The organism is Acinetobacter sp. MYb191 (assembly GCF_037572605.1).
In the GTDB taxonomy this organism is placed as follows: domain Bacteria; phylum Pseudomonadota; class Gammaproteobacteria; order Pseudomonadales; family Moraxellaceae; genus Acinetobacter; species Acinetobacter johnsonii.
The window spans coordinates 1-57,671 of the sequence record NZ_JBBGZP010000020.1 but is presented as its reverse complement, the minus strand read 5'-3'; the positions used below and the strand labels follow the sequence as shown (position 1 = coordinate 57,671).

Sequence of the window (57,671 nt, the reverse complement as noted above, 5' to 3'; positions counted from 1 at the left end):
CACAGCGGGTAAGCGATATTGATAAAGGCGTTCTTCTTGTTGAATGCCGTGATCAGGCCAACGTATATTGACACCATCTTCAGGCATTTGAATATTTTGGGGTAAAACAGGAGTAACTCGGTCTAAATCCACATGAACAGAAGCCGAAGTTTCGACGATTTCACTGACTAACTTCATCGAAGTCCATACACCCGCAAAGCGTGACATGGCAACCGCATGTGCACCTAAATCAAGAATTTGTTGTATTGAAGTTGGGTAAAAAATTGGAATGCCACAACCGATCATGACATGTTCTGACTGATGCGGAATACTTGAAGATTTACATGAATGATCATCACCAAAGAAGGCAACTACGCCACCTCGTTCTGCTGTTCCAGCGAGGTTGGCATGACGAAGAACATCTCCAGAACGATCTACCCCTGGGCCTTTTCCATACCACCATGCGGTCACACCATCATATTTACCTTGACCTGCGAGATTGGCTTGTTGGGTACCCCAAATTGCTGTAGCAGCGAGATCTTCATTTACGCCAGATTGAAAAACAACATGATGGTCTTTGAGTATGCCTTCAACTTGCCAGAGAAAATTATCATAATTTCCTACAGGAGAACCACGATAACCAGAAATAAAGCCAGCAGTATGATAACCGTTTAAAGTATCCCGCCGTGTTTGTGCGAGTGGTAAACGCACCATAGCCTGAATACCTGTCATGTAAGCAGTACCGTCATCACTGAGATATTTATCTTCAAGTGATACATCCTTGGTTGGAATCTTATTTGGAGTAAATTTTGTCGCTATATTCATTTATATCTCCTTTTGAATTTTGTAGATCGAGCTACTTTCTTTTCTCAACATCCCGTTGAATATTTGGAGTAAATGACATACTCGGAAAAAGATTGATCAGTTCAACTTAGGACAATGAAACTGTTCAATGTATGTACATTAATGTCATTGTGGGTGATCCAGACTGGTGCAACAATGCGTAATTTAGAAAAACATATTTACGTTATGCGCAAAAATCTTGAGGGTGGATTACTGCATGCAATGCATGCTTTTCTAAAAGTCATTGATAGTGGAAGCTTTACCGCCGCCGCAGAGCAGATGGAACTAACAACAGCGCAAGTATCTCGACTGATTAGCGAGTTAGAAGGGCGTTTAGGTACAAAATTACTACAACGATCTACCAGACAGCATGCATTGACCGATATTGGTGCAGCTTATGCAGAGCAATGTCGTCAAGTACTCGCAATGGTGGAAGAGGCTGAAGCTCAAGCCATGGGAATGGCAAGCAAACCGCAGGGCAAGTTACGTGTTTTGAGTATGGCCAGTTTTGGTCATCATTATGTGTCTCCGATGCTGGCCGAGTTCTGTCAAACCTATCCCGAGCTTACGGTTGAGTACCGTACTTCCCAGAATGTGCCAGACCTTTTAGCTAAAGGAATTGATGTCAGTTTATATCTCACCGAATCTTTGGCTGACTCCAGATTTGTTGCTCGCAGAATTGGAACAATATTTTCATTACTTTGCGCATCACCAGCTTATTTAGAAAAATATGGCGAACCCAAATCACTAGATGATCTACAAAAACATGCATGTTTAAGATTAGTGAACCCATCTATTACACCGCAATGGCATCTAGTCAGTGAAGATAGTTGTTCGTATCAAATCGATATTACAGGCCAATTGATTGCAGATACACCAGAGCTATTACTGGACATGGTGCAACAAGACATGGGCATTGCATTGCTTCCAACCTTTGCAGTGATTGAGGCTATACGCACTGGGCGATTGCGCCGTGTCTTAACAGACTGGAGATCACCTGATATTGGTGTTTATACTTTACTGCCATCGCGTCATTTTATTGATGCTAAGACAAGAGCATGGTTAACGTGGGTTGAACAGCATATTTCGCCTAAAATTCAGAGTGATACAGACTATTTTCTATAATTCTAAATTCGTGATTCAAATCTTTAAGCAAAACATTAAATATAAAGTAGATTTACCACAAACTACAGTCCATAGATAAGATGCCAATAAAGATTGATAAACAGAGACATTACAAAACTGTCAGCTATGACAGATCAAAGGGCACTTTAACCAAGGCTGATTATGTGTACATGCGTGATCTACTGGAGACTGTGCTAGAACAACTGCAAAATTCAGAATTAGACAACGATAAAGAAATAGATCAGCTCAAACAGTTTTTTATAAAGTTAGATCATCACATCGATAGGCTGCGCGCGTAGATTTCGGCATAACGTATATTATGTTCATTAGCGTACTCGGCATCGTGAATATAATTTTACTAGGATTCACGATGTCGAGCTGTAGCACCAACTGAGGTTGCGTAGGCTACAGTCTTGGATATGCTATTTAACATAATATACATTATACGAACCATAAGTTATTTATAAGAAACCACAATTGATTATGTAGCTTCTTATAAATAACTTAGATCACATCAAATTCAATTCGACGATTTTTCTTACGGCCATCTGCAGTTGTATTATCAGCAACAGGTTTGTTCGAGCCCAATCCTTCAACACTTAAACGTTCTGCAGAAATACTTTTATTGATCAAGTAGTTTTTAACAGCTACAGCACGCTCTTTACTTAAAGCAAGATTCTTTGCAGCGTCACCTGAACTGTCTGTGTGTCCAATAATTTTAACCTTTTTCCCACCAACCTTATTTAGAGCCACGGCCATTTCATCTAAGATCTGAGTCCCACTCGCAGCCAAAACCGCACTGCCAGATTCAAATTCTATAATTCTTTTTTTAAGTGCTTCATCTATAATTTGCTGTTCAGCCTGATTGACAGAAAGCTGTGCATTTAAGCGATATGGTGGCGTTACTAGACTTTGGAATAAGTTTGTTGTTGGCTGAATTTCATTTGAACTCGATATTTTTCCATTAAGTTCCATTTGCGTACCACGTACAGAAAGTTTACCTTGGTGAACTTTTTTTAACTCTGGAACCACCATATTCGCAACAGATTCACTCCAACCATTCGGAGCGCTAACTGCTTTAACCTTTACTTTATCAATCACTTGGTCAGCACCATAAACACTGTACATCTTATTCAAAATGATTTGCTTACTGGCCTCATTTGGAACAACACCTTCAACAATAATCGGTTCAGCCCAGACATTCACGCTCAAAACCAACGTTAAAGTCAGCAGCCATTTATTCGACTTAAATCTATGATTTATTTTCATATTTTACTAATCTATAAAAGTTTTTTTAAAAAATTTCACAGCTTGTATTAAGCTCAATTGCCGCTCACACAAAGCTTGCTCCAGCGTTGCCAAACCGGCATTTTGCTCTAAATATGCATCAATCCAATTGGCTTGAACCAATGAAACCCAGTGATCTGAATCTATCTTTTGCGTGAAAATTTCACTTAAGGTCATAATATCTGCCCCTTGAAAGCCAAAAAGAAGTACTGGTTTTTCGCTATGTAAAATCCCTATCAGAAGCTCAGCATTTTGATTTTGAATAAAAAAACTGATTAGATTGACCCAAAAAGCTGCAATTTCATAGCAGTAGCTAGAGTTATTAATAGGTAAAATCAACACTTTAGTTAAGCGACTAGTACCATGTTGAATGACGGGCTGTAACAATAATCCGAGTCCAATCATGCTTTGTGCAAGCTCATAACTGCTCATTCTTAGTAATTGAGCAAATGAATGTATCGTATGGTGTTCATAAAATGCCGAAACTTCGCTGTTATTAAAAACTTGTATCTCATTATTTAATTTAGATAATTTATCAAGCACGATATTGGGGTCACGTATCGAGCGTACCACACGATTCTTTTGGAATAAATCGATTAAAGTTTGCTTATAGCGATATGGCGCATAAATAAGATTATCAAAACTATTTTCAACCTCTAATAAGTGGCTCAAAACCATTGGAAATTGACGACCAGAACTGTCATGACTGGCTATCAAATTTGCCACAAGAAAATTATTTTCTTGTGGATTGGCAATAAAAAAGTCTAATGAAGGTAGCTTTTCATACGCTTGACTAAATCCCTCTGATTGCATGGCATGTTCTAATGCTTCAGTAATCCACTGATCAATCAGTTGAATTAAGGCATACTGGCCGCGTGTTTTTAAGAAATCACCACGTGCAGGACATTTTCCATAATATAAAGCTAAGGTACGCAGTTCATCCATCGCAATACTCCCTACAACCTAGCCACTTTCGAGAAATCATAAACGAGACTCCTGTATACCCGGTGTTGGAGCTTTAGGACTTGCAACTGTTGCTGAAGGTGTGGTTTGCGCTGCCACCACACGTACGGATTTATTGGTGGCAATTTGATCGACCAGTTGCATGCCATTGTAACTGCGCTGCCCGCCTACCCCACCATTGGCGTCCCCGCTGATTAAACGGAAGTTGACTTTTACTACAAGCTCTGGATTTTGCTGATTTCTCCAAATCATTTCATAGCTTCCGCCACGTTGCGTTCGCTCAGCACCGTCAATTAAACGATTAATGCCATATTCACCGGGCGCCTCAAAAATCGTATGCGTTTTCCCATCTAAATCAATGGCTGTAATACGTGCGCCTGGAATTGCTCCAGCATTTGGCCATACAAAATTCACCCATTGTTGAATGCCATTTTCATAAAGCATTCTTTGTCCATCAATATCAATGGTATAAGATAAAAACTTAGGATTTTCAATTGGGTAAAATTGAAAATTGGATTGCGCCGTAGCAGCAGGTGCAGACGAAGCTTGATTTAACGCTCCTGTTGCCATGCCATTACTTGGCGCAACATAGCTTTGAAAATTCATTACAAATTGTGGATTTAAACTAATCCCTAAATCTTTCCATGTCTTAGAAGTCAAGGTATAACCACGACGAATAACCAGTGGATCAAGATACTCTTTGACATAACGCGCAATACTGCCATTTTCGCCAAGAATCTGGCTAATTTCATTGCTGGTTGCTTGCAGTGTCGCTGAAGAGTTAAAAGGATATTTTTTACTCAGGTTCGTATTGAAAGGTTGGTAGACTTGCATAACCCATAGCTTATTCATCTCATCTTGTGCTGGGAGAATTAAACTTTCAAATGATTGTGTCAGTGGCGACATCAACAGTTTTTGGAGCAGTTTCTGATCAACCTCAGACAGGCCAACTGACATTTTTTCATCTACCAACTTCTGCGTTGTATTAAAGACAGAATTTTGCTCATTAATGGTCGACTTAACCAAACTCATCGCAGATGGCCCAATATCACCTGAGCTTTTCAAGTCATTGAATTTACTTCGAACTTGAGCTAAAGATTGCATGTATTCATCAAGCAAAGACTTATTTTGTTGATCATCACGTTTACGCACCAACTGATAAAACATTTGGAATTCTTTAGAAATCGGGCCTTGCGCTTGATTCATGACTTTGGCATCAAGCTGAGTTTCATCTCGTCTTAATACTTTGCGTTTAAACCAAGCCACAAAACCTGTTTGCGGTGCTGCCAGCTCTGCCATTACGACTGGATTGTCCCAACTGGTTTCTTTCGCAACGCGATCAAAAACACTTCGAATGGGTGAGTTTTCAGGCTCGCCTAAAACTTGAACGAAACCCGCCTGTTGTCCATAATCCTTAGCTTTGGCATAATGTATCGCACCTAAGAATTTCCGCCACTCCGCAATATATTCTTTTTTATAGAGTTCTGTGAGTTGTTTACGGATTTGATCTGGACTACCACTAAATGATAAGTCATCCGACTGTGTGCTGTTGAGTACCCAGTCTTTGGTATCTGTAGGACGTTTTGCAACTTCATCGATGGCTTGCTCAACATATTCTGACCATGCAGCATGTGTAAACATACCTGGTAAGGCATAACTCCCTAAGATTGCATTTTGATTGGCATCGCCAAGCATTTGTTTTATGGTTAATGCTGGATAACGGACAGCCGCACGCATTTTTAATTCATTATAAACACGGTCTCGTGCAGGCATTCCACGAACAACAGACAAGAGAACTTGACGTGTTTGATCCACCACTAAGCTGTCTGAGCTGAGTACAGGAAATTTAGGATCACTAGCTAAAGTCATGCTATACGACAAAATTTGCTCTGCCTTTTGGATCATTTCTCCGCGCGGCATTTGCCCACGATTATTATCCAACCATGAACGCCAGAAACGTGTGACTTGATCACTTAAATGGCTTGCATCCATATATTGAGTATTGCCCATCATTAAATAGGCTTTTAAAGCATTGTATGCATCTTGTGGATTTGCATCATTAGGCTCTAAATATTGCTGTGTTTTTGCAACAGGTGTCAGCTCTACATTTGCGTGGTTTGTACGCAATTTTTCTTCATTGCTTTTCACCCGCTGTAGATATTGGGCAATATTTTGTTGTGTTGGAATCAAGATGATTTGCTCAATACCTTTTAAATATTCTGTTTTTAGCTTCTCCCGCAGCTCATCTCCCTGATATAGACCAAAACCCAGCTTTAAAGGACGATCTTCTTCAAATTGGTCCAACTGCTGCATACGTTCCTGTAAAATCAAGAGTGCACTCAGTTGTGTAGACAACTCTTGACCCGATTGCTTTTCAAGTAAAACGACTTTGTCTAAATCGGCTTGTACGTCTGCAATCAATTGTTGATTATTCCGATAAGACCACACCCATAGACTTAAAATGATGGCTACACCAAATAAAGCGGCAACAAAGGCAATATAACGCTGACGCTTTCGACTAGGGTTAATATGCTGTTTAACGAGGTTCTTGTCTTTCAGAATAATGTCTGAAAATAAACCTTTTAAAAAATAGCCATGGTTTTGCGAAACTGAGCGCGTTGGAATGCCATTTTCATTGTCTAAACCTTTTTGCAATAAATAGTCTTGAGCAATTTGCTCGGTCATTGGACTTTCAATAATGCCTTCTTGAAGTGCGCTGGTGAAATAAAAGCCACGGAAAACAGGTTTAAATTGATAAGGGTTATCTTCAAACAGCGTGCCAATAAATGTCTTTAATGCAGGCTTTAAGCTTTTAAACTCTAAAGGAAATGTCATGACACTTGGAGAAATATTCTGCGAGTGTCGGCGGCTGAGATGTGTAGTACTAACGCCTTTTAAACCGTCATATAAAATGGAATAGTGTTTTTCAAACAGTTCAACAGCATTATTGGCCCCATCGGTTGTATAAGGCAGTGTCGCCCCCCAAACCTGATCAAACTCGCCGACTTCATAGCATTCAAAAAACTCTGTAAAACCTGCAATCAGATCCATTTTAGAGAAGACCAAATAAACCGGAGAGAAAACCTCTAAGCGCTCAGTGAGATCTTGAATCCGTGCACGTAAATTCTTTGCCAGTTTGATCGACTTTTCTGGACTGTTACTGACTAACTCAGCAATACTGACAATCACAATCAAGCCATTGATTGGTGCTTTTGAGCGGTTTTTTTTCAAAATATTTAAAAAACCTAACCATTCAAAATGATCTTCTGCATAAACGGAATAACGACCTGCAGTATCTAATAACACGCCTTCTGTTGAAAAAAACCAGTCGCAATGACGCGTTCCGCTTAATCCAGCAGAAACTGATTTTTGATGGGTTTCTTCAAAAGGAAATTTTAAACCTGAGTTATAAATGGCCGAACTTTTACCCGCAGCAGGATTACCAATTACCATATACCATGGCAACTCGTAGAGTGCAGCATTGCCCTTTTTATCTCCCAGTTTTGATTTTCGAATCAACTGAATAGATTCTTTCATTTGTTGCTGAATCAAATGAAGTTCATCTTTGTTTTTTTGTTTGCCATATTCCGCATGCGTGTCATTCGCAATGGCATCGGCAAGTGCTTCACCTTGTGCTGCATGTCGACGACGTACAATGAGTAAATAAATCCCCCACAGCATCAACCCGAATACATAACAAATCATTAAAGGCCAAAAGATTTTGGCTGGAATGACGTTATACATGGCCATTAGTGCGACAAAACCCGATATAGCCATAATGGCTTTAGGGTTGCTCACATACTGCCAAACATAACCTAAGACGTTATAAAATAAAGAATTCACAATGCTCTCTTATTCTTTTTTAATTTAAATGGTTGGTTCTACAGGGATATTACTGTCTTCGTACGCATGTAGAAAACAATGTGTAGACAATTGATCAGTGCTATAAATCATCGACATCAGCTCATCAGGCAAATGCATACTCAACATAAATCCAAAAACTTTGGCCAAATGCTGCGTATGTCCAAAGCTTTGTTTGGTATGAATGAAGTGATGCGATTCAATCCCACTTCGATCGAAAATTTGGTTAAGTTTTTTCATGGTTTGAATGTCTGTAATATCATCGAGCATCAGTACAAAAGGTTGAATATCCTTAAATTGTTCTAATTGCTTCATCGCTGGGGATGCAAACTGATTGGCAAGATTGGCCTCGTTTAGCGCAATCTTGAGTTGTTTTAAGGGTTTGATATCAAGTAATGGTAAAGAAGATGATGCTAAGCACCAACTAGAGGCATATTCAGCAGGCAAGTAATGGTCGGTTAACCATGTTTTTTCATCGAGCAGTTCTTGGTCAATTTCAGAGTCTACATTCAGGATGAACGTAATTTCCTCTGACTGCTGAGAAATTTGCTCCAATAACAGCATCCAATCTTTATAGGCTGTTTCTTGACTGAAATAATGGTGCTCAAGATGAATTTGCTGCGTAATCACGCCTAATGAACTTAAATAATCCTGTACGACGCCACTGCTTTGTTCTTCATTCCAAGCATGTAACATCGATTCAGGCAGCAGAATATGTATATTGATACGGTTTAATTTAGCAACCTGCTGCACATCAGGTTGTTCCTCTGGTTCATTGCTATCAGATTCACTCGTAGGATCAATCCATGCCGGATGCATACGATATTCATAGGCCAATTCACTGTCATAAAATAAAGCCGATTGCTTTAAATGCTGTGAGATTTGCCACAATGTTTCTGCATGTTGCTCTAGTTGATGCTCGATCAGGGCTTGGATTCGCATATGGCGTGGATGATCAACGACTTCATCATCGTCCTGATTTGTAATGAGATGGTCTAGTGCATGTATGCGATAAGACAGCATCGGTAAGCCATAGGCATTTTGTAATTGCGTATCGAGCTCTGGGCTTTTAAATTTTTTAATCTCATCAAGAATCTCGTCATTTTCCCCAAAGGCACTATATGCAGATGAGGAATAAATATTCAGGTTTAACCACTGAATTTCAACAGGTTCAGCCTGTTGGTTCTCATCATCTAGATCTTGTTCTACTTGCGCTTGTTTTTGCTGCTCTTTGCGCTTTTGGTGAGCTTTAATGCCATGATAAATAAATACTGGAGACCATAAAATTACGCACAGAATCAGTGGAAATAGAAGTAAATAATTAAGCAGGTCTGCCCCAGTTGGGTCATACTGAATGTCACGCCAGTAAAAAATGACGATTCCTGCCACAAGCAACAATAAGCTGCTCAAAGTACCAATAAAGAGCTTAAGCATGCCCCATCCCCATCCCCATCCCTATCAATGTATAACAGGTTTCGTGATTGTGTTCGGTCTGCATCGGCATTAAAAAAGCGCCTTGTGATAAACCAATGGTCATCGTTGAACTCAGCTGAATCGGTTGAATATCGTCTTTCCTCAGGATGATTCTTAAATCCACCCCAAGCGTTGGACTGAGCCAGCTCGCGAGTAATCGTTTGAGTTTTATACTCTCAGCTTGATCGGGTAAAAATTTTAAATATTCGTCGTATGGGACGGGGCCAACTTCTATTTCAATTTTTCCATCTATTTGACGGATATTTTCTCCACAAAAGGTATTGATGCCCAATTGATTATTGCCCCCCAGTGTGCTTCTTTGTTCAGGGGACAAATGAAAGACCTCTTCAACAAATTCTTTAATCTTAAAAGGTTGCTTAAACACGCAACTCAGCATGGTTTTTAGCGCATGTGCTGTATTATTTTGCCCCTGCATTAGTCCTGCGAATTCAGCAAAATAATCATCTAAATCCTGTTGCTCATGCTGCGAACTCACATACCCATTCAGTGCATGCAAAATATCGAGGTAATGGTTTTCTTGCTCAATCTCATAGCGAATCGGTAAATGATAAGCTAAAGATGCATCCACATATTGCGCCGTGAGCTTGTGATTAAATAAACCTAAAAAATGAAGTGTTTCATTCCGTTGTATACGCGCACTTTGTTTAATTTTATTGGTATAGCTGTACGGTAAGGTGCCCTGAATCCCAGTTAAACCAATCATTAAATTGGTTAAGTGAATTTTTTCTTCGTCAAGGGTCAAACTTTCAATTTCTGCATTCGGAAAATTGAGATTCAGTGAACTATGAAACTTAAATTGCTTTGCCCAATCCCCTTCTTTTTGAGCATGGGGAGCTTCCGCATGACGTAATAATCGCGTCGCCTGAATAAATTCAAAAGCGTTTGGTTGTTCAACCAATACATCAACTATAGAAGTGTCTTGCCACCAACGTTCTGCACGCATTGGTATAACTCCTGTTGAGATTGAGCATCTGAAATAACAACATCGACAAAACTGTTCATCTGGACTTTTAGATTAAAGACATGCGACAACAACTGACTAAAAATATACAGGCTATGTCCTCGAAACACTTTTGAATCTATCCCTAGATTCACTTTCAGCCCTCGTATAAAAAGTGGGAATGGTTTTGCATCCACCATCTTTTGCTTTAATTCAAAATTAACCGACTGAATCGCATTAATAATAAGGTGGTTTTCTTTAAGCTGAGGCAGATTGTAGAGTTCAAGTAGTTCTTGAATATGGCTTAGAGCATCTCCCTTAGTGAGAGATAAAGTATTTAATGATAAATGCGAAATGATCCGCCATTGCTCTTTTTTATTTTGTTCAAAGTAATAGGGTTTATTCGGTCTTTTTAAAACCACAGCTCGCCGTGCTAGACTACTATCATTCAAATTTAATATATTGTTGGCTTGGCTCAATGCCTCATGGGGTAAATCACGATTGGAGCATAATAATTGCGTACTGATAAAATCAGATTTGGTTGTTTCAGGTGATAAATGTTTTGAAATAATACTATAACCTGTTTCAACATATTTATTTTGTAGCTGTGCCGAATTCAAACTATAAAAAAACTGAGTCTCATCCTTTTGATAATGACTCATCGCAAAAAATGGATAAATGTCAAAAGTAGTTTGATCTTTATTCGACTTTTCACGAATCATTTGCATTTTAGTAATCGAATAAGTTTGATAAAACTCAGGATGATGAGCATCTGTAATTAAAGGATATTCGAGTTGTTGATGATTAATTTTTTGGGGTTCCGCCTGTTTTTTAAATAAATTGATAACTGGTACTACATATAATTTAAAGTTTGCGATATTCAACTCAGAATAATTTCGAATATTGACCTGATCATTTAAATTCAGTTTAAGATGAATCAAAATTTCAAACTGATTTTGCTCTTTTTCTAAATATTTTAACAAACCTAAGTTCATATTGAGAAAGTTAAATTTTTCAGAAAAACAGAAATATTCCATCAACAGCCGGTATGCATGATGTGTATGTTGATCCAAGGGCAACAGACTTTCACTTTCAGCAAAACCCATGATACTAAACGGATTTGGGATGTCGATGACGCGATGACCAAACTTTAATGAAAAGCCTGTGCTGGACTGGAACACAGCATCCAAAACTTGTAGTGGAAAATTGGATATCGCATCCAAATAAATAGGCAAATTTTCTTTTTCTAAAATTCGATGTGCCTGATTAAAAATATTAAATCCTAAGCTAAGCGTTGCATTTTGATTTAAATGCATATGCGCACTAGGATTCGTTTTAAAATTGAGATGACTCAGTTCAATGGGTAATAACTTTAGTTCTTGTGTGGTGCTAAATTCACACTGTACACCTTTAAAACTTCTTGATTTTATTGCAGTATTTTTAGGGATGAGATGGGCTTCAGTTAATTGTTTACACTTATTTAAATCTTCAAAGCTGACCACAGTACATGCAGGAAAAGGTTTGAGATATTGAGGAAACATCACCTCAAACAAAGACCGAGTAAAAATGTCGTAACTGTCAGCCAGTTTTTTATCAATTCTTGCTGCAATTAAAGAAAAGGACTGAATTAAGCGTTCAATATGTGGATCATCTACTTGCTCTTGGTTTAAGGATAAACGCTGAGCGATTTTTGGATATTTTTGCGAAAACTCACGGGACTGCTGCCCAAATTCTTGTAATTGTTTTTCGTAGTACGGTAATAATTCTTCAATCACAAATCAGCCCCATTAAGCTCTTGCAGAAATAACATATTGTTGTGTTGTCGGTTTGAGCAAAGCATCAAAAATCACGGGTTCATATAAAGGATGAATATTTAAATAGGCTTGAATACTTAAACACAACGCCCCCATATTCTGTCCATCGAGCAACATTTCGACTTTGATTTGTTTCAGTCTCGGCTCATGTGCAGTAATAGACGCAGCAATCGATTGGCAAATTTTATCGCGATCGGTCGGATTCGCAGTCGATAACCCAACAAAATCAATGATTCCAAATTGAACAATGGACTTTTTTACCAGTGGAAAAGCATCAATTGAATCATTAAAATTGGCCATACGACTGTTCAACAAATCTTCTAAGTCGGTCGCGACGGATTCACGTAGCTCCTGAAGAGACATCCCCAATCGGTCCTGTTCAGTGGTCGGTAGTAATCGGTCAAATAGCGTTTTTCTAAACCCATAGGGATAAAGCTGATCTAGATTCATGTTGATTAAAATCATCTCGCATAAATAAAGGCTAACGTTGGTTAGCCTTTATTTTTTCAGTTATTTTTATGCAGCGTATGATGCAGTATTGTTTGATAGAGACCATTTTTTGGTCACAGCACCTTTTTGTGTGCCATTAATATCTTGCTGATTATATGTCCATTCCACAGCAGCATATTTCAAACCAAACCCTTCAAGCGGAACACCTTCTTCACTTACTGTTGGTGTAACACTTGAAACCAAAACATGCTTCAATTTAATTTGTAGATACTTAATACGTTTATCACCATTTGCGCGATAAAAATCAATTTGTACTTCATCAAAGGTATAACCCGCTGAACATGCTTCCCAAAGTTTTGGACTGGTTGCATCCAAATCTTTAACAAACAGCATATCAGAATGTTCAACACGTTCCGCCGTATGGCCACCAACACTTGATGATGTTGCAGACTTTGGCTGACGAATATTGTGTGACCAAGAGTTCACCTCTAACCAGCCTTGGTGCTCTGTATCACGCGACTCGCCATCGACCTTATATTTACCTCTGAACTGTACGTATATGTCTTTCATTTGTAATCTTTTCCTATTCTAAAGTTATTATGTGTTGGCACTCAAATTAGTTTGAGGACTGAGGTAACTCAGTAACAAGTCGCAGTGATACTGACAACTCATCCAACTGGAAATGTGGTCTTAAGAAAACCACAGATTTGTAGTGCCCCGGTTGTGCTGGGTTCTCTACAACTTTGACAGATGCTTCACGCAGCGGATATTGCGCTTTCGCCTCTTGTGAAGCCCCGTCATCAAGCAAAATATATTGAGCTAACCACTCATTTAAAAATGTTTCAATGTTTCCCGCCGAAGCAAAGCTTCCGACTTTATCTCGCATCATGGCTTTTAAATAATGTGCAATACGTGAAACGGCCATAATGTACTGAATTTGGCTAGATAAAGCAGAGTTTGCATTGGCAGAATCGCTATTATACTTTTTAGGTTTCTGCGTCGATTGCGCACCAAAAAATGCTGCATAATCCGTGTTTTTACAGTGTACTAAAGGAATAAAGCCAAGATCACTGAGCTCTTTTTCACGACGATCAGTGATGGCAATTTCAGTCGGACATTTAAAGACCACTTCACCATCACTGGTTTTAAAGGTATGAACAGGTAAACCTTCAACCAAACCACCACCTTCAACCCCACGAATGGCAGCACACCAACCATGCATATCAAAAGCATTGGTCAAACGCGTGCCAAAAGCATAGGCTGCATTCATCCATAAATATTCATCATGATTTTGCCCAGAGACTTCTTCCACAAAATTAAAGCCTTCAGTCGCTGTACCTTCCTTAGGGTGATAAGGCAGACGCCCCAATACACGTGGCATTGTTAATGCAACATAGCGCGCATCATCACTTTCTCGGAAAGAACGCCATTGGACATATTCAGCGGTTTCAAAAATTTTGGATACCTCACGCGGACGATCAATATCCGTAAATGATTCCAATCCGAGGATGTTGGCATCTGCTGCAGAAATAAAAGGTGCATGTGCAGCTGCCGCAACATGTGAAATTTGTTCCAGCAAATACATGTCTGAAGGTGTACGATCAAACTCAAAATCGCCAATTAATGTGGCATATGGTGCACCACCAAATGACCCATATTCTTCTTCATAGATCTTTTTAAACAATGTACTTTGATCAAAGTCCGTTGCGCCTTGAAAATCCTTGATTAATTCTTTCTTCGTCGTATTTAACATACGAATCTTAATCAATGGATTAGATGGCGTTTCCTGGCAAAAGTAATATAAACCGCGCCATGTCGATTCAATTTTTTGAAACTGTTCATCATGGATAATTTTACTGAGCTGCGTTGAAATGAGTGCATCAATTTCAGCAATACGCTTATCAATCGATAAAGTCATATTTTCTGAAACAGTAATCGTCCCCGCCATCACTTCTTTAGCAAGTTCACCAATTAGACTTTTCGCTCGATCATGCTCTTCTTCATTTCGAGCAATTCGACTACGTTCAACAATTGAATCTAATAGCGTAAATTCTTCAGCGGTATCTTGAGCAACTGCAGCGGATTGAGCATTATTCATTTTCAGCCTCCACACTCATTTTACGCACTTGATCTGTATTTTGTAGAACTTGATCAAGTAGATCTTCTAAGCGCTCATTATTTGAAATTTTGTTGCGCAAATCAGTCAAGCGTTCACGAGCTTCCACCAATTTTTTCAAAGGATCCACTTGCTGAACTACATTTTCAGGACGAAAATCTTCCATCGACTTAAACGTTAAATCAACAGACATACGTCCACCATCTTCAGTCAATGTATTTTCAACTTGATAGGCTGCACGTGGCGCTAAAGACTCCATAACTTCATCAATGTTTTCTAAATCAACATTAATAAACTTTTTGTCTTTGAGCTTGGTTTTTTCTACTTCAGATGCAGCAGAGAAATCACCTAAAACACCAACAACAAATGGTAATTCCTTGATTTCTTTAGCATCACCAACTTCAACATCATAAGTCAGTTGTACCCGAGGTGGTCGAATACGCTGTAACTTTTTTTGGACGCTTTCACGTTTAGCCATATGAAAATCCTGTTTTTATTATTTCAAAAATGAAAGTTTTTAAAGTGAATTGAAGGGATTTGTATTCGGTTTGCTCGCCACTTCAGTTGATTGTGCTTTCTCAACTTTTTTGGGTTTTGCCACCTGTACCGTTGTTTTCTTTGTGGTTTGTTTGGTTGAACTTGCGATTTTACGCGTGGATTTCTTAGGGGCTTTAATCACCACGGCCTTTGCATCACTCGTATCTGGTGCAGGCAATGAGTTACGAACGAGATTAGACAGCTCTTTGGCAGGTGGATAGGTTAAGTCTGCAGATAAATAGCGCATTTCTTCTTGACGCATATGGTTTAACGCTGTGTTTGCAATCGAAACACCAGCTAAAAACCGAGTATCTGTTAATGATGTATGATTAATATTTCGCGCATTTAACTCTTCAACCAGTTGAAGTGCTTTATAGCTTTTCCCGAGTTCTTGATATCGACTTGCAGCTTGAACCAATAATTTATTTTTTAGCTCATCATTTTTTTTATTTTTACTATCGCAAATCTGTGCATATAAACTTAGTAAATCGTGATCAGTTTCACCATTTACCAATGGGTAATCTTTAATACACTTATTCTTTAAACTAATACCCTCTTCTACCGCTGCAAAAGTAAATGGTGTCACCGTTAATAAAACGAATGTAGGTAAAATTAAATAATATTTTTTCAAAACTTGCCTCAAATCTTTATGAATAAAAAATTAAAATTATTATCAGTAACTTCGATTTAAAATATACACACCCTAGGTAAATATTTCTGGTTATATAATGCGCTTGGATTTAACAAAAATATGGCACCAAAAGTCAAGGAAAGAAATGTTAATAAAAAGTAACTGTGTTTGCTTTTTGTAATATATCTTCTTTTTTATCTAAATTTCATTTGTGTATTATGATGGCATATATATAAAATACCCGCCAAATAGCATTTATAATGACTTGTAAAATGCTAATTTATAAATAATTTTATATTTACACTAAAAACACAGATAGCCATTGGCATATTTGTCTTGTAAAAACTTTGCTATAAAGCATGACTGAGTTACATATGAATAACCTTAAAATATTAATTAAGAAGCTATCTAATCATGCGCGTGTTGCTCTAGAGAAGTCTGCAAATAGTTGTATTAATCAACAAAATTATGAAATCGAAATTGAGCATTTTTTTCTTGAATTATTAGAACAACCCGAACCAAATGATCTCCATTTATTAGTTGGAAAATATAAAATTTCCCATGATTTTTTAGTTAAGGATTTACAACTCAGTCTTTCCCAATTGCCTAAAGGAAATACCCGTACCCCTATCTTTGCTCAATCCATTATTCGTTTATTAGAACAAGCGTGGTTACTTGCTTCAGCTGAACAAAATCCTGTCATTCGAACGGGTCATATCTTGGTAGCACTTTTAACAGCACCAGATTTGCATCAAATGGCTTTACGCGCTTCAAGCCAGTTTGAACTGTTCCCGATCGATACAATGAAACATAAATTTTTAGACCTATGCTCAAACAGTATCGAACAAGACGTTTTACAGAAACCAGCGCCAATCGAAAGCACTGAACCTGCACAACATCTGATTAAAAACAAAACTCCAGCACTTGATCAATATACGATTAACCTGACCCAAAAGGCACAAAGTGGCCTTATCGACCCTGTTATCGGTCGTGAGTTTGAAATACGTTTAATGCTCGATATCCTGATGCGTCGACGCCAAAACAACCCCATCTTAACTGGTGAACCTGGTGTAGGAAAAACGGCTGTTGTTGAAGGTTTGGCGCTAAAAATCGTGAACAACCAAGTGCCTGATGCTTTAAAAAATGTTCAGTTGCATACGCTTGATATGGGGCTATTACAAGCAGGTGCCAGTGTAAAAGGTGAATTTGAAAATCGCTTGAAACAAGTGATTCAAGAGGTTCAGTCTGCCACCCATCCTATAATTTTATTTATTGATGAAGCTCACACTTTGATTGGTGCAGGAGGTCAAGCAGGCCAAAATGATGCTGCCAACCTATTAAAACCCGCACTGGCTCGTGGTGAGTTACGTACTATTGCAGCAACCACATGGGCTGAATATAAACAATATTTTGAAAAAGATGCGGCACTCAGTCGACGCTTCCAAGTCGTTAAAGTTGAAGAACCGACTGAAGATGTCGCCATCGATATGTTGCGCGCCATGCTGCCAGTCATGGCCAATCATTTTAATTTAAATATTGATGATGAAGCTATCATCACAGCCGTACACTCTTCACATCGTTATATTAGTGGCCGCCAACTCCCAGACAAAGCGATTAGCGTACTCGATACAGCCGCAGCGCGTGTAGCGCTCACTCAAAATGCACAACCTGTGAAGTTGGATCAGATACTTGCTCAACAACATAACCTCAAACTTGAATATGAAATCTTAGAAAATGAACATAAAAATTTGCCGATTCATCATGAGCGATTGCACAATTTAAAACAAAAGCTAGCGCAGCTTGAGTGTGAAATTGAACTTACTCAAATGCAGTGGCAAAAAGAAAGAGTACTTGTTGAACAGATAAAGCAACGCCAGCAAGATATCACTGCTAACAACGCTCAAGAAGAGATTGCTGCGCTTCGTGAAGAATTAAGCAATGTACAAGGTCATAATCCCTTAGTGTTTGAGCGTGTTAATGCACAAATCATTAATGAAATTATTTCAGACTGGACCGGTATTCCTGTGGGTAATATGGTGAACGATGAAATAAAACAGATTCTCAGCCTAGAAAGCAAACTGGCCGAGCGTGTTATGGGGCAAGACTCTGCCCTACATCAACTGGTTCAGGGAATTAAAACATCTAAAGCAAAACTAGATGATCCCAATAAGCCGCAAGGCGTGTTCATGTTGGTGGGGCCAAGTGGGGTCGGTAAAACCGAAACCGCACTTGCGCTGGCGAGTGAGCTTTATGGTGGAGAATCCCACCTGATCACCATTAATATGTCTGAATATCAAGAAGCACACACCGTTTCTTCTTTAAAAGGTGCCCCACCAGGATATGTGGGATATGGTCAAGGTGGTGTGCTGACGGAAGCAGTTCGCCGAAATCCTTATAGTGTGGTTTTATTGGATGAAATTGAAAAAGCACACAACGATGTTCAAGAACTCTTTTATCAAGTTTTTGACAAAGGTACGCTTGAAGATGGTGAAGGTCGAATCATCGACTTTAAGAATACCACCATTATTTTGACCTCGAATGTAGGTTCGAATGCCATTATACAGGCGTGTTTGAATCAACCGATTGAGACATGGCCAACAGCAGAAAGCTTAGCAGAGCAGTTAAAACCAAGTTTATATAAACAATTTAAACCTGCTTTTTTAGGGCGCATGCGTATCGTTCCCTATTTCCCACTGCATGATGATTTACTGGTTCAAATTATCCATCATAAAATCAAGAAAATAATCTCTCGCCTTGAGAAGCAGTACCAAACCAAAGTTCAATATTCAGAGGAACTGGTAGAACTATTATTAAGTCGCTGCACGGAAGTCGATAGCGGTGCACGAAATGTTGATCACATTTTAAATGCCAGTATATTGCCTGCTTTAGCCACAGAAATATTGATGGCTTTGGCAGCAGATCATTTGCCTAAAGTTATTCAGATCGATGTCAAAGATGATGAAATTACTTATGTTTTAGACCCTGTCGAAAAAACCACAGCTAAAAAGAAACGATATCCTGCTAAAAATAAAGCGAATCAAGTTTAATAGAATATATAGAGTGTAAAATTATGAGCTTAGAAATCGAGCCTTTATTGTCTCCTATCTCAAGCGATCAACTATGTGGACAAGACTTGTCTTTTTCCAATGAATTCCACGCTATCAAAATTGCAAAAACTCAGGATGATCCATTACTTGATCAAGGCGATTGGGTCGCTGAACCTAAGCAAGCAGACTGGCATTTCGTTGAACAAAAATCTATCGAGCTTCTCACGGGGAAATCGAAGGATTTACGCTTATTAGGCTGGTTACTTGAAGCGTGGTCAAATTTATACGGATTTGAAGGCACTGCAAAAGCCCTAGAGCTTATGCATAGGACGCTAAATGAGTATTGGACACAACTTCATCCTGAAATTGAAGACGAAGATTTAGATCAACGTCTAGGTTTATTGCAAGGTTCAATTAATCATTTGATTCCACTGATTAAACAAGTCGCTATCGTGAATGTTCCTGCATTTTCACTCAGTGATTATGAAGCCTTACTGAGACAAAAAAACCATTTGTTGAAACAAGTAGAAAGTTATACAGATGATGCCAATAGCTCACAGATTTTGGAACAGTTTGAGCAGAGCTTGTTCAATACATCAAAATCATTTCAATATCAGAACTATCAACATTTTTCGGCAATTCTGGCTGAATGGTCAATTTTGAAAAGTGTGTTAGATACCTTAATGGGCTTAGATGCACCAAGCTTTGCTTCGATTGATACTCAGCTTGAAAACATCCACACCAGTTTAAAAAAGCTCTATAAAACCGATGTTTTTACCCAACCTGTAATGGCGACACAAACATCTGAGTCTTCTGCTGCCGCAACGATAACAACACAGGCACTTTCATTTACCCAGCACAAAGAACAAGAGATTGACATGAACACCGTCCATCCATCCAAAGGCTTTCAGGTTCAACCGCAAAATCACTTAGCAAACCGTGAACAAGCCATGCGGGTATTACAAGAAATTTCTGACTATTTCCAAGCCAATGAACCGCATAGTCCCGTAAGCTATATGTTACAGAAAACCATCAAGTGGAGTCAGATGCCACTACATGAATGGTTAAATCAAGTCATTAAAAACGAAAATCCACTGCAAAACGTCCAATAATTACTGGGCTAACAACAACAAAATCAAACACGCGACTGGTAATCTAAATGTTTAAAGCAGAAAAAATACTTTGGGGTGAAGGTCTATTTTTACGTCCTCAACATTTTCAATTACAAGATGCGTATCATGAACAACGTCTGAATCATACCATTCGTTCCACAATTCCATTTGCCTATGGTATTCAAAATATTCAATTTGATGAGGCTCAGTTACACACACATATCTTGGCACTCGAAAGTATTAGTATGATTTGGCAAGATGGTGAAATTTATCAAGCGCCGACACGCGATTTACTGCCAGAGCCAGTGTTATTAGATGAACTGAATTTACGTGGCGAAATCTTGGTTTATTTAGCCTTGCCGATTGTACAAGCCAATAAGAAAAATGTGAGCGCTGAAAATAGTGCACAGTTCGGTCGCTATCATTCTTATCTAACCTCAACCCATGATTTATTTACAGATGCAACTGCAGCAGATATCACCTTATTGCGCCGCCGTGCAGAGTTTCGCTTGTTAGAGGCGAACGTAGAACCGAATCAAGAGCTGGATGGTTTTTTGTATTTAGCTTTAGCAAAAATTAAACGTCAAAGCTCAGGTCAATTTGAATTTGATCGTCATTTTATTCCGCCTATCTTGCATATCGAATCTTCTGAAAATCTTATCTCGAGTTTGAAACGCAGTTTAAATGTCATCAAAGCGAAAATTAAGACCATTCAAAGTAATAATCGAGAAAATGAGCAAAAGCTAATTGAGTTTCGCTCTGGCGACATTGTGTCATTTTGGTTGGTCAATGCACTCAACACAGCACACGCGACGTTGAATCATTTATTGCAATACCCGCATATCCATCCAGAGCGGCTTTTCTTTGAATTATTACGTTTGACTGGCTCATTGCTGACTTTTTCAACGGCTCATGAGGTTGATCATTTACCTCGCTACCAACATCATAATTTACAAGAAAGTTTTAGTCAGCTCGATGTCATTCTACGTGAGTTATTAGATACGATTATTTCAAACCGCTACATCAGTATCCAACTCAAAGAAACGCGACCATCTTATTGGTTAGGCAGTTTAGAGTCTGACAAAATTACTCGAGATTCAAGACTTTACTTGGCTGTTTCTAGCAGCATGATGCAAAGTCACGAACTAATTCAATTGGTTCCGTTACGATTTAAAGTGGGCAATACCGTAGATGTTGAACAGCGCGTCATCGCCGCACTACCTGCAGTTCCTTTGCATCATTTAATGCAGGTTCCAACCGCTATTCCAGTGCGATCTGGTGTGAGTTACTTTGAAATTGAACCAAATAATGACTTATACCAACGCATGTTGGATGCCGAGTCGATTTGTATTTATATTCCGGCAGGTTTCCAAGATATTGCTGTTGAATTGATTGCTGTGATGAATGGCTAAGGAAATGAATCATGAATAATGCCCCTTCACTTTTTGATGATGGACAAATTGGAACTGGTTCAATTACTCAGCCCATGACCACCAAAGTCACCAGCACAACAAACTTGGTCGACTTACTTCATGACGGGTTTTATATTGTATTTTTATTGAAAAACAAATATATACCGAGTAGTGCAACTGAATTTCGTGAAAAAATCATTGCCCTACTCAACCGTTTTGAAAACCAAGCCCGAAAATTACAATTTTCATCAGATGATATTCAAGATGCTAAATATGCTTACTGTGCATTATTAGATGAAACCATTGTGACTCAGCAAGATGCACAATTTTTCGAGCTACAAAATAGTTGGTTAATCAGTCCCTTACAGCTTAGTTTATTTGGCTCGCAACTTGCGGGTTATCGTTTTTTCGAAATTTTAGAAGAGTTACGCCGTAAAGGAAATAGTCGCTTAGCCGCACTTGAAGTTTATCATTACTGCATGCTCCTGGGTTTTCATGGTAGATATCGCATTGAATCTATAGAAAATTTAAACCATTTGGTCGCACGTGTAGGCGATGAAATTGACTATTTGAAAGGAAAAAAGGCGGCCTTTTCTCCTTTTGCATCGCTCCCCGATCAAATTAAACACATGATTCACCGTGAGCTTCCTTTTTACTGGATTTTACTTTTTCTAATCGTATTCGCGCTCTTATCCTTTGCGGGCTTACGCTATATGTTATCAAAGCAAAGTACGAATTCTTTAGCCACATATGAAAATGTCATTTCTACGCCAACAGAACAGGCACATATTACTATTCATTTACCCTAAGAACTAATTCCATGGCTCATGAAAAACGGACTTCAGTCAAAATTTTGACGTCTACAAAAAAGAAAAATATTTCACCTATGCTCTATGCGTTTGGTGGTTTTTTGAGTGGTGTCGTATTGATGGCCGCTCTTGGTTTTACTTACTTTTTTACACAACAAAAAAATGATTCAATACAGGTTAGTCCAAGTTCTAACGCAGATGTCACTGAACCCTCAGTCGATAATGACGCCCCGACGCGGGAACCCGAAGCTATTTTTGAAGCGACTAAAGTCGTCCCTTCTAAAAGTGTTCAACCTTCAAATGTAACTGAGCCGCCTTCTGATTTTACTCAACCCAAAGAAGATGAATTAAGCAGAGCTTTTCTTCGTCCAGCTGAAACAGTTGCTGCACCATCTATGAAGAGTGCTAGTCCGCAGCCCTTACCAAAAGAAAATAAGAAACAAAACTCATCAACGCAAAGTGCGGCCGCACCGAAAGATAAAAATCACGACAAAGTAGCCAAAGCAGAACAGACTGTGGAAAAATCGGAAGAATCTCCCACAGGTAGTGTACAAACTAAGATTACAACTCGTACCGCCGAAGCCCCAATGCCAGCTACTATCAGACTATGATTTATGCTCTTTTTTCGCTTTTTCTAATCTTAGCGATAGGGCTAAGTTTAGCACTGTCCTATGAACTCAGAGCAAAATTAGCTGGCTTTTTTGTCGGGTTAATTCCTCAGGGAAAACAAAGATTTCAATCCGCTCGCCATTTTGCACAGCATATAAATCATGCTGCTGCGCCCGAGCAATTGCAATCGCATTGGCATATTCAGCAGTGGTGGATATTGGCTGCGGGTCTATTTTTATTTGCCAGCATCTTAATGTTTGCTTTTACCAGTCCAGTCACGCCCACTAAAATCGAAGCGGATTATTTAAGACAATCGGATCCACAAATTTATGCCCTACTTGATGGACAGATTTTGTCTCCACCACCAGAGGTCGAAGAAGCCTTAGTTGCTGCGGCCATAGTTGAAGCAAGTATGCTTGAGCAAGTGGATCTTAATAATAATTCTATTCAAGCCAGCGCTTCGAGTTACGATCCAAGTATTCAGGATGTTCATTCAACTCATTCACATGACAATTTAGCAACGGCTGATCGTAAGTGGCACAAAATGAACCCACGCTATAAACAACGTTTACTGATGGTATTTAAAATAATGCGTGAGCAGCATGGATATGAACTGGTTTTACTGGAAGGCTATCGTAGCCCGCAGCGTCAGAATTCTTTAGCCAGCAATAAAAATACGACTTTGGCACGTGGTTATCAGAGTTATCACCAATTTGGATTGGCGGCGGATGTCGCATTTAAGCGTGATGGAAAAGTCGTTATTTCTGAACGAGATCCATGGGCGATGCGTGGCTATCAGCTCTATGGTGAAGTTGCAGAATCTGTAGGTTTAACTTGGGGCGGGCGTTGGAAGTCGATCCAAGACTATGGCCATACCGAATTTCGAATGCCGAATTTAAAGAAAACTGCGGAAATGGCTGAAAAGCTGACCTCTGAAGGACAACTTTCAGCTGCGAATTTGAGTTAATCAGGTTGAAGGCTGACTCAAATATTGAGTGATGATTTGCAAAACTTGCGCAGTTTTCTCTGCATGTAACCAGTGTCCAACATCTGCCACCGTCTGAATCTGGGCTTGAGAAAACTGCGATTGGATAGCTTCTATATATTCTGGCTTTGCTACATAAGGTGAGTTTCCACCACGTATAAACAATGCAGACTTATGCCATGTTTCTATATTTTCCCATGACAGAATTTGGGCATAGTTCTGATACAGTGCATCTACATTAAACAACCACTTCCCTTTGCTAAAAGATTTCAAGAGAAACTGAATAACCATTTCTTCTTTGAGATATTCACGCATGATTTCTATGGCTTGCTGACGTGTTTCAATATCTGCTTTTTGTACTGCAAAGAGCGCTTTAAAAATTTGCTCATGATGATTTTCTTTATAAGCAATAGGCGTAATATCCAACACCACCAGTTGATCTAGTCGATCTCCTGCGAGTTCGGTCACTTTCATCACCAGTTTTCCACCCATCGAATGCCCGATCAAAGAAAAGTGCTCGATATTGAGTTCATTTAAAGTTTCAATTAGATCGGCTGCCATGACCTCATAATTCATAACATTGGAATGTGACGATAACCCATGATTACGTACATCTACCTGTAATACATGGTGGCTTGAATAAAACTCCCGAGCCAACATCCCTAAATTACTTAAACTGCCAAATAAACCATGAACAAAGACCAGTGTTTTTGCAGCTGACTGCTCATTTTGATGAAATTGATGATTTAGGATCATATGAAACTTACTTTATTCGATTGCTATAGATATTGAATTTTTAATGGAAATAAATCAAATGACTTTTTATATTAAACTCAATTTTGCTTAGGCTATTTTGGGTGGGATATTTGCTTAGGCTAAATTTAAAAGCATGATGTACATGTCTGTTTAATATCAGATTAGATTTTTGAATAAGATTCTAAGCAAGTGAAAAGATGCCGAATGCCTTAAATTTTACTAGTTTTCTATTTTAAAAATAATTCAGCGGAATTTTTAAGTAAGGAATACCATTGTCTTCTGGTTGAGGGAACTTGCCTGCAAACATATTGATTTGAATTGCTGGTAATATCAATTTTGGCATGCTTAACGTTGCATCACGGCGATTTCGCATCTCGACAAAATCGACCCTTTCCGTTGTAGTATTGATATGAATGTTTTCATGCTTTTGCGAATAAACCGATGTCTCGTATTGGTATTGATCACGACTTTCGGGTAAGTAGTCATGGCATAAGAACATCCGCGTTTGATCTGGCAATGTGTACAAAGTCTTCACTGAGTCAAATAAAGTCGCCGCACTCCCTTTTGGAAAATCACAACGTGCCGTCCCATAGTCAGGCATAAACAACGTGTCCCCCACGAAAACAGTATCACCAATGACATAACTGAGACACGCTGGTGTATGCCCTGGTGTTGGAATATTATATGCTTTTATGTTGCCTATCAAAAATGTCTCGTTATCTGCAAAAAGATAATCAAAGGACTGCATAGCATTTAAACTCTTAATATCTAAATTATAAATCCCACCAAAAGTTTGTTGTACGATCTCAATCTTATGACTAATCGCAATTTTTCCACCTAGTTTTTGCTTTAAATACTGTGCAGCACTTAAATGATCTGCATGCACGTGTGTTTCTAAAATCCAGTCTACGCTTAGGCTATTTTCTTGAATATAAGTAATGATTAAATCGGCCTGCTCTGTTTTGGTCGTTGCCGATGCTGCATCATAGTCCAACACACTATCAATCACGGCGCAGCGCTGAGTGTCTGGATCGCTCACTACATAACTAAACGTATTGGTCACTGAATCAAAGAATGCTTTTACTTGCGTGGTTTGCTTCATGGCATTTTCTCCATCACTTTACGATGTAGCAGCACACCGACGAACATCGCAATTATAAAATAGATCGTTTGATAATAACCCAGTCCAATCAAAGTAAAACTCGGCGCAGGACAAATTCCCGCAATTCCCCAGCCTATACCAAATAGCAGACTTCCCAAGATCAGTTTTCTGTCGATTTTCGTATTTTTAGGAAGTTGTATGGCTTCACCATAAAAGGTTTGTGGATGTGGCTGACGTACAGCTTTTTGAAAAGGAATAAATGCAACCGCAATTGCACCCATCATCACAAAAGCTAAACTGGCATCCCACTGCCCAAAAATATCTAAAAAGCCAATCACCTTCGCAGGATTCGACATTCCTGAAAGCATGAGACCAATTGAAAATAATCCACCCCAAATGAATGCCCAAACATTTTTCATTTTTAGATTGCTCCAAGCATATGACGGAAGGCATACACAGTAATAAAGCCTGCGAACATAAAACTCATTGTAGCGATGATTGAACGTTTTGATAAACGACTGATACCACAAATACCATGCCCGCTGGTACATCCAGAACCTAATCGAGTTCCAAAGCCTACCAACACACCCGCAATAATTAACATGAAAGGTGTCGCTTCCATATGAATATTAGGCTGAACAAAAGCTGCATATATAAACGGAATAATAAACAGCCCCAATAAGAACCACAGTGCAGGCGTATTTATAATCCCTTTTAAGCTTACAACTTGAGAGACCAGACCAGTGATTCCCGCAATCCGCCCATTGGTATATAAATATCCAACGGCGGAGATGCCGAGTAATATTCCACCTATAAAAGACCACGCAAAATCATGCATTGACAATCACCCTTAAAACAATATATGTTTTTATAATATATTTAATTAAAAATAATCAAGCGTACTTTGTATCTATCGATGCTATGCACGTCTATGGCCACTGTCTACGGGGCCCTTTCATCTGGATTTAGATATTTGAATGGGTACTACCTGTTAGTTCTCGAAACTTTTCATCTTTTAGATAACACCTTAAAGCATTTCTTTTACATAGTAATTCTTCACAATCATGCAAAAATCTTGAATATATCCCCGAGAGATTTTGTATTCAGCCCTTTTTTAGATTAGATATACTTAACTTATCTCGTTTTATTTCATTATAGTTTTCATTTAAAGAAACTGAATAGAGTTATGGGTACACTTCTACATCATGATCATTATTCTGGGTTTATGAAACACATTCACGGCATTTGAATATATTTTCATGCAGGTAGACACATGAAAAGTAATGAAATAGCCCGCTCTTTTTCTGAGCCGTTTATTGGAATTCTGATAGTACGCGTTCTGCAAACCATCTTGGGAGCTTAGACACGGCGGCATTCATTTTTAAGGTTTCAGCTTCTTCAATTTCAGCAAGAAAAGACGCTTGTATACCATCGGAAGAGTTATCAAACAAGTAAGCTCGATCACAGCACTCTATAGCTTGCATGAGCAGATCCATACTACGGTAGTAACGTTCAATAATTTTCTGCTCAGGGACAGGATGGCCGCCCACACTGACGCGATACTTAACCCTAGCAATATTGATTTGTGGATCGACTGTTGAGACATAATATAGATAGGTTTTATAACCCTGACGTTTCGCTTCTCGGAGAAACTCAACTTTAGAGATATGTGACATTACCGTCTCAAAAGTAAAACTGACTTTTAAGCGCAGAAACTCAAGCCGGATATAATCAATAATGCGTGCACAGAGATAAGAATCGATTTCATTGGTTTTAAACTCGATCTTCCATTCATCTAGTACCATCGGCTCATGCGTAAGTAAGGCCACGAACTGTCCCGCTTTAGGACGCTTCTTACTTTTTAGAAAAGTGACCAACTCTGAAGCTTTTAAGGAAGGATGATAATGTAATAAATCAAGGCGTTGACTCTGTCTTAAGTTTTGTTCCAGTTCATCTGCATTTAAATATGCCCCAATATGTTGGGGCAAAAGGTAATCTTTAATAGTGCTTTTACCAGAACCATTCGGCCCTGCAAACATTCTTATTCTAGGTTGTCGAGGTGGCATATCAATCTATACGGTTGCGTGTTTCTTTTTACGTGTCAGTGTCGGTAAAACGCCTACATCGACATAAGCATGACTTAAGTCCTGCAAAACAGTTTCATTGCCATGAATATCACGTTTAACCAACTGTTCAGCTTTTGCATAAACCACAGACGAACGCGTAGTTGCTTTTTGAAAAGCATCATGAAAAGCATGAATGGCAAGTTTAGGAATCATATCATCCTCATATTTGCCTACTTTAATGTCGGTATAAGCTGCCATACACCAACTCCCACTCAAACGATGGTTGATTTTTATTTATCTTAACACAATCGAGGACATTGTCTATTTATACAGCATCCTAAAACAATAAATTAGATCTTAATATCTACGCTAATTCCGTACTGTCTTATTGGGTTACTTTACTTTTACTCGTTTCGTATCTTCAACTTGTAAAGCTTTAACCGTTGGACAGAAGGCACTTTCATTCATCCCTGCATCGGTCAGGCTTTTTTCTTGCTGCTCAAGATAACGGTTGGCCACCATCAACATCACTGAAGCAGTACTTAACTCAATATTGGCCTTGGATAGCACAGCAATTTGATGATATGCATCCATACGCTGACAAAATGCGGTTTTCATCTCTGTTGCTGTCGCTGGATTATCTTTTGCATCTAAAACGGTTTTAGTTGAATTAACAGTTGCTGTATATTCTGCCATCTTTTGATCATACTGCGCCTGAGTTAGCTTCGTTGTTTCTGCATAACTCAGGGTTGATAGAAATGATGATAAAAATAACGAAAGGCTAAGCAACGTCCATGTTTGTTTTTTCATGTATTAAGACTCATCGCCTTCTTTCCATACGTCTTCATAGTCATCGCCATCAATCATAAAACGATAACCTTCACTTAAAGCCAAGTATGGAAGTACGTCAGGCAAGATATCTTGTAACTCACGTACAGTCATGGTTGTAAAAAAGTCTTGGCCTTCACCCAATTCACCACCATAGATGAACCAAGCGACATTCTCTTCAGTTTCTGGCTTTTTACGTAAACCGACAATGGGTTCTTGATTTAAAGTATGCACAGCAACAGCAACGACATCATCACCTTTTACTTCAACATAAGCGGAGTCAAATTCTTCACACAGTAGTTTTTGTTCTGCAATCAATTCATTCAATGCAGATTGTTGTGACTTTTGTGCCATGCGATGCTGTCCCTTTTGAGCGTCAATCTATCGATAGCGCATTTTAAAACATATTTAGGTCAAAGGCTGTTTTTATTTAAACAATTAGCACACAGGTGAACACTCAATATCACTACAAATTTGGCATTCATTTTGCTTAACAGTATTACGTTTTATAAAAAAAGTAATATCGGGGCTAAGCAACTATGGGTTATGTCGCACGAGAACTCAGTCCTCAAAGCAAAATATTGCTGGGCTTTGGATCATTTCTAATACCAATCCTCATTTGGTGTGCTGTGAGTTATTTGCCCTTTATTTGGCACCCTCAGGTACAAATCACCAACTCTGGCAGTGTCTCTTTTTTACAAGTCGGTAGTCGTGTAGACAAAAGTGTGTTCTATGCAGAAGCGCAAAATGCTGTCAATACAGGCACTGAACCGCCGCAAGGTAATTTGGTCAATCCTATTTATTTACCAGCACCTCATCAAGTTGCGACAGCCTTAGTGACGGCATTTACTACACCACCAGCTCAAGCCGATGCACCATGGTTTCATCAAAGTCTTTGGCACAGCATCAGAATTGTATTTAGTGCTTTCTTTATTGCATCACTCGTTGGTATTCCATTGGGGATTTTATGTGGTTTTTCCAACAAAATTTCCCAGCTGACTGAACCCTTTGTTGAATTCTTTCGCTACTTACCTGCGCCTGCCTTTGGTGCACTGGCTGTTGCCATATTAGGCATTAATGATGCACCAAAGATTGCCATCATCGTGATTGGGACGCTGTTTCAGCAAATTCTGATTATTGCCAATACCACACGTATGGTGGACCGCGGGCTGATTGAAGCGGGTTATACCCTAGGGACGAATAAAGCAAAAAGTCTGTTTCACGTGGTCATTCCAGCGGCGTTACCCGATATTTACCGTGATTTACGTGTCTTGCTGGGCTGGGCGTGGACCTACTTGATTGTCTCTGAACTAATTGGCACCACCACAGGGATCACTTGGTTTATTACCCAGCAAGCACGCTACCAGAACTTTGACAATGTCTATGCTGCGATTTTGATTATTGGCGTGATTGGTTTGGTCTGTGATGTGATTTTAATGAAGCTAGGACAACATCTTTTTAAATGGAAAGCGGGAGCAAAATAATGAAAACCACAGATATAAGAACGACGGAATTCAATGCTCGTCAGTATTTTGATCACATTTATCAACGTCCTGTCATTTTAGAGGCCAAACAACTTAGTCAAGTTTTTCAGCATGGTAAAAACTCACGCACGATTTTAAATCAGCTCGATTTGAAAATTCATAAGCGGGAGTTTATTTGTGTGATTGGGCCATCTGGTTGTGGAAAATCAACCTTTAGTCGGGTTGTTGCGGGTCTAGACCCATATAGCTCTGGTGAATTGCTAGTAGATGGACAGCCCATTTCAGGCCCTAGTCCAGAGCGAGGCATGGTGTTTCAAGGCTATACCTTATTTCCTTGGAAATCGGTTAAAGAAAATGTAATGTTTGGTCCACTAATGAAAGGTGCAAGTCATGCCTCAGCCGAAGCGGCTGCACGAGAATGGATCAATATTATTGGCTTAGAGAAGTATGAAAACCAATATCCGCATCAACTGTCTGGCGGGATGAAGCAACGTGTTGCGATTGCCCGTGCTTTAGTCAATGAACCGAAAATTTTACTGATGGATGAACCTTTCGGTGCACTTGACCCGCATACCCGTCAAAAAATGCAAAAACACCTGATGGACCTATGGCAAAACATTGATATAACTATCATTTTTGTAACCCATGATATGGATGAGGCTATTTTACTGGCCGATCGTATCGTAGCACTTAAAGCCAATCCTGGGGAAATTAAAGAAATCATTGAAGTGGATTTACACCGTCCACGAAACACTGAACTGATGTCCAGCCCTGCCTTTAAGCAACTTCGAGAGCGAGTCGATTTCTTAGTACATGCACAAGAAGAAGAAATTGACCCAGCACTGGAAGATTTACCAAAAATTCCACGTATGACCCAAGTTAGTACGCATAAATAATTCATTGATCTAGCCTGAGGGACGACCCTTAGGTTTTATGCACTGTTGGACGGCCAACACGAGGATTTACCATGCAAGATAAATATGTCCTTCCACTGGTGGATATCAGCCTTTTAAATAGCCCAAATTTAGATGAACGTATGCAAGTTGCTCAAGCGCTTGATCAGGCTTGTAAAGAAGTTGGTTTTCTCTACCTCAAAGGTGATCAATTTCAACCTGCATTATTTGCACAGTTATGTGACATCGCGGAGCATTATTTTGCCCAAGATGAAGCACTCAAAATGCAAAACTATATTGGCAAATCGGTCAACCATAGTGGCTATGTGCCTATAGGTGAAGAACGGTTTTCAAGTAACAGCTATGATTTAAAAGAATCTTATGATGTGAATTATGACTATCAAGGGTCTGCATTAAATTATCCCTTACTTGGCCCGACGCAATGGCCAGATGATCCCGCATTTAAACGCCATGTCTCACAGTACTATCAGCACTTAAAAGCCATTGGTCATCAACTGTTTCGCAGTTTTGCGCTGGCTTTAGAGCAAAAAGAAGACTTTTTTGATATGCATATTCAACATGCACCCAGTCAATTACGCCTCATTCACTATCCATTTAACCCTCAAGCGACAGATGCAGAAGGCATCGGGGCACATACCGACTATGAGTGCTTTACTTTATTATTGCCGACAGCACCCGGTTTACAAGTTCTAACTAAGCAAGGTGAATGGATTGATATTCCTCTGCTTGAAAAGACCTTGGTGATGAACATTGGTGACATGATGGAAATATTGTCCAATGGCAAATATTTAGCCACCAAACATCGGGTCAAAAAAGTCCAACAAGAACGCTACTCCTTCCCTTTATTTTTTTCTTGTGACTATGACTATGTCATCCAACCGATTAATACAAATGAGCCACCTAAATATGCGCCACTGGCAGGTGGAGAACATTTGTTTAATCAAACGGCTCAAACCTTTCATTATTTAAAACAACGTGTAGCCAGTGGTGAGTTGGTCTTAAAGAATGCCGTTCCGCTTTATTCTTTTGGTCTGACTGAGTCAAACATGGAGTACACCCCATGAATTTATTCGAAACTTTAAGTCAACTAAAACCCATCACAGCTGCTTCAGGTAGTGTGCCAACCTATTTAATGGGCGCATTTCGACGTAAAAGTATTAGCTTTTACAATGGCCTGACCGATGAAAATACGATTGTGTATTGGTTTCAGTCCAAGAGCTTCACCATTGACCTACGTCTCAAATCTGCAATAGATACCCCTATCACAGAGCATCAAGCATGGGTCGGTTATACGCATTGGGATGTACAAAATGCATCACTGTCATGGGAGCTAAGTAGTAATTATCAGAACCATACCCAGTGGCCTGAGCCTGCAACCCTACATAGCATTGGCAATTGTATTTTGGAGTTTTCTCCAAGTAATGCCTATGTTGAAGACTGGCGTCAACAAGCCAGTAAGGGTTTATTTTTAGGACTACGCTTAGTCAAAGCCGTACATGTTGCCACGCAGCAAGAAATTTCGCTCGATGGCGGTCTCATCATCTGCGGTGAGCATATGGCATATGCACAGTCACGTTTACCCCATATTCAACAGAATGTAGATGCATTAGGGGTTCTTTCTTATGTGGAACAAAGTCCTTCTGACTTAAATCAAATTGAAAGCTATGAAGTATCAGTTTCAACTCAGGATCAGCTCATTCAATATTCAAGCTGCACCCAAATGACTCAACAACAACTCATTCTAGATGGTTTTGAAGTCGTTGATGCTGGAACCCTCATACAGCATAAATTGATCGGTGGAGAAGCGTATCAGTTGGTGTTTGTCGTGGATGTGTGTGAACCTGAATACACTTTTCAAAATGTAACACCTACCACGGCGGACAGTCAGCATTGGCTGAAACAAGAACAACATCACCTCATGCATCATGCAACTGTGGTTGCGTAAGGGAGCTTAAAATAAGCTATGGCTTTTCTCTATTTATTGATCGCCGTGATTGCAGAAGTCCTCGCGACTTCTGCATTAAAAGCGACCAATGGTTTCACTGCACCTTTACCTATTGTTTTAACTATTATTGGTTATGCAGTTGCGCTCTTTTTCTTAGGTCTAACATTTAAATCCTTCCCTATGGGGTTAGCTTACGCACTGTGGTCAGGTGCAGGCATTATCCTGATCTCTACAGTCGGTTGGATTTACTTTAAACAGGTGCTCGACTTTGCCGCAGTTGTTGGTTTAAGTTTTATGATTATCGGCATCGTGATTATTCATGTGTTTTCTAAAAGTACGCATTTATAAATACATACCTTAAAACATGCTCTTTATTTAACATTAGATCTTTCTTTGCTTTTTAAACACACCCATACAAAAAAGCCCAAGTTAACTTGGGCTTTTAGTTTCTACGGAGTCTTACTTTAACTCTTCAACCAAAGCTGGGTAAATTGCACCATCAACATCCATTTCTGTTTTATAAATGCCATTTTCAACGTTGAATTTGTTTACGTGGTAGCTTGAGCCATAAATCGAGTCAAAACCTGAACCTTTTTTAAAGACGGTTTTATTGGCTGCCAAATCGAGTAAATGCGTCCCGCCAATAAATTGTTCATATTGTTTCGGATCGACGCCAACACGGTTAGACATAATTTTCACGGCGTCTTCATGTGTTGCAGGGTCATTAATATATTTGACTGTTTTATCCCACACTTGGATCATCTTTTTCCAATCTTCTTTATTGGCAGAAAGATGGCTCATATTCACGGTCAGCGTGTCATAAATTAAACCTGGCTTATCTTTAGAACTATAAATAATTTTAGACCCTGCAACAGACTTCAAAGCTTGATTGGCTACAGGTTGCCAGACCGCAATTGCAGCAATGTCTGGACTTGCAAAAACTTGTGGAAGCTCATTGGTCATAGAATTGACCAATTTAATGTCACTGGTCTTAATTTTTGCATCTGTTAGTGCTGTACTTAGCAATAAATGGTCAACCAAGCCTTTTTCAGTGGCAATACTTTTGCCTTTTAAATCAGCAATGCTGTTAATTCCATCTTTTGCAATGATCACGTCATTACCTGCGGAATAGTCTGTCGCCATAATCATGACACCTTGAGTGCCCCCAGAGGCTGTGACTAGATTATCTCCATTGGTCACCAGTACTGCATCTAGCTGATTGGCTGCAAAAGCAGAAAGCGATGATGAATAATCAAACCATTTAAATTCAACATTCAGCCCCGCTTCTTTGAGCCAACCTTTTTCAATTGCCACTTGCCATGCAACAAAACCCGGCCAATCACTATAGCCAATCGTGATGGTTTTGGTGGCTGTGCTCTCAGATGCCGTGTCTTTTGTTTCAGGAATTTTGGCAGTGTTATCACAACCTGCCAATAAAATAGTCGAAACAATAGATACTGATAAAAACGCTTTTTTAATCATGATGCAATTTTCCCGATGCTGTAAATGTTTAAACTTGCTATGTATGGAGTGAGTCATTGAGGACGGTGAACATGGTCACGATTTCAACGCTCTCTGTTTTTCATTTTGTGGAATCGGCGGCATCACCGCATCCATCAGTTCCAAATGCCCTTTGATCACACCTTTCAAAGCAATGAATTGCTGGCTCAGCGCTTTTAACTCTGTAGTTAAGCCTTGCAAAATCATCACTTCTAGAATTTTTTGCTCATCTAACTGAATATGCAGTGAACTGACCACTTGCTCTAAAAATTGTTGCTGCAAGTCCAGCAATTGGACTCTAAGTGGCGTAACACTGGCGTCATAGAGCAAGGTAAACGTCCCCACCATCACGGCGTTACGTTGCTCCTGATCCGCAATCAAATGTTTATTGATCATGTCAACAATTGCTTGAGAACGGCTTTCATAGTGCTGATCAACAATTTTCTGATCCAATGCATCGACAGTTAATTCAGGCACAGTGATGCTGATCCGTGCCAATTTATGTTTCGGCACGCGCTTATCCTTTTTCGGATGGATCTTGCTTGATATAAATGCCCGCTCTAGCGCTTAAGATGGCGACCACGAACTGTTTAAATACGGTGAAGAATGCATTTAAGTCATCTTTGAATTGTTTAGACATTTGCTGCTCCTTTCGGTATTACCAAAAAAGGTTTTTGTAATACCTAGAACTAAGCAGAATACATGCCAATTTTTTTGATTAGATTGACAGCAACAGCGCATTAAAAAGTTTATTTTTGTGCAAAATGTATTTATATTTTTAAAATTGATACATCAAAGTGCATTGCTGACTATTCAACTTGGCTTTTTCATCTGTCAAAGAGGTAGGAGTTTACTTCCCTATAGACAGAATACCTTCTGAAAATGAGATCTTATGTCCTCACAATTTTTAGTTTTCTCTGACTTATACGCAAAAAAAATCGCCAGATGGCGATTTTTTTTATTGATAAACTTTTTGGAACTCACCCAAAATTGGAGCTGAGACGCCATCTTTATACACATATCGAGAGATAATACCTTGATCTGTATAAATATTCATTTTGATCGAATTTGTACCTTTTAAGCTACTCATCAAATTTACAGGCGCTAAAATATAATTAGTCGAACGGTTGGTGCCTAACACATGATCATGCTCGGTTGGCCCGGTGACAGCAAAAGTTTGGCTTTTTTGTCCATTTGTAAACACGACCTTTTGAATGTCGTATTTATTGTAAGTACTGCTCAAATGCATTTTTAACTTAAGCAGTTCTTTGTTCGACTCATTCCAGCTCACAGTGACCACTGGACAAAGCTCATTCTGCGCACAAATGAGTAAACCTGTTGTCCCCACATTTTGACGACTCGGGTCTGTAGAGGTTGTTGCACAACCTGAAAGCAACATCGCCCCCAAACTCATGAGTAGCCATTTTTTTGGCGATACGTTCGTTATCATTATATTTACTCCCAGAAACTTAAAAGGCTTTGAAATTCTAAAATGAAGCTTTGATTTTTCCCAGTCCCTATTTTTGACGAATCTGCACCTAAATCAAGCTTTTTCGTTCATTCAGGTTATAAATTTTAAAATTTATATCTCTTTATACAAATATGAAAGAGAAGAACATGCTGAAAAGCTCGCTACTAACCAAGCACATGTATTCTTTTCTAATATGTTCTCAATGAATACTCAACTTTGCAAGCCAATCAAAACAGATGACAGAACATGACGAAGGGAATCAACATCCTTTATACTGGTGCTAAAAGCTCACCAAAGACATAGCCGCCGATGAAATTTTTTAGTTGCGCATCCTGTCAAAACCAAGTCTTTTTTGCCAACTCACAATGTGTGAGCTGCCAAACTACACTCGGTTATATTGCATCGGAAAAAGATATGGGGAGCTTTGAAGAGCATAGCCCTGTTCTTTGGTTAGCGCTAAATGAAAAATACCAGACGAAGCGCTATAAGCCTTGTTATAACTATCAGCATCATCAAGTCTGTAATTGGGTTATTCCCGCAGAGAGCAACGACATCTACTGTGAGTCTTGTGTACTCACATATACCATTCCTACTCTCGACAACCCAGATCATATCGTCTATTGGTCACGGCTCGAACATGCTAAACGGCGTTTTCTGTATTTAATGCAACGCCTGAATATTATGCCAAGGCCCAAATATAACGATGATGATCGCTACGGACTCCGTTTTAATTTTCTCATGCCTGAACCAGAGCACCCCGTGCTGACAGGACATGCTAATGGCGTCATCACACTCAATGCTAGTGAAGCAGATGTCATCTATAGGGAAACGACCCGTATTAAAATGGGTGAAAACTACCGTACGCTTTTGGGGCATTTCCGTCATGAAAGTGGGCATTATTATTTTGACCTTATTAAATCGCTACATCCTGAGCTGGTCGACGAGTTCCGTCAGTATTTTGGAGATGAGCGTCAAGATTATAACGCAGCACTACAACGCCACTATGAAGATGGCGCGCCACAAAACTGGGACAAGTTTTATGTCAGCTCTTATGCCAGCACGCATCCTTGGGAAGACTGGGCAGAAACGTGGGCACACTATTTACACATGATGGACACATTAGAAACCGCTTACTATGCAGGATTAATTGTGCGTAATAATCGAAAAGATACGCATGACTTAACCTTTTACGAAAATCCAATCGGCGCTCAAGATTTTGATGTACTACTCAAACAATGGATGACACTGACTTTTAACTTAAATGCGTTAAATCGCAGTATGGGTTTAGAAGATGCTTATCCATTTACGCTCTCAGGGCCAGTCCTCAATAAATTACGATTTATACATAAACATGTTTTGGGCAAAGCCTTTGCTCGCCAAATTGCTTGAGCCGAATATAAGCGTTCTTAAGTTATGTCTAGGGACACAAAAGATCGGACCGAATTTGGATGTAACTCGTTAGAAATTATCTTAAAATGAAAGACATCTTTAGCCCATATAGATAACGTCCGTGCTAAAAACTATGCTTTTAACGAGACATCATGCTTTCACGCGACCAATCATTTTAGGGCTAACGATTGTTTTATTGCCGGCCTGCCAGTTGGTCAAAGTCAAAGAAAATAACATCCATCAAGCTATTCGTAGCAAGTCTGAAAATATCTTAACCCACGACCAATTGAGTGCGGAAACCACCAGCTTACTCAAATTACTCAGCCTGACGCCACAGCAATGCAGCGCTGAATTTGAAACATGTTTGAAGCGCTTAAACACACAAACAGATATTGCTGCAGATGAACGCTATGCTGCTTTAAGTGAACTGTATTTGGCCCAAGCTTTAGAGCTCTCAAAACAACGCAACTGTACCCACGCAAAGCCACATAGTGAAAATAATCACTGCTTAGAACAGAGCCTTAATGCCTTCGACCAAAGTTTACGCTATAGCTATGTGTATTTATTTAAAATGCAAGAAAGCCCAAGTACCCGTGTTTTTGATCAAAGACAAATGCATGTCCGCACTTTTTACAATGTCGCTTTGTCGCGTTTAATTACCACGGCGTACCGTACGCAGCCTTTTCATCAAGTTCCCGCGCAACTCAACGTCCAACAACGTCAATATATTGTAAATTTAGAACACTATCCTGAACTGAAAAGTAAAACCATTGATCGAGTTCAATCCATTTATAATTTAAACTTCTCGGGTTTTTATCAAGTCAACCGTCAAGACGGTCTGGGCGCAGAGTTCGTGGTTGTGACTGAAGCGGACCCTATTCATAAAAATGATTTTATTCTTGACCCGATATCGTTTTATCAAAATCAAACCAATCCCAATATCCATCCTGCAAGCTATTTGTCCGTAACCGCAACGGCACAGCCATTAAACTCTGAAAGCAGCATTGAAGATGTACTTAATGGCAAAGCCATTTTTGAGATTGAGTTATTTAATCCTTATACGCAAAAGTATGTAGACATACATCAACAAAAATATATCCTCACGGCGAATTATTCTGTGCCTTTTGCTTATTGGCTGGCAGAAAATAAACTGGGCTCTACAGGCTACTTAACCTTGCTCGATAAAACTGAGCACTTGCGTATGCCACATGTCTATATGCTTGAACCCTACCAACCGAATAAAAAAGTGATTGTACTTATTCATGGTCTCGCCAGCAGCCCTGAAACTTGGGTCAATCTGACCAATAACATTTTGGGTGATAAAGTTTTACGGGAAAACTTTCAGGTATGGCAGGTATTCTATTCAACCAATATGCCGATTGTTGAAAGCCGCTATCAGATTCATGCACTACTCAAACAAGCCTTTGCACAAGTTCAACCCAACTCTCGCTCGGCCAGTGACGCCGTGCTGATTGGACATAGTATGGGCGGTGTCATTAGCCGCTTACTGATAAGTGAGCACGATATTTCTGAGCAAGTGATTCCACTGTTAAACTATGAGCAATACACTCGATTACAACAATACCCCGTAATCAAAGAACGTTTTCAATTTCATTCCGATTTACCCATTGGACGTGCAATTTTTATTGCCTCGCCTCACCGTGGCAGTGAACTGTCTGACCGCTGGTACATGGAGTTGGTGAAGAAAATGGTGAAGTTGCCGATCACTTTCTTTAACCAAGTGGATATACAGCTCAATGGTAGCTCAAGTACCAAAGGCATGGTGCAATCTGGCCCAGACGACTTAAGTCCAAAGTCACGCTTTATGGCTTTGACCAGTAACATCATGCCGGTATCCACAGTTCCTTATCATTCTATTATTGGTAATCACCGTCAGACCAATGACATACATGACATGAGCGATGGTATTGTGCCGTATTCAAGTTCACATTTAGAACAAGCTGTCTCTGAAAAAATCATTAAAGGCAACCACTCGGTGCATGAGGAAGCAGAAACATTATTAGAATTGCGTCGTATTTTGAGGCTACACCTTGAGCAAACTCAGGCCCAATAATCATTAATGCTAAAACTGTTCTACTGCTAGGCGACTTTTATCCAAATACTCTAACCCAGCTAAATGAGCATCGAAAACCTGAAAAGTAGCAGTTGTAAAACCTAAGGTACGGAAAGGTTTTGATATACTTGCTTTATCTAAAAAATACATACATTTATCTACTCGGAAATATCATGCACATTAAAAATCAAGTTGTACTGGTCACAGGTGGCGCACGCGGTTTAGGTCTTGCGATTACACACGCCTTAATCAATGAGGGTGCTCGTGTAGTCGTGAACTATTTGAACAGCCACGTTGCAGCTCAAGCCTTAATCCAGCAGTATCCAAAGCAGGTTTTCACCTACCAAGCTGATGTTACAGACAGTGCACAAGTCAAAAACATGTTTGATGCAAGCTTTCAGCATTTTGGACAGCATATCAATGCCGTGATTAATAATGCGCTCATTCAGTTCGAGTTTAATGGTGAGGCCCGCCCAAAAGTTCATGAGCTACGCTGGGAAACTATGCAACAACAATTTGAGGGTGCAGTTAAAGCCGCTTTGAATACTACCCAAGCGGCGCTTGAAGGTATGAAAAAAAACCAGTTTGGGCGCATTGTAAACATCGGAACCAATCTGGTACAAAACCCTGTGGTGCCTTATCATGACTACACCACTGCGAAGGCTGCACTGTTGGCATTTACCCGTACCTCAGCGCATGAACTTGGTCAATACGGCATTAATATCAATATGCTCTCTGGCGGTTTACTACAAACCACCGATGCCAGCAAAAGTACACCCAATGAAGTTTTTGATTACATCGCGAGTGCAACACCACTGCGTCGTGTAGTTACACCTGAGGAATTTGCTTCAGCCATTTTAATGTTCTTATCGCCATATTCTTGTGCTGTGACAGGTCAAAACTTGATTGTGGATGGTGGTTTAGTCAAAGGCTAATGAGCTTTAATCCCTAAACTCTGAATAAGCATGATTTAAACAATCCATTTTAAAATTCTTGAAGCTTCATCGACTTGAAGCTTTGTTTTAGGTTCAAGTCTTCTTCAGAATCTGCTCACCCTAGCAAGGAATACAGTACGATGCTTTCTTTTCCCATTCGGCACCGACTGGCTGGCTTTTACTTTTTTTATTATTCCATTGTGGGAACCTTCATGCCGTTTTGGAGCCTGTATCTCGAAGATCAAGGCTTTAACTACAGTGAAATCGGTATCCTTTCCTCAATTGCGATCATTACCCGCTTTTTTGCTCCTTTTATTTGGGGCTGGATTGCAGATAAATCAGGGAAACGGATGCTCTTGGTCAGAGTCGCAACGTGGATGGAAGCCTGTATTTGGTTCATGATTTTTATCATTCCAAACTCGTTTCAGGCGATCGCCCTGCTCATGCTGATCTTTAGCTTTTTCCAAAATGCCATTCTGGCTCAGTTTGAAGGCGTTACTCTATTTTGGCTCGCGGAACAGCGCACTGCTTTGTATGGAAAAGTCCGAAAGTGGGGCTCTGTCGGTTTTATTGTCGGGGTTTTTGGTATCGGTGCCGTATTAGAAATTTTACCCATCTCTATGCTGCCAGTTTTATTACTGTGTATTTCTTTTTTGGCCTTTATTTGGTCATTTAGCATCAAAGAACCGACCACTGCACCCAATTCACAAGGGCAGCTTGAGCCATTACTACCTATTTTAAAAAAACCCGTTGTGGCCGCATTTTTCGGTATCGAATTTATTCTGCTTTTTTCACATGCGCCCTTTTATAGTTTTTATAGTAACTTCTTAAAGCAAGCTGGTTACTCAACCACAGAAATTGGTTTTTTGTGGGCTGTCGGTGTCATGGCCGAAATTATTATGTTTGCCATTGCTCATATTTTTTTCAAACGCTTTTCATGGCGACTCATGGTGTCTATTTGTCTGATCCTCACGGCGCTACGCTGGTTTATGGTGGGTTCTTTTCCACAAGTCTTCGCGATCCAGTTCTTCGCACAAACCATTCATGCCTTTAGCTTTGGTTTATTTCATCTCATCGCCATGCGTATCATTTTCCAAAACTTTAGTTTAGGACAACAAGGACGCGGTCAAGCCTTATATAGCACCATGTGGGGACTGGGTGTAGCGTCTGGAAGTATTCTTGCAGGATATTATTGGCACAGCCTGTCAGGCGAATATATTTTTATTCTGGCAGGCTGTGCTGTGCTACTGGGCTTGGGTTTTGTTCGGTACTTACCCAAAGAAGTTCAAGCTTAAAAAGTTCTCTTCTGATCTGTCCGCATAAATTGCAGCAGTTTCATTAATCAGCTTTCTAAACTTTGATTTCACTATATTTATGAAACCATGGTTGGGCCTGTTCTAGCTGACTAGCCAGCTGTAATAGCAGATCTTCACGGGCAAAAGGTGCAATAAACTGCGAACCAAGCGGAAGATTGTCAGCATTCCAATACAACGGTACAGACATCGCGGGTAAGCCTGTGATGTTGGCTAACTGAGTAAAAGGCACCCAACGTAAATTATCTTTCACAATTTTATCGACCAATTTTCCTTGTGCCAGCAAATGTGCTTTGCCGACTTTTAGTAAACTTTTTAAAATTGGTTTTTGCCATGATGGAGTAGAAATTTGCCCATTTTTAGGCGCGACTGAAGCTGTAGCAGGAGTCAGATAAAGATCATAATGATCAAAGAATTGGTTCATTTTAGTGACATACACTCCCCAATTATTCAGATTATGAATATATTCTAACGCAGTCGTTTTCGCACCAAAGGCAGCCAAAGCTAAAGAATCCAGCTCAAAGTCTCCTGCTGTGGTCGGAACGTGTTGCTTGATCTGCTCTAACATATAAGAAAATTGACTAAACCACGTCGTGATAAAGTCTCTGGCCAAAGACATACCATCTATCTCAGGTTGTGCTTCGACCACTGTATGCCCTAAAGACTCCAACAAACGTGCGGTATGGTGTACAGCATCAATAGCATCTTTAGACACTGTGGTTCCAATAGGCGACTGAGTACTAAATGCAATTTTAAGTTTTTTTACAGGCTGCTGTAGACAGGCCAAATAGCTTTGGTTGGGCTGTTCAATTTTAAACAACGAGCTATGCTCTGCACCCTGCGTTGCATCTAACATCGCTGCACTATCTCTTACACTTTTACTCAATACATGCTGTATCGCAGCGCCGTGCATTGCCTCACTCATATCTGGACCCCACGGCGTACGTCCACGACTTGGCTTTAAACCAAATAAACCGCAATACGATGCTGGAATTCGAATCGACCCGCCGCCGTCGCCCGCACCCGCAATAGGAACAATCCCAGCGGCCACTGCAGAAGCGGAGCCACCCGATGAGCCACCACTATTATGTTTTAAATTCCAAGGGTTATGACAGGCTCCCCAAGCATCTGATTCTGTAATGCCTTTGATACCAAACTCAGGAGTATTGGTACGTCCAAAGGTTAAAATGCCTGTGTTTTCCCAACGGTTTACAATTTCTGCATTATGTTCTGCAATATGACCCGTGCGTTTAAATGCTTGGCATCCATAAGATGTTGGATAACCTGTATATTCTTGAAATAAATCCTTTACTAAAAATGGTACACCTGCAAATGGACCAGACAGTGCATTTTGTGCTCTGTTCTTTGCATAATCATGCATAGGAATAATAATCGCATTTAAAGCAGGATTGGTTTGCTGGCTACGCTCAATTGCAATTTGTAATAATTCAGCGGGATGGATTTGTTTTTGCGCAACCAACTCAGCTAAACCCAGCCCATCATAACGAAGGTATTCAGAAAAATTCATTTTTATCCAAGTATCTATAGTTTTTATTGTTTTATACTTTTACTAAATTTTAACCTATGAGGCAAGTTGTACTTGATTGCGTCCTAAAGTTTTGGCTTGATATAACGCCCGATCAGCACGATTTAACAAGCTCTGTAGGCTATTTCGCGTTGGTAAAACTTGATGCACCACCCCAAGACTCACCGTCATGCTCAAAACAGCATGTGCCACTTGAGTTTTTGAAGTAGCGACAGCACGGCAGATACGTTCTGCAATGATTTGTGATTCAATTTCAGTGGTATTATTTAACACCACCACAAATTCTTCACCGCCCATACGCGCAAATAAATCCTGTTCACGCAAATTACTTTTCACCGTCGTGGCAAAGCTTTGTAGCAATACATCACCAATATAGTGACCATATTGATCGTTCATTTTCTTAAAGTGATCAATATCTAGCACAATGATACTCATCGATTTAACCAGATTTTCCTTCAATAAGTTTTCAGTTTGAGTGAATAAAAAACGGCGATTTCCCACATGAGTTAAGGGGTCGTGGTTGGCCAGATAGAGCACTTCTTTATACAGATCATGACGATTACGACTCACAATACATAAAAGCAAAGGTGCAATCATCAACATGCACAGCCCTATACGCACCGAAATAGAAGTGGCCAAGAAGTTATCTGCTGTACGTGAAATATAATAGGTCGTTAAACTATGATACGTCACAAAACAAACCAAACTGTTAATGATACTCACATAAAATAAGTTGTAACTTAAAGCCGCCCAAATCAGCCCTGCTAAAGGAAAAAGTAAGGCGCCTGGACCAAAGAAAAGATGAGTACACGCCACAGAAATTAAAACTGACAGTAAGGGTAAAACATCGACAAACTGGGTTTCGCACTGTCTACGGTTATTCCAAAGATACTTTAATTTCTTCGCTGCAGGAAAGGTCAACATGAGGGGTAAAAGTGAAATACAATTTAGAACTTCCCCCGTCCACCAAATATAAAACTCAGCCCAAAGGTCTTGCGTGCTCATAAAGGTGTGTGGCATATACGGAACGACAGCAACGGCAAATATCGCGCTGGAAAAGCACCCAAGAAAAACACAAACCAAGAAAAGATAAAGAAAATTTAAGCCTTTGTTATATGCACGATAGTCAATTTGTAAATAATGGATAAAGAATAAAGACACGCCTACCGTCATAAAATTGGCGATTGTTAAAGCCAAAGTCAGCTCAAGATGATTCCCTGTGACTAAGTCTGCCAACATATAACCAATAAAAGCACCCAACCAACCACCGACATTTCTAAGTGGCTTAAACCGTAAAAACAAGCCGATCAGTACAGCATTAGCTGGCCAAAAATAAGCGAAATATGCAATCGGCCGAGTGAATATCCCAAGCAAACAGCAGACAAAAATCACCACAGCAACCATCAAACATGCTCGGCCATGCTGTTTAAAATTCAACGATACTTCTGTGAGCTTAACTGCGTACAAAATATTCCCTCATTTTTACATGAGTTATGATTAAACATCATGTTTTCTACTGTCACTTTGCTTGCAAACGATGCATTGATGAAAATCATCACAGATTGACAATATTTACTAAATAAACTCTATCGATTGTTCGTTATGGTTTCAATATGATTTTTTGATTTATATCCTGAATCTAGATATTTACGATTAAATGCTGATATCACTCTCACCCATAAAAAAAGCCTCCACATCGGGAGGCTTTTTGATCTTTGGACTTATTTTGCTTCAGGCGCTGGTGCTGATGCTCCTGCTTCTTCAGACTCTAAAGGTGCAGCATCAATCATCTCTGGACTAACTTCAATATTGGTTACTGGTGTCTCAGTTGCTGAACTTTCCACTGGCGTTTGTTGAGCCTCTTGTTTTTTGTCACTACACGCAGCAAGCGACATCATCATTGCAGAAGCTAAAACCACCAAAGCCATTTTCATGTTAATCATTATGCACCTTCACATTAGTCATCAATTGCTTGAAACAATACTACTTATTTTTGCTCAAGTTTAAAGTATTCGTTTGTGAGCAATCTTTTGAAATTAAGGCAGAATTATAACATCATTGAACAAAAATGATAAAAACAAGCTTGAAGCAAGCTTGTTTTTATCTATCCAAGAATGCACTCGAATTAAACAGGATACGCTGTCGCGACTTCCTGACTAATCATTGCTGCGGTTGCCGCAGATAGCGTCCAACCTAAGTGCCCATGTCCTGTATTAAAGAACACACGTTCTAACTTTCCACGGCGTACTACAGGCATCATATTCGGCATCATAGGACGAAGACCTGCCCAAGGGACCGCATGCTCTGTCGAAACTTTAAAATTACGATTGGTCCAGTCAACAAGAGGTTGAATCCGATCTGCCCGGATATCACGGTTATAGCCATTAAACTCAGCAGTGCCCGCAACACGGAAACGATCTTTACCTAAACGTGAAGTTACAATCTTCGCGCTTTCATCCAGCAAGCTCACCCACGGCGCATTTTGCTGACTTTCTTCGTCATTTAACATCACCGTAATCGAATATCCCTTTACAGGATAAACATTGACGCGCTCTTGAACCAATTCAGCCAATTGATAGCTACCCACCCCAGCACACACCACAACAGCATCGGCAGCCAACATTTCCACTTCATTTGGAAGCAGTTCAACATTCTCTGAACTGGGTTGTAACTTCACTTCAACACCTGAGGCTAAATGCTGAACATCTGTCACATCCATACCAAAACGATACTTCACCCCTAACTTTTTGGTGACTTCAGCCAACCCTGTGGTGTACTTATGAATATCACCTGTCGCATCACCTTCACAATAAAATCCAGCATAATAGTCGCCGGTCAATGTCGGCTCAATTTGCTTAATTTCTTCGTTGGACACGCCACAACGTTCAAGTCCACCTTTATTGAGTAAATCATTGACTCGGATGGCAACGTCATAATCTTGTTTATTATGATAAAAATGCAAAATACCACGTTTTTCTAAATTGAAGTCGATTGACTCTTTATCCGCAATTTCGAACAAGCGCTGACGAGCCAATAAAGCCAAACGTACTGTTTCGTGGGTATTAGCCTCATAATGTTTAATATTGCCCAGAAATTCCATCAGCCATGCATATTTATGCACACTAAACGCAGGATTCAGCAATAAAGGGGCAGATTTTTGAGACATCCATTTCATGCCTTTCAGCACTGTCGATTTTTGGTTCCAAACTTCCGCATTACATGCAGACAGTTGTCCACCATTTGCAAAAGAAGTTTCCATCGCAGGAAATAAATGACGATCCACAACGGTCACTTGATAACCAAGTAAGCTTAATTCATATGCAGTTGTGACGCCTGTAATTCCAGCACCAATGACAACGACATGACACATAGACACCTCCTTTTTATTGTTTGATGTCAACCCCATCTGTCATGTGTACCTGAGAGCTTCGATCTAAAACATCCCATGACGTTTTAAACCATCCCCTTCGGTGAGTGATTGAACACTTCTCTCCAGAGTTTTTTCATTATTACAGTCCTTTTGCCTGAGAGTTTCCGGGGTCGTTGCTCCTTCGGCGAATGCAGAACATTTCTCTCCTGCAATAATGCTTATTATTCTATGAGCAATTTATATACCATGTAATCACCCGATTTGAAAATGCTCTTAAAGTATTATCTTTCGTTTATTTTTATAAAGCACAACCTCAGCTTAGGACAAACGTTGCACTATACTGATCAAAATTGCGCTGTTACTGCTTTAAAATAGGACATATCTATCGCGCACATCTGAGCTATGCTGAGGTCATCTAAACATTTTTAATAGTGATGATTTATACATCTTAAGATGCTTCATTCTGTTTCTCTCCTGTATTAAAAGAATGAATGAGTTGTTCTGCATCTTGATAAATTTCTTGCCAATGCGATAGTAACTCACTGTGAAAGCTTATAGTGATATAACTCGTATTAAACCCATAATTGGGCTGATGTGTATTAAATTCACAACTTGTTGCACCACTCTTAAAATAAAGACATACAATAGTGAGACTTACCCCTTTACCTTTATGCTCCTGCCAATACACCTTTTTTCTAACACCGTCATCACTTTTTACCTCTATTTCATAGAGCCCTAAATCTGAGTTAAATGTTTTTGTTTCATCTACCCATATTTCACTCACCTCTTCTCCACTAGAAGAAAACATTCCTTTTCTTAATTTTCTTTTTAACTGACCAAAATAATTAAAGAAGTCTTTACTTCCCCACTCCTCTTTCCAAACGGAACGTTGGTTTAATGCGATTTTGATCACATCTTTATTTTCAGAATCTAGTTTAAAGCCTTCTCTAGATGCTTTCATTTCAGGCCATTTCACTTTCAAAGCAATACTTTGAATTTGATCATCACAGCCTTTAGCCTCGTGTTCTTCTTCGATATTTTTCCCCCAATAATTCACACCTTGATAATTCACTCTGCCATAATATAAATACTGCTTATCAATGAGCATGTGCTGCTCACCAAATTTTCCACAAGCATATAAGCGTGCTTTGACTTTTTCAGGGTCATGCATACTGTCGTAGCCGTATATCAACAATGAAATAACCAAAACTGTGAGTAGTGATAAAAATATAATGGTGCCTCGTCTGACTGTGCTTATTTTTTTATTCATATCCCCCCTTCCTTTTTTCTTTTAAAAATGAACTCTCTAAATTTTCTTACTCAGTAAGACCAAATGAAGATTCATCAACGGTTGTCCTACATTGGCATCTAATAAGATTAGCTCTCATACGCAAATAAAAAAAGTCAGACCGAAGTCTGACTTTAATGTGTACTCTCTTAAATATAAAGAGAATTTTCTAGTATTCAATCGGTGCAAATGGTGCAACGACGTCTGCATTTTGAGCACGATGACGCAAAAAGTGATCCATTAAAACAATCGCAAGCATTGCTTCTGCAATCGGAGCCGCACGCACACCCACACAAGGGTCATGACGACCTTTAGTTAATACGTCAGTATCTTCACGATTAATATTGATCGTTTTACCCGGTGTGGTAATAGATGCTGTTGGTTTAAGCGCAATTGCAACACGAATAGTTTGACCACTCGAAATACCGCCCAAGATCCCCCCTGCATGGTTCGCAAGGAAGCCATCAGTGGTTAACTCATCACGGCTCTCATGTCCAAACTGACCAGCAACGGCAAAACCATCACCAATTTCAACACCTTTAACAGCATTAATGGACATCATGGCATGGGCAATGTCAGCATCTAAACGGTCAAAAACAGGCTCGCCCCAACCTACAGGCACTTTTTCCGCCAAAATTTCAAGCTTTGCGCCACAGCTAGTACCTTGTTCACGCAATGAAGTCACCAGTGCTTCAAAACGCGGTACGGCATCAACATCACCGCAGAAAAATGGATTATTAGGTACTTCATTCCAATCCAATTTCTCCACAATTTCAGTCCCAATTTGGGTCACATGACCACGAATTAAAATACCAAACTTTTCAGCCAAGTATTTTTTCGCAATTGCACCCGCAGCCACACGCATAGCCGTTTCACGCGCACTTGAACGGCCACCACCACGGTAATCACGGAAACCGTACTTTTGTGTATAAGTATAATCTGCATGTCCCGGACGGAAGCTTTGTGCAATGTTACCGTAATCTTTGGATTTTTGATCGGTGTTACGGATCAATAAACCAATTGGTGTACCAGTTGTTTTACCTTCAAACACACCTGAAATGATTTCAACTTCATCAGGTTCTTTGCGCTGCGTCGCAAATTTAGAGGTGCCCGGCTTACGACGGTCTAAATCTTTTTGTAAATCGTCTGCTGTAAGCTCAAGGCCCGGTGGAACACCATCCACAATCGCCATTAAGCCTACACCATGAGATTCACCACAAGTCGTTACACGGAAGAGTTGCCCTATACTATTACCTGCCATGTCTAACGACTCCTTTTATGCTTGAACAGATTGAATGAATAAATCACGGAATTGACGGCATTGAGCCGCAGTCAATGCAAAGATTCCTGTACCGCCTTTTTGGAACTGTAACCAGTAAAAATCAACGGTATTAAAGTTTTGGCGCATTGCCCATTCAGAATTACCCACTTCAATCACGATGAGACCATCTTCAGTTAAGTAATCTGGCGCTTGAGCTAACATTTTACGAACCAAATCTAAGCCATCTTGACCTGCCGCCAATGCCAATTCTGGCTCATGGTGGAATTCTTCAGGTAAATCTGCCATGTCTTCAGCATCCACATAAGGTGGATTCGACACGATAAGATCGTATTGATTTTCAGCAGGAATTTTGGAAAACAAGTCAGACTCAAGTAAAGCCACTTGATACTGTTTGTCGTGGTGTTCTGAGTTAATTTGAGCCACTTCTAAAGCTTCTTTAGAAATATCCGTTGCATCTACTTCGGCATCTGGATACGCATAAGCCAAAGCAATCGCGATACAACCTGAACCCGTACACATATCTAAAATACGTTGTGGCGTTTTTGGATTCGGGTTTTCTGGCAAGTTGTTGACTGCTTCACCCATTTGGCCATTTTCACCTAAGCAATAAGGCGCGAAACGGTTTTGAATCAATTCTGCAATCGGTGAACGCGGAATCAGTACTCGTTCATCAACATAATATGGCTTGCCATCAAAATATGCCAAATTAAGCAAATATGAAGTCGGTACTTTTTCATTAATACGACGTTCTAATAAGCTTAAAACTTCTGCCTTTTCGCTTGGCAGTAACTTCGACTCTAAGATTTCAGCATCTGCATTCCAATCTAAAGATAAAGTCTGTAACACCAACGCTGAACTTTCAGCAAAATAGTCTTCTGTACCTTGACCTAAATGTGCATCGTATTGACGTAATGCTGTCACTCCAAAACGGATAAAATCACGAATTGTGCTTAAGTTTTCAGCGGCTTCCTGTATATGTTCAGGGCTAATAGTCGGGCGATCCACTAAAGGCGTCTCCAAGGTCATAATAAAAACGCCTTATGATACCCTGTTTTTCTATGATTTATAATGTTTTGATGCACAGCAAACACATTTTCATACGCTTTGCTCTTATTTGCTTATACGGCCTGTACGTGCTTCGTACATATCTGCACGGGTTTGCGTCATTTGCATCAGACAAGAAATACGCTGTAATTCAGTCTTTTCATTTTTCACGATAGGTTTGTTATTACAAATCTGATCACGCTGCGCCAGCCATTGCTGATGAGACTGTTTCACCAGCCCTTGCTCTTCTGCAGGAGCCTTCGCTAAATACGGCTTAAATACTTTCTTTAAGCGTTTCTTTTGTACTTTATATTCTTTACTCATGCATGCATCAATTTCACTCAACACATTGCCAGTTTGCTTCATGCATACTTCATATTTTTTAGTTGGGCCCATTGCATAGGCTGAACCACTGAATAATCCCACAACAAGCAACGCACTGAATATTTGTTTCAATTCCTTTCCCCAAAGCAAATTTTCTTCATTGATTTTTTAATCTAATCATTCACAGCATCTGCGTGCTGCAGCGCTTTAATATAACATCCTATTTTGTATGAACATACTAGCCTCTTATAAAATTTCCACCGCACAGCTTTTTACATGAAGTCACAGGCTTTGCATTGAAACCTGATCAAACAGCCTTATTATAAGGTGAGTTCTTCTGCCAATATTCCCCAAATTTATGAGTTATAAACACAACAATTTAATGGCGATGCGTGAACGCTATTGGAATGACACCGAAAACAATCATGTCGCCACTGAAAAAGCCTATTTCCAAAAGCTGTTACAGCAACAAGGGATCTATGAATGTGCAACCATTGAGGATGCTCGATACTTCTTTTTTAGTCTGCCGAGCATTATCATTGTTAAAGGTTATGCACATGGGTTTATGCACCAACCGGTACAAGAGATGATCCTACAACACATACAAACGCATAAAGATGAATTGATTCAGAAAAATACGCTTAAAGTAAAATTTCGTATGTAACAATCCCGATTAGGCTGTATTTAGATGGTTGCTTAACACTTATGGCCTTTTTTAACTCGAGATTCAGCAAGTTGAACTTTTTTAATACGTGAATACACGATATTATCCGTTACAATCTAAAATGCTGCCCTTGCTGATGAAAGGATTTTACTGAATTATGTCAGATCACAACGATAAGCTTAAACAACTGAAAACCTCCTCTATGGATCGTCGTTTATCGATTGCCAAAGCTTCGTTGCTTGCTGGAACACGTTGGGCTGCTTCTAATGCGACAACTATGTTTTCTAGCGAAGAAGAAAAAGAAAAGAAACGCAAAAAAGCAATGAAAGAACAGGCCGATTATCTTGTTTCTGAAATAGGCAAACTTAAAGGTTCTATCGTTAAAATTGGCCAAATGATGGCGCTTTATGGTGAACACTTTCTACCTGAAGAAATCACGCAAGCCTTAAATACTTTAAATAATCAAACAGTCGCTTTAGCGTGGCCTGCGATAAAACAGCAACTGCACAGCCAGTTGGGGTCTAAACTAGATGATTTGACCATCGATCATGAGCCACTGGGCACTGCATCACTGGCACAGGTCCACCGTGCAACGCGTAAGTCTGATGGTTTAGAGATGGTATTGAAAATTCAATATCCAGGCGTTGCTGAAGCCATTGACTCAGACATGAGCCTGTTTAAAAACATGCTTAAACTGACACGTATGGTGCCGCAAACACGCGAGTTCGACCAATGGTTCGATGAAGTTCGTGAGATGATGCACCGTGAAGTGAATTATAAAATTGAGGCTGCTACCACACGCCGCTTTGCTGCTCGCTTAAAAGAAGACCCACGCTACATCGTGCCGCAAATTATAGATGGCTACTGCACAGACCAAGTATTGTGTATGACATTTGAGCGTGGTGTGCCGATTAACAGCCCAGTCATGCTGTCACTTCCGCAAGAACGTCGCAACAAACTTGGCGAAGCATCACTTGAAATTGCGGTACGCGAGATTTTTGAATGGGGTGAAATGCAGACCGACCCGAACTTTGGTAATTACCTCGTTCGCTTAGGCAATGGCAATGACATCTTGGACAAAATCGTTCTGCTTGATTTTGGCGCAATCCGACAGTTTGATGAACACTTACTCGGCGTAGCACGTAAGCTCATTCATGCTGGGTTTAATCACAGTAGTGAAGAAATGGTTCAAGCAATGACAGGCTATGAGTTTTTTGACTCTATCCCTCAAAGCATTAAACCGGATATGGCTAAAGTCTTCTTACTTGCAACTGAAGCATTCAGCAGCCCAAGCAACAACCCAGACTTACCTGCTGGTGTTATGGATGAACACTTTGCTTATGACTGGAAAGCAAGCCAACTTCATAGCCGTGTAATGCAGCAAGCTTCAAAGTCGATGGCGTCTCGTTATTTCAGTGTTCCACCCAAAGAGTTTATGTTTATCAGCCGTAAATTCATTGGTGCTTATACCTTTATGACTGTAATTGAAGCGAAAACCAATGTTCGTGCAATGGTGAAAAAATTTATCTAAATGTACATTGACCAAAATGACGCGATGTCATTTTGGTCAATTGATCAATCATTTCAATTCTAAACGATTCAATAAAAAACTTAAAAAACAAAATATTAGAATAATTTAAAATACACCCCATACCGTTTATCTTTGACAATACATCATGTCAGTCATGACATAGTTATTCGTGTGCCGCTATGTCAGCATAAAACCACAGAATAATTCTGCTGGATGAAAATAATGACAAATATGGTAAATAAGGCGCAGGGATTTGGCTTATCACTGATCACAAAAATGGCAAGTAGCGACGTACTTGACCAATTAAAACTTAGAAAATTTGTGGAGAAATCGCTTTATCAAGGCTCAAAAGCGGGCTATAAGACTTTATCAAAAACACAAAAAGCCTTTAAAGCCAATAAAGATCTGCATAAACAGCGACTCAACAATCAAGAAAAATCATTATTTGATCTGAGCTATTCAGAAGATCAGCAAATGGCCATCGACACCATGTCACAGTTTGCCGCCGATATACTTTACCCATTAGCCGCAAGCGCCGATCAAAATGAAACTTTTCCAACAGAACTTTGGCAATATATCGAAGACCTAGGTCTGAACTTTTATGCTTTGCCTGAGGCACTCGGTGGTGTCGCTGCTGAGAAAAACATTCTGAGTAATGTACTTATTGCAGAGCATTTGGCCAAAGGTGATTTTAGTTTAGCCGCGGGTATGCTCTCTACCTTTAGTGTGATTAATGCCGTTACACAATGGGGTTCTGAGCAAGTACAGGCTTTATATTTAACCAGTTTTGCGCAAGACAGTAGCATTCGCGCTAGCTTTGCAATTCAAGAAGTTACGCCTGCTTTTAATCCTTACCAGTTAAAAACCAAAGCCATTTCACGTGCTGGTCAATATTTTATTCAAGGCGAAAAGACACTGGTAATATTGGCTGAAAGTGCAGATATTTTCCTTGTCAGTGCTGAACTTAATGGCCAAGCTGAAGTTTTTATTCTCAGACGGGATGAAAGTATTCAGTTTAAAAAATCTCCCGCTATGGGGCTCAAAGCAACCGAAACAGCAACTTTAATTTTTAATCAAACCCCTGCTTTACGCTTAGGTGATGAAGATTTCAACTACACGGCATTTTTAGACCTCGGCAATTTAATGTGGTGTGCAATGGCGGTCGGCACATGTGAAGCGGTCAAAAAATATTGTATTGAATATGCCAATGAACGCACGGCCTTTGGTGAACCCATTTCTCACCGTCAAAGTGTTGCTTTTATGATTGCAGATATGGCTATCGAAATTGATGCCATGCGTATGCTCATTCTAAATGCCGCAAGTCTCGCTGAATCTGGACAGACATTTCACCGTGAAGCCTATTTAGCACGCTTACTTTGTGTCGAAAAAGCCATGAAAATTGGCACCGATGGTGTACAGATTTTAGGTGGGCACGGATTCACCAAAGAACACCCTGTTGAGCGTTGGTATCGTGATTTACGTGCAACAGCGATTGTTCACTCTGGTCTACATGCATAATAAAAAGGAAAACTGGCATGAATTTACAAAACCCTAAAAAATTTAAATTACTGGTTGATCAAGCCCACCAAGTAGCCATCAATGTACTTCGCCCTATCTCCCGAAAATACGACAAAGCTGAACACAGCTATCCTAAAGAACTGGATATGCTGGCATCTTTGGTCGATGGTATGAATGAAGGCGGTGAAGGTATGAACGCGGGTGCGGCTGTCGGCAAGCGAGGCACCAATGAACAAGGCAATAAAAATGGAGTGAACCTCTCTACCGCTTTAAGTGTAATTGAGATGTGTTATGGAGATACCGCTTTACTCCTATCGATGCCTCGTCAAGGGCTGGGAAACTCAGCAATTGCAGCTGTTGCCAATGAAGAGCAATTACTACGCTTCAAGAACATATGGGCAGCTATGGCAATCACTGAACCAAACTGTGGCTCGGACTCTGCCGCTATTCGTACTACGGCAACAAAAGATGGTGATGATTACATCTTAAATGGTGAAAAGATTTTCGTGACTTCAGGGGAGCGTGCTGACGCTATCGTCGTTTGGGCAACGCTGGATAAAAAATTAGGCCGTTCAGCGATCAAATCTTTTGTAATTCCTAAAGGAACTGCTGGCATGACAGTGGAACGTTTAGAACATAAGCTAGGAATCAAAGCCTCTGATACCGCAGTTATTCGTTTAATCGACTGCCGAGTGCCAGCTAATAACCTACTGGGAAATGCGGAAATTGACATTGCTAAAGGCTTTGCTGGCGTGATGGAAACTTTTGATAATACCCGTCCGCTCGTTGCAGCCATGGCTATAGGCTGTGCTAAGGCCTCAATAGAGAGAATTAAAGAGATCTTCAGCGATTGTTTAGATCCTCAATATATAACGCCATACTTACAAACGACTCATATTGCGAGCCAAATTTATCGTATGGAAGCCGAATGGGAGGCGGCACGTTTACTGACCTTAAAGGCAGCATGGATGGCAGATAACAAAAAACCGAACTCAAAAGAAGCCTCCATCTCCAAAGCCAAAGCTGGTCGAATTTGTAATGAAATTACCCTTAAGTGCGTCGAACTTGCGTCAACAGTCGGCTACAATGAAGATGAGCTTTTGGAAAAATGGGCAAGAGATTCTAAAATTCTAGATATTTTTGAAGGAACGCAACAAATTCAGCAACTCATTATCGCACGCCGTGAATTAGGAAAGTCATCGAGCGAATTGAAATAATATAAAACGTCCCATTCGGATATGTTGAAGCTATGGTTTCTCTAAATAAAGAATTATGGCTTCACATTGAAAGTACTATGAAATAAGAAATCACTAGACTCAAATTCATGCTATCTAACAACGCCTGAACTTATTTATTGCGCTTCAAAAAAACATATCACAATCATGTGAGTTTAACTTTATTTAACATGCTTAATAATACATAAATGCTTTTAATTTTATATGCACCCTCACTCTATTTTTTTAATAGTATTAATAATTATCACCATAAAACAAATAGTCGATGCTGTTTTCTGTTATGTGTAAATCACTCTTTTTTGAAATTTAAAAGTTTTTTATAAGCCGTCAGTCATGTCTTTACATTAGGTCTTACATCCTCCTAATTTCCACCCTAATATTTGGAGAATAGCCAGTCTTACCTACTTAGGCTATTTACTATAAGCAATAGGAATTTCTTCGACTTATCCATGCAATCACTTATGGAAAATTTAAATACTTTGGGGTTATGTGACAAAACTCTCTCTGCAAGTGGCTCTATTCAAAACATAAAATCTAGACTTTCGCTTAAATAAAATACGGATTTAACAAAATCATAAAATAGTACCTTCTGTCTCAACTTGACTGTAATTGCGCAGCTCAATATGATCTTCTCAGACATTATACCAATGGATATACAGTTTGCTGAATTATCAACGATACTTGCCAACAGCTCATATTAAAGCTAAATCTGTTTTAATTTTAACAACAACTTTAATATTTACTGGTTGTTCATCACTTGGTGGCGGTTCCGTTGAAAAGCGTTCAGCAAAATTAGCCAATGGCATTCAAAAAGCATATGCTGTTGAACCAACTACAGCACTACGTATTGCACCTATGATTGTACAAAGTGCTGATCGTTATAATGTGGATCCATTACTAGTTGCAGCGGTTATAAGACAAGAGTCCAGCTATCGAAATTATGCTGTTTCCCCTGCTGGTGCTATTGGACTTACTCAAGTTATCCCACGCTATTGGCAACAAACCTGCCCTGGCGATTTATTTGAAGAAATTAATAATATTAATTGTGGCACCTATATTCTCGCTAACTATAACCAAAAAGCAGAAAGTTGGCCCAAAGCTTTGGCTTATTATAATGTCGGTCCAACAGGATACCATTCGAGCTGGAAAATGAAGCGTCAAGGAAAGAAATATGCCAAACAGGTTAAAGCACATCAAGAAAACTTAAAAGATGCTCTATAACCTCTTGTAAATATAAGACATAAAAGCCAGCAAATGCTGGCTTTTTTACCATTTAGGCCCTTATAGATAAGCTATCTCACTCGTTCTCTATCTCTTCTTTCCCACTTAATATTTCTCTTTTTCTTTATTATTTAATATTTTCAGCATAAAAAAAAATCCCCCTCAGCGATTAGCGGAGGGGGATTTTGAATTAATGAGCTGGCGATGACTTACTCTCACATGGATAACTCCACACTACCATCAGCGCTAAGAGGTTTCACTTCTGAGTTCGGGAAGGGATCAGGTGGTTCACTCTTGCTATTGTCGCCAGCACAACTGTTTATGACTATTCGTTGGGTCTTATTTACACATTGTGTATGCCTAACTTTCATCAAATGAGTTATTAACAGAACATCTGAGTTAATTTAATTTGCACATTGTACTTAGCTTTATAACTAAATCAAGTTGTTTGCAGTGATTTGAACCACAACACCAACTGTTTGGGTGTTGTATAGTCAAGCCTCACGAGCAATTAGTATTGGTCAGCTTCACATATCACTATGCTTCCACATCCAACCTATCAACGTCGTAGTCTTCAACGGCTCTTTAGAGGACATAAAGTCCTAGGGAAATCTTATCTTGAGGTAGGCTTCCCGCTTAGATGCTTTCAGCGGTTATCCCTTCCGAACATAGCTACCCGGCGATGCGACTGGCGTCACAACCGGTACACCAGAGGTTCGTCCACTCTGGTCCTCTCGTACTAGGAGCAGATCCTCTCAAATTTCCAACGCCCACGGTAGATAGGGACCGAACTGTCTCACGACGTTCTAAACCCAGCTCGCGTACCTCTTTAAATGGCGAACAGCCATACCCTTGGG

The 57,671-nt window shown here is 39.7% G+C and carries 53 protein-coding genes, 2 rRNA genes and 1 riboswitch (1 of these 56 running past the window's edge); of the genes, 21 read left to right on the top strand and 34 right to left on the bottom strand.

The features are described 5' to 3' along the window. Positions 1–804 carry the 5' end (the start) of an indolepyruvate ferredoxin oxidoreductase family protein gene (locus WH214_RS13605; RefSeq protein ID WP_339422762.1) on the bottom strand. It extends 2,676 nt beyond the left edge of the window, so only the first 804 of its 3,480 coding nucleotides appear in the window; its start codon is at positions 802–804; the stop codon falls past the left edge of the window. Positions 805–1,008: 204 nt separating this feature from the next. Here WH214_RS13605 and WH214_RS13600 point away from each other — a divergent pair, with 204 nt between their 5' ends. Further along, positions 1,009–1,947 carry a LysR family transcriptional regulator gene (locus WH214_RS13600; RefSeq protein ID WP_339422997.1) on the top strand — a complete coding sequence of 313 codons (939 nt, stop codon included), beginning with the start codon at positions 1,009–1,011 and terminating at the stop codon, positions 1,945–1,947. Positions 1,948–2,451: 504 nt separating this feature from the next. Here the strand turns inward: WH214_RS13600 and WH214_RS13590 are convergent. The 11 genes from WH214_RS13590 to WH214_RS13540 all read right to left on the bottom strand — a co-directional run bounded on the left by WH214_RS13590 (position 2,452) and on the right by WH214_RS13540 (position 16,040). Beyond that, a complete protein-coding gene (locus WH214_RS13590; protein ID WP_339422761.1) occupies positions 2,452–3,216 on the bottom strand; it encodes an OmpA family protein in 765 nt (254 codons plus the stop codon). A 6-nt stretch (positions 3,217–3,222) separates the two neighbouring features. Further along, positions 3,223–4,179, bottom strand: coding sequence for a type VI secretion system-associated protein TagF (tagF, locus tag WH214_RS13585; RefSeq protein ID WP_339422760.1), 957 nt, complete (start codon positions 4,177–4,179; stop codon positions 3,223–3,225). Positions 4,180–4,215: 36 nt separating this feature from the next. Continuing rightward, a complete protein-coding gene (gene tssM / locus WH214_RS13580; RefSeq protein WP_339993583.1) occupies positions 4,216–7,974 on the bottom strand; it encodes a type VI secretion system membrane subunit TssM in 3,759 nt (1,252 codons plus the stop codon). A 90-nt stretch (positions 7,975–8,064) separates the two neighbouring features. Then, on the bottom strand, positions 8,065–9,492 hold the full coding sequence (locus WH214_RS13575; protein WP_339422759.1) for a hypothetical protein: 1,428 nt from the start codon (positions 9,490–9,492) through the stop codon (positions 8,065–8,067). After that, the gene (gene tssG, locus WH214_RS13570; RefSeq protein ID WP_339422758.1) at positions 9,485–10,495 is read right to left on the bottom strand and encodes a type VI secretion system baseplate subunit TssG; all 1,011 of its coding nucleotides are present in this window, start codon (positions 10,493–10,495) and stop codon (positions 9,485–9,487) included. Before tssG ends, WH214_RS13575 begins: the two co-directional genes overlap by 8 nt. Beyond that, positions 10,459–12,267: a type VI secretion system baseplate subunit TssF gene (gene tssF, locus WH214_RS13565; RefSeq protein ID WP_339422757.1), complete on the bottom strand. Its 1,809-nt coding sequence runs from the start codon at positions 12,265–12,267 to the stop codon at positions 10,459–10,461. Before tssF ends, tssG begins: the two co-directional genes overlap by 37 nt. A gap of 12 nt (positions 12,268–12,279) precedes the next feature. Continuing rightward, positions 12,280–12,756, bottom strand: a complete 477-nt coding sequence (gene tssE, locus WH214_RS13560; protein ID WP_010326723.1) for a type VI secretion system baseplate subunit TssE — start codon at positions 12,754–12,756, stop codon at positions 12,280–12,282. A 66-nt stretch (positions 12,757–12,822) separates the two neighbouring features. Further along, positions 12,823–13,326, bottom strand: coding sequence for an Hcp family type VI secretion system effector (locus WH214_RS13555; protein ID WP_004693082.1), 504 nt, complete (start codon positions 13,324–13,326; stop codon positions 12,823–12,825). 46 nt (positions 13,327–13,372) lie between these two features. Next, entirely contained in the window at positions 13,373–14,854 is a 1,482-nt protein-coding gene (tssC, locus tag WH214_RS13550; RefSeq protein WP_339422756.1) for a type VI secretion system contractile sheath large subunit, read from the bottom strand. Next, entirely contained in the window at positions 14,847–15,350 is a 504-nt protein-coding gene (gene tssB / locus WH214_RS13545) for a type VI secretion system contractile sheath small subunit (protein ID WP_339422755.1), read from the bottom strand. Before tssB ends, tssC begins: the two co-directional genes overlap by 8 nt. Before the next feature lie 39 nt (positions 15,351–15,389). Beyond that, a complete protein-coding gene (locus WH214_RS13540) occupies positions 15,390–16,040 on the bottom strand; it encodes a hypothetical protein (RefSeq protein WP_339422754.1) in 651 nt (216 codons plus the stop codon). A 374-nt stretch (positions 16,041–16,414) separates the two neighbouring features. On the opposite strand from WH214_RS13540, the gene tssH reads away from it, so the two are divergent. The 6 genes from tssH to WH214_RS13510 are packed head-to-tail and all read left to right on the top strand — an operon-like array spanning position 16,415 to position 23,996. Then, positions 16,415–19,087 (top strand): type VI secretion system ATPase TssH, encoded by a 2,673-nt coding sequence (tssH, locus tag WH214_RS13535; RefSeq protein ID WP_339422753.1) that lies wholly within the window; start codon positions 16,415–16,417, stop codon positions 19,085–19,087. 23 nt (positions 19,088–19,110) lie between these two features. Beyond that, positions 19,111–20,199, top strand: coding sequence for a type VI secretion system protein TssA (tssA, locus tag WH214_RS13530; RefSeq protein WP_339993574.1), 1,089 nt, complete (start codon positions 19,111–19,113; stop codon positions 20,197–20,199). 47 nt (positions 20,200–20,246) lie between these two features. After that, positions 20,247–21,611 carry a type VI secretion system baseplate subunit TssK gene (gene tssK / locus WH214_RS13525; protein WP_004979572.1) on the top strand — a complete coding sequence of 455 codons (1,365 nt, stop codon included), beginning with the start codon at positions 20,247–20,249 and terminating at the stop codon, positions 21,609–21,611. A gap of 11 nt (positions 21,612–21,622) precedes the next feature. Next, complete coding sequence (gene icmH / locus WH214_RS13520; protein ID WP_087012852.1) at positions 21,623–22,420, top strand: type IVB secretion system protein IcmH/DotU; 798 nt, start codon at positions 21,623–21,625, stop codon at positions 22,418–22,420. Positions 22,421–22,431: 11 nt separating this feature from the next. Continuing rightward, positions 22,432–23,031, top strand: a complete 600-nt coding sequence (locus WH214_RS13515) for a hypothetical protein (RefSeq protein ID WP_339993571.1) — start codon at positions 22,432–22,434, stop codon at positions 23,029–23,031. Continuing rightward, on the top strand, positions 23,028–23,996 hold the full coding sequence (locus WH214_RS13510) for a M15 family metallopeptidase (protein ID WP_339422750.1): 969 nt from the start codon (positions 23,028–23,030) through the stop codon (positions 23,994–23,996). The genes WH214_RS13515 and WH214_RS13510 overlap by 4 nt, the downstream gene beginning before the upstream one ends. Here WH214_RS13510 and WH214_RS13505 read toward each other — a convergent pair whose 3' ends face one another. From WH214_RS13505 to WH214_RS13470, 8 genes are all read right to left on the bottom strand, one after another. Next, a complete protein-coding gene (locus WH214_RS13505) occupies positions 23,997–24,770 on the bottom strand; it encodes an alpha/beta fold hydrolase (protein ID WP_339422749.1) in 774 nt (257 codons plus the stop codon). It abuts the gene before it with no gap. A gap of 232 nt (positions 24,771–25,002) precedes the next feature. Then, a complete protein-coding gene (locus WH214_RS13500) occupies positions 25,003–25,872 on the bottom strand; it encodes an MBL fold metallo-hydrolase (RefSeq protein WP_339422748.1) in 870 nt (289 codons plus the stop codon). Beyond that, entirely contained in the window at positions 25,869–26,291 is a 423-nt protein-coding gene (locus WH214_RS13495; protein ID WP_339422747.1) for a DUF6691 family protein, read from the bottom strand. Before WH214_RS13495 ends, WH214_RS13500 begins: the two co-directional genes overlap by 4 nt. A 2-nt stretch (positions 26,292–26,293) precedes the next feature. Continuing rightward, complete coding sequence (locus WH214_RS13490; RefSeq protein ID WP_339422746.1) at positions 26,294–26,710, bottom strand: YeeE/YedE family protein; 417 nt, start codon at positions 26,708–26,710, stop codon at positions 26,294–26,296. 475 nt (positions 26,711–27,185) lie between these two features. Beyond that, positions 27,186–27,911 carry a zeta toxin gene (locus tag WH214_RS13485; protein ID WP_339422994.1) on the bottom strand — a complete coding sequence of 242 codons (726 nt, stop codon included), beginning with the start codon at positions 27,909–27,911 and terminating at the stop codon, positions 27,186–27,188. A gap of 33 nt (positions 27,912–27,944) precedes the next feature. Continuing rightward, on the bottom strand, positions 27,945–28,196 hold the full coding sequence (locus WH214_RS13480) for a hypothetical protein (RefSeq protein ID WP_339422745.1): 252 nt from the start codon (positions 28,194–28,196) through the stop codon (positions 27,945–27,947). A 135-nt stretch (positions 28,197–28,331) separates the two neighbouring features. Continuing rightward, the gene (locus tag WH214_RS13475) at positions 28,332–28,748 is read right to left on the bottom strand and encodes a hypothetical protein (protein ID WP_339422744.1); all 417 of its coding nucleotides are present in this window, start codon (positions 28,746–28,748) and stop codon (positions 28,332–28,334) included. 3 nt (positions 28,749–28,751) lie between these two features. After that, on the bottom strand, positions 28,752–29,120 hold the full coding sequence (locus tag WH214_RS13470; RefSeq protein WP_004693046.1) for an immunity protein Imm33 domain-containing protein: 369 nt from the start codon (positions 29,118–29,120) through the stop codon (positions 28,752–28,754). 185 nt (positions 29,121–29,305) lie between these two features. On the opposite strand from WH214_RS13470, the gene WH214_RS13465 reads away from it, so the two are divergent. The 5 genes from WH214_RS13465 (at position 29,306) to WH214_RS13445 (ending at position 33,457) form a co-directional block, all read left to right on the top strand. Further along, positions 29,306–30,250 carry an ABC transporter permease gene (locus tag WH214_RS13465; protein WP_339422743.1) on the top strand — a complete coding sequence of 315 codons (945 nt, stop codon included), beginning with the start codon at positions 29,306–29,308 and terminating at the stop codon, positions 30,248–30,250. Then, the gene (locus WH214_RS13460) at positions 30,250–31,146 is read left to right on the top strand and encodes an ABC transporter ATP-binding protein (protein ID WP_445206371.1); all 897 of its coding nucleotides are present in this window, start codon (positions 30,250–30,252) and stop codon (positions 31,144–31,146) included. The genes WH214_RS13465 and WH214_RS13460 overlap by 1 nt, the downstream gene beginning before the upstream one ends. 71 nt (positions 31,147–31,217) lie before the next feature. Continuing rightward, positions 31,218–32,228 (top strand): isopenicillin N synthase family dioxygenase, encoded by a 1,011-nt coding sequence (locus WH214_RS13455; protein ID WP_339422742.1) that lies wholly within the window; start codon positions 31,218–31,220, stop codon positions 32,226–32,228. Next, the gene (locus tag WH214_RS13450; protein ID WP_339422741.1) at positions 32,225–33,109 is read left to right on the top strand and encodes a hypothetical protein; all 885 of its coding nucleotides are present in this window, start codon (positions 32,225–32,227) and stop codon (positions 33,107–33,109) included. The genes WH214_RS13455 and WH214_RS13450 overlap by 4 nt, the downstream gene beginning before the upstream one ends. 18 nt (positions 33,110–33,127) lie before the next feature. Continuing rightward, positions 33,128–33,457 (top strand): DMT family transporter, encoded by a 330-nt coding sequence (locus WH214_RS13445; RefSeq protein ID WP_339422740.1) that lies wholly within the window; start codon positions 33,128–33,130, stop codon positions 33,455–33,457. A gap of 111 nt (positions 33,458–33,568) precedes the next feature. Here the strand turns inward: WH214_RS13445 and WH214_RS13440 are convergent, their stop codons facing one another. The 4 genes from WH214_RS13440 to WH214_RS13425 form a co-directional block, all read right to left on the bottom strand. Then, complete coding sequence (locus tag WH214_RS13440) at positions 33,569–34,591, bottom strand: ABC transporter substrate-binding protein (protein ID WP_339422739.1); 1,023 nt, start codon at positions 34,589–34,591, stop codon at positions 33,569–33,571. 75 nt (positions 34,592–34,666) lie between these two features. Beyond that, a complete protein-coding gene (locus tag WH214_RS13435; protein ID WP_062034889.1) occupies positions 34,667–35,122 on the bottom strand; it encodes a CopG family ribbon-helix-helix protein in 456 nt (151 codons plus the stop codon). Between the two features lie 4 nt (positions 35,123–35,126). Continuing rightward, positions 35,127–35,249 carry a hypothetical protein gene (locus WH214_RS13430; RefSeq protein ID WP_256350806.1) on the bottom strand — a complete coding sequence of 41 codons (123 nt, stop codon included), beginning with the start codon at positions 35,247–35,249 and terminating at the stop codon, positions 35,127–35,129. A gap of 318 nt (positions 35,250–35,567) precedes the next feature. Then, positions 35,568–36,059, bottom strand: coding sequence for a hypothetical protein (locus WH214_RS13425; RefSeq protein WP_224469177.1), 492 nt, complete (start codon positions 36,057–36,059; stop codon positions 35,568–35,570). A gap of 330 nt (positions 36,060–36,389) precedes the next feature. Here WH214_RS13425 and WH214_RS13420 point away from each other — a divergent pair, with 330 nt between their 5' ends. The 4 genes from WH214_RS13420 to WH214_RS13405 all read left to right on the top strand — a co-directional run bounded on the left by WH214_RS13420 (position 36,390) and on the right by WH214_RS13405 (position 41,773). Continuing rightward, entirely contained in the window at positions 36,390–37,469 is a 1,080-nt protein-coding gene (locus tag WH214_RS13420) for a zinc-binding metallopeptidase family protein (RefSeq protein ID WP_339422738.1), read from the top strand. Positions 37,470–37,602: 133 nt separating this feature from the next. After that, positions 37,603–39,543 (top strand): esterase/lipase family protein, encoded by a 1,941-nt coding sequence (locus WH214_RS13415; protein ID WP_339993565.1) that lies wholly within the window; start codon positions 37,603–37,605, stop codon positions 39,541–39,543. 173 nt (positions 39,544–39,716) lie between these two features. Next, positions 39,717–40,478 carry a 3-oxoacyl-ACP reductase gene (locus WH214_RS13410; RefSeq protein ID WP_339422736.1) on the top strand — a complete coding sequence of 254 codons (762 nt, stop codon included), beginning with the start codon at positions 39,717–39,719 and terminating at the stop codon, positions 40,476–40,478. Positions 40,479–40,618: 140 nt separating this feature from the next. Further along, the gene (locus WH214_RS13405; RefSeq protein ID WP_339422735.1) at positions 40,619–41,773 is read left to right on the top strand and encodes an MFS transporter; all 1,155 of its coding nucleotides are present in this window, start codon (positions 40,619–40,621) and stop codon (positions 41,771–41,773) included. Positions 41,774–41,828: 55 nt separating this feature from the next. Here WH214_RS13405 and WH214_RS13400 read toward each other — a convergent pair whose 3' ends face one another. From WH214_RS13400 to WH214_RS13365, 8 genes are all read right to left on the bottom strand, one after another. Further along, positions 41,829–43,319: an amidase gene (locus tag WH214_RS13400; protein ID WP_339422734.1), complete on the bottom strand. Its 1,491-nt coding sequence runs from the start codon at positions 43,317–43,319 to the stop codon at positions 41,829–41,831. A gap of 54 nt (positions 43,320–43,373) precedes the next feature. Then, on the bottom strand, positions 43,374–44,804 hold the full coding sequence (locus tag WH214_RS13395; protein WP_339993562.1) for a GGDEF domain-containing protein: 1,431 nt from the start codon (positions 44,802–44,804) through the stop codon (positions 43,374–43,376). 254 nt (positions 44,805–45,058) lie between these two features. Next, positions 45,059–45,280, bottom strand: coding sequence for a hypothetical protein (locus WH214_RS13390; protein WP_339993560.1), 222 nt, complete (start codon positions 45,278–45,280; stop codon positions 45,059–45,061). Between the two features lie 182 nt (positions 45,281–45,462). Beyond that, complete coding sequence (locus WH214_RS13385; RefSeq protein ID WP_339422731.1) at positions 45,463–46,707, bottom strand: D-amino acid dehydrogenase; 1,245 nt, start codon at positions 46,705–46,707, stop codon at positions 45,463–45,465. A 132-nt stretch (positions 46,708–46,839) separates the two neighbouring features. Next, positions 46,840–46,926, bottom strand: a riboswitch (glycine riboswitch). Between the two features lie 229 nt (positions 46,927–47,155). Continuing rightward, positions 47,156–47,977, bottom strand: a complete 822-nt coding sequence (locus WH214_RS13380) for a hypothetical protein (protein ID WP_339422730.1) — start codon at positions 47,975–47,977, stop codon at positions 47,156–47,158. Between the two features lie 187 nt (positions 47,978–48,164). Continuing rightward, positions 48,165–49,256 carry a chorismate synthase gene (aroC, locus tag WH214_RS13375; protein WP_183175891.1) on the bottom strand — a complete coding sequence of 364 codons (1,092 nt, stop codon included), beginning with the start codon at positions 49,254–49,256 and terminating at the stop codon, positions 48,165–48,167. Positions 49,257–49,271: 15 nt separating this feature from the next. Continuing rightward, positions 49,272–50,282, bottom strand: coding sequence for a 50S ribosomal protein L3 N(5)-glutamine methyltransferase (gene prmB, locus WH214_RS13370; RefSeq protein WP_026056415.1), 1,011 nt, complete (start codon positions 50,280–50,282; stop codon positions 49,272–49,274). A 105-nt stretch (positions 50,283–50,387) separates the two neighbouring features. Then, positions 50,388–50,777 (bottom strand): lysozyme inhibitor LprI family protein, encoded by a 390-nt coding sequence (locus WH214_RS13365; protein ID WP_339422729.1) that lies wholly within the window; start codon positions 50,775–50,777, stop codon positions 50,388–50,390. A 226-nt stretch (positions 50,778–51,003) separates the two neighbouring features. Between WH214_RS13365 and WH214_RS13360 the strand changes: the two genes are divergently transcribed. The 5 genes from WH214_RS13360 (at position 51,004) to WH214_RS13340 (ending at position 56,814) form a co-directional block, all read left to right on the top strand. Next, positions 51,004–51,309 (top strand): hypothetical protein, encoded by a 306-nt coding sequence (locus WH214_RS13360; protein WP_178928564.1) that lies wholly within the window; start codon positions 51,004–51,006, stop codon positions 51,307–51,309. Positions 51,310–51,466: 157 nt separating this feature from the next. After that, on the top strand, positions 51,467–52,840 hold the full coding sequence (locus WH214_RS13355) for an ABC1 kinase family protein (protein WP_004693012.1): 1,374 nt from the start codon (positions 51,467–51,469) through the stop codon (positions 52,838–52,840). 231 nt (positions 52,841–53,071) lie between these two features. Beyond that, positions 53,072–54,358, top strand: coding sequence for an acyl-CoA dehydrogenase family protein (locus WH214_RS13350; RefSeq protein WP_339422993.1), 1,287 nt, complete (start codon positions 53,072–53,074; stop codon positions 54,356–54,358). Between the two features lie 17 nt (positions 54,359–54,375). After that, positions 54,376–55,575, top strand: coding sequence for an acyl-CoA dehydrogenase family protein (locus WH214_RS13345; RefSeq protein ID WP_339422728.1), 1,200 nt, complete (start codon positions 54,376–54,378; stop codon positions 55,573–55,575). A 678-nt stretch (positions 55,576–56,253) separates the two neighbouring features. Further along, positions 56,254–56,814: a lytic transglycosylase domain-containing protein gene (locus tag WH214_RS13340; protein WP_339422727.1), complete on the top strand. Its 561-nt coding sequence runs from the start codon at positions 56,254–56,256 to the stop codon at positions 56,812–56,814. Positions 56,815–57,010: 196 nt separating this feature from the next. Here the strand turns inward: WH214_RS13340 and rrf are convergent. Together rrf and WH214_RS13330 are read right to left on the bottom strand one after the other, a co-directional pair. Then, positions 57,011–57,125 (bottom strand): 5S ribosomal RNA (gene rrf / locus WH214_RS13335). A 179-nt stretch (positions 57,126–57,304) separates the two neighbouring features. After that, a 23S ribosomal RNA gene (locus tag WH214_RS13330) occupies positions 57,305–57,671 on the bottom strand; the annotation flags it as partial.

Excerpts from the sequence above, each read along its gene's own strand:
- WH214_RS13600 (WP_339422997.1), top strand. The coding sequence starts at position 1,009 with ATGCGCAAAAATCTTGAGGGTGGATTACTGCATGCAATGCATGCTTTT.
- WH214_RS13590 (WP_339422761.1), bottom strand. The coding sequence starts at position 3,216 with ATGAAAATAAATCATAGATTTAAGTCGAATAAATGGCTGCTGACTTTA.
- tagF (WP_339422760.1), bottom strand. The coding sequence starts at position 4,179 with ATGGATGAACTGCGTACCTTAGCTTTATATTATGGAAAATGTCCTGCA.
- tssM (WP_339993583.1), bottom strand. The coding sequence starts at position 7,974 with ATGGCTATATCGGGTTTTGTCGCACTAATGGCCATGTATAACGTCATT.
- WH214_RS13575 (WP_339422759.1), bottom strand. The coding sequence starts at position 9,492 with ATGCTTAAGCTCTTTATTGGTACTTTGAGCAGCTTATTGTTGCTTGTG.
- tssG (WP_339422758.1), bottom strand. The coding sequence starts at position 10,495 with ATGCGTGCAGAACGTTGGTGGCAAGACACTTCTATAGTTGATGTATTG.
- tssE (WP_010326723.1), bottom strand. The coding sequence starts at position 12,756 with ATGAATCTAGATCAGCTTTATCCCTATGGGTTTAGAAAAACGCTATTT.
- WH214_RS13555 (WP_004693082.1), bottom strand. The coding sequence starts at position 13,326 with ATGAAAGACATATACGTACAGTTCAGAGGTAAATATAAGGTCGATGGC.
- tssC (WP_339422756.1), bottom strand. The coding sequence starts at position 14,854 with ATGAATAATGCTCAATCCGCTGCAGTTGCTCAAGATACCGCTGAAGAA.
- tssB (WP_339422755.1), bottom strand. The coding sequence starts at position 15,350 with ATGGCTAAACGTGAAAGCGTCCAAAAAAAGTTACAGCGTATTCGACCA.
- tssH (WP_339422753.1), top strand. The coding sequence starts at position 16,415 with ATGAATAACCTTAAAATATTAATTAAGAAGCTATCTAATCATGCGCGT.
- tssA (WP_339993574.1), top strand. The coding sequence starts at position 19,111 with ATGAGCTTAGAAATCGAGCCTTTATTGTCTCCTATCTCAAGCGATCAA.
- tssK (WP_004979572.1), top strand. The coding sequence starts at position 20,247 with ATGTTTAAAGCAGAAAAAATACTTTGGGGTGAAGGTCTATTTTTACGT.
- icmH (WP_087012852.1), top strand. The coding sequence starts at position 21,623 with ATGAATAATGCCCCTTCACTTTTTGATGATGGACAAATTGGAACTGGT.
- WH214_RS13515 (WP_339993571.1), top strand. The coding sequence starts at position 22,432 with ATGGCTCATGAAAAACGGACTTCAGTCAAAATTTTGACGTCTACAAAA.
- WH214_RS13510 (WP_339422750.1), top strand. The coding sequence starts at position 23,028 with ATGATTTATGCTCTTTTTTCGCTTTTTCTAATCTTAGCGATAGGGCTA.
- WH214_RS13505 (WP_339422749.1), bottom strand. The coding sequence starts at position 24,770 with ATGATCCTAAATCATCAATTTCATCAAAATGAGCAGTCAGCTGCAAAA.
- WH214_RS13500 (WP_339422748.1), bottom strand. The coding sequence starts at position 25,872 with ATGAAGCAAACCACGCAAGTAAAAGCATTCTTTGATTCAGTGACCAAT.
- WH214_RS13495 (WP_339422747.1), bottom strand. The coding sequence starts at position 26,291 with ATGAAAAATGTTTGGGCATTCATTTGGGGTGGATTATTTTCAATTGGT.
- WH214_RS13490 (WP_339422746.1), bottom strand. The coding sequence starts at position 26,710 with ATGCATGATTTTGCGTGGTCTTTTATAGGTGGAATATTACTCGGCATC.
- WH214_RS13485 (WP_339422994.1), bottom strand. The coding sequence starts at position 27,911 with ATGTTTGCAGGGCCGAATGGTTCTGGTAAAAGCACTATTAAAGATTAC.
- WH214_RS13480 (WP_339422745.1), bottom strand. The coding sequence starts at position 28,196 with ATGGCAGCTTATACCGACATTAAAGTAGGCAAATATGAGGATGATATG.
- WH214_RS13475 (WP_339422744.1), bottom strand. The coding sequence starts at position 28,748 with ATGAAAAAACAAACATGGACGTTGCTTAGCCTTTCGTTATTTTTATCA.
- WH214_RS13470 (WP_004693046.1), bottom strand. The coding sequence starts at position 29,120 with ATGGCACAAAAGTCACAACAATCTGCATTGAATGAATTGATTGCAGAA.
- WH214_RS13465 (WP_339422743.1), top strand. The coding sequence starts at position 29,306 with ATGGGTTATGTCGCACGAGAACTCAGTCCTCAAAGCAAAATATTGCTG.
- WH214_RS13460 (WP_445206371.1), top strand. The coding sequence starts at position 30,250 with ATGAAAACCACAGATATAAGAACGACGGAATTCAATGCTCGTCAGTAT.
- WH214_RS13455 (WP_339422742.1), top strand. The coding sequence starts at position 31,218 with ATGCAAGATAAATATGTCCTTCCACTGGTGGATATCAGCCTTTTAAAT.
- WH214_RS13450 (WP_339422741.1), top strand. The coding sequence starts at position 32,225 with ATGAATTTATTCGAAACTTTAAGTCAACTAAAACCCATCACAGCTGCT.
- WH214_RS13445 (WP_339422740.1), top strand. The coding sequence starts at position 33,128 with ATGGCTTTTCTCTATTTATTGATCGCCGTGATTGCAGAAGTCCTCGCG.
- WH214_RS13440 (WP_339422739.1), bottom strand. The coding sequence starts at position 34,591 with ATGATTAAAAAAGCGTTTTTATCAGTATCTATTGTTTCGACTATTTTA.
- WH214_RS13430 (WP_256350806.1), bottom strand. The coding sequence starts at position 35,249 with ATGTCTAAACAATTCAAAGATGACTTAAATGCATTCTTCACCGTATTT.
- WH214_RS13425 (WP_224469177.1), bottom strand. The coding sequence starts at position 36,059 with ATGATAACGAACGTATCGCCAAAAAAATGGCTACTCATGAGTTTGGGG.
- WH214_RS13420 (WP_339422738.1), top strand. The coding sequence starts at position 36,390 with ATGAAATTTTTTAGTTGCGCATCCTGTCAAAACCAAGTCTTTTTTGCC.
- WH214_RS13415 (WP_339993565.1), top strand. The coding sequence starts at position 37,603 with ATGCTTTTAACGAGACATCATGCTTTCACGCGACCAATCATTTTAGGG.
- WH214_RS13410 (WP_339422736.1), top strand. The coding sequence starts at position 39,717 with ATGCACATTAAAAATCAAGTTGTACTGGTCACAGGTGGCGCACGCGGT.
- WH214_RS13405 (WP_339422735.1), top strand. The coding sequence starts at position 40,619 with ATGCTTTCTTTTCCCATTCGGCACCGACTGGCTGGCTTTTACTTTTTT.
- WH214_RS13400 (WP_339422734.1), bottom strand. The coding sequence starts at position 43,319 with ATGAATTTTTCTGAATACCTTCGTTATGATGGGCTGGGTTTAGCTGAG.
- WH214_RS13390 (WP_339993560.1), bottom strand. The coding sequence starts at position 45,280 with ATGATTAACATGAAAATGGCTTTGGTGGTTTTAGCTTCTGCAATGATG.
- WH214_RS13385 (WP_339422731.1), bottom strand. The coding sequence starts at position 46,707 with ATGTGTCATGTCGTTGTCATTGGTGCTGGAATTACAGGCGTCACAACT.
- WH214_RS13380 (WP_339422730.1), bottom strand. The coding sequence starts at position 47,977 with ATGAATAAAAAAATAAGCACAGTCAGACGAGGCACCATTATATTTTTA.
- aroC (WP_183175891.1), bottom strand. The coding sequence starts at position 49,256 with ATGGCAGGTAATAGTATAGGGCAACTCTTCCGTGTAACGACTTGTGGT.
- WH214_RS13360 (WP_178928564.1), top strand. The coding sequence starts at position 51,004 with ATGAGTTATAAACACAACAATTTAATGGCGATGCGTGAACGCTATTGG.
- WH214_RS13355 (WP_004693012.1), top strand. The coding sequence starts at position 51,467 with ATGTCAGATCACAACGATAAGCTTAAACAACTGAAAACCTCCTCTATG.
- WH214_RS13350 (WP_339422993.1), top strand. The coding sequence starts at position 53,072 with ATGGTAAATAAGGCGCAGGGATTTGGCTTATCACTGATCACAAAAATG.
- WH214_RS13345 (WP_339422728.1), top strand. The coding sequence starts at position 54,376 with ATGAATTTACAAAACCCTAAAAAATTTAAATTACTGGTTGATCAAGCC.